This is a genomic window from Salinirubrum litoreum (genome assembly GCF_020567425.1).
Classification (GTDB): Archaea; Halobacteriota; Halobacteria; order Halobacteriales; family Haloferacaceae; genus Salinirubrum; species Salinirubrum litoreum.
Window position 1 is genome coordinate 1,622,019 of record NZ_JAJCVJ010000001.1, and the last position, 56,722, is coordinate 1,678,740.

Annotated in this window: 52 protein-coding genes (2 of these 52 only partly in view); 18 read left to right on the plus strand and 34 right to left on the minus strand. The window is 65.8% G+C overall.

Going from position 1 to position 56,722, the window contains the following annotated elements; translation table 11 throughout:
• From LI337_RS08215 to pyrE, 7 genes are all read left to right on the plus strand, one after another.
• Nucleotides 1-1,646, plus strand: partial view of a DNA polymerase II large subunit gene (locus tag LI337_RS08215; protein ID WP_227229323.1) — the 3' end only. The gene continues 1,972 nt to the left of window position 1, outside the view; 1,646 of the gene's 3,618 nt are visible here — the last part of the coding sequence; the start codon falls outside the window, past its left edge; its stop codon occupies nucleotides 1,644-1,646.
• Nucleotides 1,647-1,988: 342 nt separating this feature from the next.
• Nucleotides 1,989-2,699 carry an SDR family oxidoreductase gene (locus tag LI337_RS08220; protein ID WP_227229324.1) on the plus strand — a complete coding sequence of 237 codons (711 nt, stop codon included), beginning with the start codon at nucleotides 1,989-1,991 and terminating at the stop codon, nucleotides 2,697-2,699.
• Nucleotides 2,700-2,780: 81 nt separating this feature from the next.
• Entirely contained in the window at nucleotides 2,781-3,494 is a 714-nt protein-coding gene (locus LI337_RS08225) for an RNase P subunit p30 family protein (RefSeq protein WP_227229325.1), read from the plus strand.
• Nucleotides 3,478-4,137, plus strand: coding sequence for a class I SAM-dependent methyltransferase (locus LI337_RS08230; protein ID WP_227229326.1), 660 nt, complete (start codon nucleotides 3,478-3,480; stop codon nucleotides 4,135-4,137). The genes LI337_RS08225 and LI337_RS08230 overlap by 17 nt, the downstream gene beginning before the upstream one ends.
• Complete coding sequence (locus tag LI337_RS08235; protein WP_227229327.1) at nucleotides 4,137-4,616, plus strand: Rpp14/Pop5 family protein; 480 nt, start codon at nucleotides 4,137-4,139, stop codon at nucleotides 4,614-4,616. The genes LI337_RS08230 and LI337_RS08235 overlap by 1 nt, the downstream gene beginning before the upstream one ends.
• 4 nt (nucleotides 4,617-4,620) lie before the next feature.
• On the plus strand, nucleotides 4,621-5,382 hold the full coding sequence (gene psmA / locus LI337_RS08240) for an archaeal proteasome endopeptidase complex subunit alpha (RefSeq protein ID WP_227229328.1): 762 nt from the start codon (nucleotides 4,621-4,623) through the stop codon (nucleotides 5,380-5,382).
• 175 nt (nucleotides 5,383-5,557) lie between these two features.
• On the plus strand, nucleotides 5,558-6,082 hold the full coding sequence (gene pyrE / locus LI337_RS08245; RefSeq protein ID WP_227229329.1) for an orotate phosphoribosyltransferase: 525 nt from the start codon (nucleotides 5,558-5,560) through the stop codon (nucleotides 6,080-6,082).
• A 6-nt stretch (nucleotides 6,083-6,088) separates the two neighbouring features.
• Here pyrE and LI337_RS08250 read toward each other — a convergent pair whose 3' ends face one another.
• From LI337_RS08250 to LI337_RS08270, 5 genes are all read right to left on the minus strand, one after another.
• Complete coding sequence (locus tag LI337_RS08250; protein WP_227229330.1) at nucleotides 6,089-6,343, minus strand: glutaredoxin family protein; 255 nt, start codon at nucleotides 6,341-6,343, stop codon at nucleotides 6,089-6,091.
• Between the two features lie 869 nt (nucleotides 6,344-7,212).
• The gene (locus tag LI337_RS08255; protein WP_227229331.1) at nucleotides 7,213-8,289 is read right to left on the minus strand and encodes a sugar ABC transporter permease; all 1,077 of its coding nucleotides are present in this window, start codon (nucleotides 8,287-8,289) and stop codon (nucleotides 7,213-7,215) included.
• Nucleotides 8,286-9,224 (minus strand): carbohydrate ABC transporter permease, encoded by a 939-nt coding sequence (locus tag LI337_RS08260; RefSeq protein ID WP_227229332.1) that lies wholly within the window; start codon nucleotides 9,222-9,224, stop codon nucleotides 8,286-8,288. Before LI337_RS08260 ends, LI337_RS08255 begins: the two co-directional genes overlap by 4 nt.
• Nucleotides 9,221-10,510 carry an extracellular solute-binding protein gene (locus LI337_RS08265; RefSeq protein ID WP_303645208.1) on the minus strand — a complete coding sequence of 430 codons (1,290 nt, stop codon included), beginning with the start codon at nucleotides 10,508-10,510 and terminating at the stop codon, nucleotides 9,221-9,223. Before LI337_RS08265 ends, LI337_RS08260 begins: the two co-directional genes overlap by 4 nt.
• A 177-nt stretch (nucleotides 10,511-10,687) precedes the next feature.
• Nucleotides 10,688-13,564, minus strand: coding sequence for a glycoside hydrolase family 15 protein (locus LI337_RS08270; protein ID WP_227229334.1), 2,877 nt, complete (start codon nucleotides 13,562-13,564; stop codon nucleotides 10,688-10,690).
• Between the two features lie 104 nt (nucleotides 13,565-13,668).
• Here LI337_RS08270 and LI337_RS08275 point away from each other — a divergent pair, with 104 nt between their 5' ends.
• Nucleotides 13,669-14,796, plus strand: a complete 1,128-nt coding sequence (locus LI337_RS08275; protein ID WP_227229335.1) for an ABC transporter ATP-binding protein — start codon at nucleotides 13,669-13,671, stop codon at nucleotides 14,794-14,796.
• 99 nt (nucleotides 14,797-14,895) lie between these two features.
• A complete protein-coding gene (locus LI337_RS08280) occupies nucleotides 14,896-17,046 on the plus strand; it encodes a S9 family peptidase (protein WP_227229336.1) in 2,151 nt (716 codons plus the stop codon).
• 993 nt (nucleotides 17,047-18,039) lie between these two features.
• On the opposite strand, the gene LI337_RS20155 is transcribed toward LI337_RS08280, so the two are convergent.
• From LI337_RS20155 to LI337_RS08305, 5 genes are all read right to left on the minus strand, one after another.
• Entirely contained in the window at nucleotides 18,040-19,881 is a 1,842-nt protein-coding gene (locus LI337_RS20155; protein ID WP_227229337.1) for a stage II sporulation protein M, read from the minus strand.
• 70 nt (nucleotides 19,882-19,951) lie between these two features.
• On the minus strand, nucleotides 19,952-20,608 hold the full coding sequence (gene rnhB, locus LI337_RS08290) for a ribonuclease HII (protein ID WP_227229338.1): 657 nt from the start codon (nucleotides 20,606-20,608) through the stop codon (nucleotides 19,952-19,954).
• Between the two features lie 105 nt (nucleotides 20,609-20,713).
• Complete coding sequence (locus LI337_RS08295; RefSeq protein ID WP_227229339.1) at nucleotides 20,714-21,892, minus strand: DUF5305 family protein; 1,179 nt, start codon at nucleotides 21,890-21,892, stop codon at nucleotides 20,714-20,716.
• Nucleotides 21,893-22,076: 184 nt separating this feature from the next.
• A complete protein-coding gene (locus LI337_RS08300) occupies nucleotides 22,077-23,063 on the minus strand; it encodes a signal peptidase I (protein ID WP_227229340.1) in 987 nt (328 codons plus the stop codon).
• Between the two features lie 7 nt (nucleotides 23,064-23,070).
• Nucleotides 23,071-23,619, minus strand: coding sequence for a hypothetical protein (locus LI337_RS08305; protein ID WP_227229341.1), 549 nt, complete (start codon nucleotides 23,617-23,619; stop codon nucleotides 23,071-23,073).
• Between the two features lie 433 nt (nucleotides 23,620-24,052).
• On the opposite strand from LI337_RS08305, the gene LI337_RS08310 reads away from it, so the two are divergent.
• Complete coding sequence (locus LI337_RS08310) at nucleotides 24,053-24,805, plus strand: CPBP family intramembrane glutamic endopeptidase (RefSeq protein ID WP_227229342.1); 753 nt, start codon at nucleotides 24,053-24,055, stop codon at nucleotides 24,803-24,805.
• An 83-nt stretch (nucleotides 24,806-24,888) separates the two neighbouring features.
• Here the strand turns inward: LI337_RS08310 and LI337_RS08315 are convergent, their stop codons facing one another.
• The gene (locus tag LI337_RS08315; RefSeq protein ID WP_227229343.1) at nucleotides 24,889-25,347 is read right to left on the minus strand and encodes an NOB1 family endonuclease; all 459 of its coding nucleotides are present in this window, start codon (nucleotides 25,345-25,347) and stop codon (nucleotides 24,889-24,891) included.
• On the minus strand, nucleotides 25,348-25,593 hold the full coding sequence (locus tag LI337_RS08320) for a PRC-barrel domain-containing protein (protein WP_227229344.1): 246 nt from the start codon (nucleotides 25,591-25,593) through the stop codon (nucleotides 25,348-25,350).
• A 167-nt stretch (nucleotides 25,594-25,760) separates the two neighbouring features.
• Here LI337_RS08320 and infB point away from each other — a divergent pair, with 167 nt between their 5' ends.
• Nucleotides 25,761-27,563 (plus strand): translation initiation factor IF-2, encoded by a 1,803-nt coding sequence (infB, locus tag LI337_RS08325; protein ID WP_227229345.1) that lies wholly within the window; start codon nucleotides 25,761-25,763, stop codon nucleotides 27,561-27,563.
• A 91-nt stretch (nucleotides 27,564-27,654) separates the two neighbouring features.
• Here the strand turns inward: infB and LI337_RS08330 are convergent, their stop codons facing one another.
• Together LI337_RS08330 and LI337_RS08335 are read right to left on the minus strand one after the other, a co-directional pair.
• A complete protein-coding gene (locus tag LI337_RS08330; protein WP_227229346.1) occupies nucleotides 27,655-28,698 on the minus strand; it encodes a hypothetical protein in 1,044 nt (347 codons plus the stop codon).
• Nucleotides 28,699-28,700: 2 nt separating this feature from the next.
• A complete protein-coding gene (locus tag LI337_RS08335; protein WP_227229347.1) occupies nucleotides 28,701-29,387 on the minus strand; it encodes a hypothetical protein in 687 nt (228 codons plus the stop codon).
• A 646-nt stretch (nucleotides 29,388-30,033) separates the two neighbouring features.
• Between LI337_RS08335 and LI337_RS08340 the strand changes: the two genes are divergently transcribed.
• The gene (locus LI337_RS08340; RefSeq protein ID WP_227229348.1) at nucleotides 30,034-30,246 is read left to right on the plus strand and encodes a DUF8015 family protein; all 213 of its coding nucleotides are present in this window, start codon (nucleotides 30,034-30,036) and stop codon (nucleotides 30,244-30,246) included.
• 25 nt (nucleotides 30,247-30,271) lie between these two features.
• Here the strand turns inward: LI337_RS08340 and LI337_RS08345 are convergent, their stop codons facing one another.
• From LI337_RS08345 to pepF, 4 genes are all read right to left on the minus strand, one after another.
• Nucleotides 30,272-30,652, minus strand: a complete 381-nt coding sequence (locus LI337_RS08345) for a DUF5811 family protein (protein ID WP_227229349.1) — start codon at nucleotides 30,650-30,652, stop codon at nucleotides 30,272-30,274.
• 112 nt (nucleotides 30,653-30,764) lie between these two features.
• The gene (locus LI337_RS08350) at nucleotides 30,765-31,250 is read right to left on the minus strand and encodes a pyruvoyl-dependent arginine decarboxylase (protein ID WP_227229350.1); all 486 of its coding nucleotides are present in this window, start codon (nucleotides 31,248-31,250) and stop codon (nucleotides 30,765-30,767) included.
• Between the two features lie 106 nt (nucleotides 31,251-31,356).
• Nucleotides 31,357-32,574, minus strand: a complete 1,218-nt coding sequence (gene pan2, locus LI337_RS08355) for a proteasome-activating nucleotidase Pan2 (protein ID WP_227229351.1) — start codon at nucleotides 32,572-32,574, stop codon at nucleotides 31,357-31,359.
• A 128-nt stretch (nucleotides 32,575-32,702) separates the two neighbouring features.
• Complete coding sequence (gene pepF / locus LI337_RS08360) at nucleotides 32,703-34,508, minus strand: oligoendopeptidase F (protein ID WP_227229352.1); 1,806 nt, start codon at nucleotides 34,506-34,508, stop codon at nucleotides 32,703-32,705.
• Between the two features lie 148 nt (nucleotides 34,509-34,656).
• Here pepF and LI337_RS08365 point away from each other — a divergent pair, with 148 nt between their 5' ends.
• Nucleotides 34,657-36,003 carry a M28 family peptidase gene (locus LI337_RS08365; protein WP_227229353.1) on the plus strand — a complete coding sequence of 449 codons (1,347 nt, stop codon included), beginning with the start codon at nucleotides 34,657-34,659 and terminating at the stop codon, nucleotides 36,001-36,003.
• Nucleotides 36,004-36,233: 230 nt separating this feature from the next.
• On the opposite strand, the gene LI337_RS08370 is transcribed toward LI337_RS08365, so the two are convergent.
• The 6 genes from LI337_RS08370 to LI337_RS08395 all read right to left on the minus strand — a co-directional run bounded on the left by LI337_RS08370 (nucleotide 36,234) and on the right by LI337_RS08395 (nucleotide 41,081).
• Nucleotides 36,234-36,725: a metal-dependent hydrolase gene (locus LI337_RS08370; protein WP_227229354.1), complete on the minus strand. Its 492-nt coding sequence runs from the start codon at nucleotides 36,723-36,725 to the stop codon at nucleotides 36,234-36,236.
• 70 nt (nucleotides 36,726-36,795) lie between these two features.
• On the minus strand, nucleotides 36,796-37,317 hold the full coding sequence (locus LI337_RS08375; protein WP_227229355.1) for a CinA family protein: 522 nt from the start codon (nucleotides 37,315-37,317) through the stop codon (nucleotides 36,796-36,798).
• A 71-nt stretch (nucleotides 37,318-37,388) separates the two neighbouring features.
• Entirely contained in the window at nucleotides 37,389-37,796 is a 408-nt protein-coding gene (locus LI337_RS08380; RefSeq protein ID WP_227229356.1) for a DUF8059 family membrane protein, read from the minus strand.
• A gap of 302 nt (nucleotides 37,797-38,098) precedes the next feature.
• Nucleotides 38,099-38,572, minus strand: a complete 474-nt coding sequence (locus tag LI337_RS08385) for an ester cyclase (protein WP_227229357.1) — start codon at nucleotides 38,570-38,572, stop codon at nucleotides 38,099-38,101.
• Nucleotides 38,569-39,939, minus strand: coding sequence for an NAD(P)/FAD-dependent oxidoreductase (locus tag LI337_RS08390; protein WP_227229358.1), 1,371 nt, complete (start codon nucleotides 39,937-39,939; stop codon nucleotides 38,569-38,571). The genes LI337_RS08385 and LI337_RS08390 overlap by 4 nt, the downstream gene beginning before the upstream one ends.
• 158 nt (nucleotides 39,940-40,097) lie before the next feature.
• Entirely contained in the window at nucleotides 40,098-41,081 is a 984-nt protein-coding gene (locus LI337_RS08395) for a winged helix-turn-helix domain-containing protein (RefSeq protein ID WP_227229359.1), read from the minus strand.
• A 162-nt stretch (nucleotides 41,082-41,243) separates the two neighbouring features.
• Between LI337_RS08395 and LI337_RS08400 the strand changes: the two genes are divergently transcribed.
• Entirely contained in the window at nucleotides 41,244-42,344 is a 1,101-nt protein-coding gene (locus tag LI337_RS08400) for a pyridoxal phosphate-dependent aminotransferase (RefSeq protein WP_227229360.1), read from the plus strand.
• A gap of 75 nt (nucleotides 42,345-42,419) precedes the next feature.
• Nucleotides 42,420-43,610 carry an ArsA family ATPase gene (locus LI337_RS08405; RefSeq protein ID WP_227229361.1) on the plus strand — a complete coding sequence of 397 codons (1,191 nt, stop codon included), beginning with the start codon at nucleotides 42,420-42,422 and terminating at the stop codon, nucleotides 43,608-43,610.
• Between the two features lie 56 nt (nucleotides 43,611-43,666).
• Here the strand turns inward: LI337_RS08405 and LI337_RS08410 are convergent, their stop codons facing one another.
• Nucleotides 43,667-44,641, minus strand: coding sequence for a hypothetical protein (locus LI337_RS08410; RefSeq protein WP_227229362.1), 975 nt, complete (start codon nucleotides 44,639-44,641; stop codon nucleotides 43,667-43,669).
• A 693-nt stretch (nucleotides 44,642-45,334) separates the two neighbouring features.
• Between LI337_RS08410 and hemB the strand changes: the two genes are divergently transcribed.
• Nucleotides 45,335-46,315, plus strand: a complete 981-nt coding sequence (hemB, locus tag LI337_RS08415) for a porphobilinogen synthase (RefSeq protein ID WP_227229363.1) — start codon at nucleotides 45,335-45,337, stop codon at nucleotides 46,313-46,315.
• A gap of 902 nt (nucleotides 46,316-47,217) precedes the next feature.
• Here hemB and LI337_RS08420 read toward each other — a convergent pair.
• On the minus strand, nucleotides 47,218-47,631 hold the full coding sequence (locus LI337_RS08420) for a gamma-glutamylcyclotransferase family protein (protein ID WP_227229364.1): 414 nt from the start codon (nucleotides 47,629-47,631) through the stop codon (nucleotides 47,218-47,220).
• A 63-nt stretch (nucleotides 47,632-47,694) separates the two neighbouring features.
• Nucleotides 47,695-48,315: a GTP-binding protein EngB gene (gene engB / locus LI337_RS08425; RefSeq protein ID WP_227229365.1), complete on the minus strand. Its 621-nt coding sequence runs from the start codon at nucleotides 48,313-48,315 to the stop codon at nucleotides 47,695-47,697.
• Nucleotides 48,316-48,432: 117 nt separating this feature from the next.
• On the opposite strand from engB, the gene LI337_RS08430 reads away from it, so the two are divergent.
• Nucleotides 48,433-49,164, plus strand: a complete 732-nt coding sequence (locus LI337_RS08430; RefSeq protein WP_227229366.1) for a 5-formyltetrahydrofolate cyclo-ligase — start codon at nucleotides 48,433-48,435, stop codon at nucleotides 49,162-49,164.
• A 131-nt stretch (nucleotides 49,165-49,295) separates the two neighbouring features.
• Here LI337_RS08430 and LI337_RS08435 read toward each other — a convergent pair whose 3' ends face one another.
• Nucleotides 49,296-49,988 carry a V-type ATP synthase subunit D gene (locus LI337_RS08435; protein WP_227229367.1) on the minus strand — a complete coding sequence of 231 codons (693 nt, stop codon included), beginning with the start codon at nucleotides 49,986-49,988 and terminating at the stop codon, nucleotides 49,296-49,298.
• A 385-nt stretch (nucleotides 49,989-50,373) separates the two neighbouring features.
• Between LI337_RS08435 and LI337_RS08440 the strand changes: the two genes are divergently transcribed.
• Nucleotides 50,374-51,240, plus strand: a complete 867-nt coding sequence (locus LI337_RS08440; RefSeq protein WP_227229368.1) for a WD40 repeat domain-containing protein — start codon at nucleotides 50,374-50,376, stop codon at nucleotides 51,238-51,240.
• 81 nt (nucleotides 51,241-51,321) lie between these two features.
• Here LI337_RS08440 and LI337_RS08445 read toward each other — a convergent pair whose 3' ends face one another.
• The 6 genes from LI337_RS08445 to LI337_RS08470 form a co-directional block, all read right to left on the minus strand.
• A complete protein-coding gene (locus LI337_RS08445) occupies nucleotides 51,322-51,906 on the minus strand; it encodes an LURP-one-related/scramblase family protein (protein WP_227229369.1) in 585 nt (194 codons plus the stop codon).
• Nucleotides 51,907-52,015: 109 nt separating this feature from the next.
• A complete protein-coding gene (locus LI337_RS08450; protein WP_227229370.1) occupies nucleotides 52,016-53,434 on the minus strand; it encodes an ATP synthase subunit B in 1,419 nt (472 codons plus the stop codon).
• Nucleotides 53,434-55,194, minus strand: a complete 1,761-nt coding sequence (locus tag LI337_RS08455; protein WP_227229371.1) for an ATP synthase subunit A — start codon at nucleotides 55,192-55,194, stop codon at nucleotides 53,434-53,436. Before LI337_RS08455 ends, LI337_RS08450 begins: the two co-directional genes overlap by 1 nt.
• Nucleotides 55,195-55,196: 2 nt before the next feature.
• Nucleotides 55,197-55,523: a V-type ATP synthase subunit F gene (locus tag LI337_RS08460; protein WP_227229372.1), complete on the minus strand. Its 327-nt coding sequence runs from the start codon at nucleotides 55,521-55,523 to the stop codon at nucleotides 55,197-55,199.
• Nucleotides 55,520-56,569 (minus strand): V-type ATP synthase subunit C, encoded by a 1,050-nt coding sequence (locus LI337_RS08465; protein ID WP_227229373.1) that lies wholly within the window; start codon nucleotides 56,567-56,569, stop codon nucleotides 55,520-55,522. The genes LI337_RS08460 and LI337_RS08465 overlap by 4 nt, the downstream gene beginning before the upstream one ends.
• Nucleotides 56,566-56,722 carry the end of a V-type ATP synthase subunit E gene (locus LI337_RS08470; protein WP_227229374.1) on the minus strand. The gene runs 425 nt beyond the window's last position, so 157 of the gene's 582 nt are visible here — the last part of the coding sequence; its start codon lies off the right edge, out of view — the gene reads right to left on this strand; the stop codon is at nucleotides 56,566-56,568. The genes LI337_RS08465 and LI337_RS08470 overlap by 4 nt, the downstream gene beginning before the upstream one ends.

Here is a 56,722-nt window from a genome sequence, read left to right on the forward strand (position 1 = left end):
AGAGCCGCGACCTCTCGCCGGCGGTCCACACCCTCTTTCCCATCGGGGAGGCCGGCGGTACCCAGCGCAACGTCGCGGACGCGGCCCGCGCCCGCAACGAGGCCGGCCAGCGCGGCATCGTCGAGGTGCAGGTCGGCACCCGCCGGTGTCCCGACTGCGACGCGGAGACCTACCGGACGCTGTGTCCCGAGTGTGCGACCCACACCGAGGCGTACTACGAGTGCGAGGACTGTGAGATCGAAGCCGAACCGGACGAGTCCGGGCGCGTCGAGTGTCCGCGCTGTGACCGCGAGGTCTCCTCGGTCGACTGGCACGAGATCGACCTCGGGGCGGCCTTCCGCGATGCCCACGAGCGAGTCGGTGAACGCGAGGCCTCCTACGACATCCTCAAGGGCGTGAAGGGACTCACCTCGGCGGACAAGACGCCCGAACCCATCGAGAAGGGCATCCTCCGGGCGAAGCGCGGCGTCTCGTCGTTCAAGGACGGCACGGTCCGGTACGACATGACCGACCTGCCGGTGACGTCGGTGCGACCCTCGGAACTGGACGTGACCGCCGAACACTTCCGGGAACTCGGCTACGACACCGACATCGACGGCGAGCCACTGCGCTTCGACGACCAACTGGTCGAACTGAAGGTACAGGACATCGTTCTCTCGGACGGCGCGGCCGAGCACATGCTGAAGACGGCCGACTTCGTGGACGACCTGCTGACGCAGTTCTACGACCTGCCGGCGTTCTACGAGGTAGACGAGCGCGACGATCTGGTCGGTGAACTCGTCTTCGGAATGGCACCGCACACGTCGGCCGCCGTCGTCGGCCGAGTGGTCGGCTTTACGTCTGCTGCTGTCGGGTACGCGCATCCGTACTTCCACGCCGCGAAGCGACGCAACTGTGACGGCGACGAAGATTGCGTCATGCTCCTCATGGACGGCCTGCTGAACTTCTCGAAGCAGTACCTCCCGGACAAGCGTGGGGGTCGCATGGACGCGCCACTGGTGATGTCCTCGCGCATCGACCCCGCCGAGATCGACGACGAGGCGCACAACATGGACATCGTCAGGCAGTACCCCGAGGAGTTCTACGAGGCCACCTTAGAGATGGCCGACCCGAGCGACGTCGAGGAGTTGATCCAGATCGGCGAGGACACCCTCGGCACCGAGGACCAGTACCACGGCTTCGACCACACCCACGACACCTCGAACATCCACCTCGGGCCGTCGCTGTCGGCGTACAAGACCCTCGGGTCGATGATGGACAAGATGGACGCCCAACTCGCACTGTCCAGAAAGCTCCGCGCGGTCGACGAGACCGACGTGGCGGAGCGCGTCATCGAGTACCACTTCCTGCCGGACCTGATCGGGAACCTCCGGGCGTTCTCGCGGCAGGAGACGCGCTGTCTCGACTGCGGGGAGAAGTACCGCCGGATGCCACTGACCGGCGACTGCCGGGAGTGTGGCGGCCGGGTGAACCTCACGGTGCATCAGGGATCGGTGAACAAGTACATGGACACCGCCATCGAGGTGGCCGAGGAGTTCGGCTGTCGGGACTACACGAAACAGCGGTTAGAGGTGCTGGAGCGGTCGCTGGAGAGCGTCTTCGAGAACGACCACAACAAGCAGTCCGGTATCGCGGACTTCATGTGAACTCTAGAATTCAGACCCCTGAATTGCTGTTGGACAACCACTGAATCCTTCTTCGGTCAATTTGGGCAAAAGCGATATGTCAGTTAGTATGGTATGTGGGGATATGCGTCTAATGCCTCCTCTTAGTGCACTCAGTGATTTGGTCAATCTGTTCCCCGGCGACCCAGCCGTCATCTTTGTCGCCGGTGTCGCACTCGCTATTTTGATTCTACTCGCACGCCTCATGGGCTGAATTTTCAGACCCGTTGTGATAAGTGATAACTCTCGACTAGACGGGTCGCTCCGGCGTGAGACGACGCTCCCGTCCGCGCTTTTATTCTGTTTGCGGACCTTCACCACACCATGACGGTCAACTTCGACTTCGACGGGAAGGTAGCACTCGTCACCGGCGCGTCGGGCGCACTCGGCAGTGCCGTGGCCCACGCCTTCCGAGATGCAGGAGCGACGGTCGCCGCCGCCGACATCGTCGAACCGGACGACGAGGACGCCCTGCTCGACCCGGCGGGGGACGTCCACTTCTATCAGGGCGACTTCACCGACGAGGCCGACGTGGAGCGCGTGATCGACCAGATCGTCGCGGACCACGGTCGACTGGACTACGTGGCGAACATCGCCGGGACGTGGCGCGGGGGGACGCCAATCGACGAGACCGACGTGGACACCTTCGACTTCCTGTTCGACGTGAACCTGAAGACGATGTTCCTCACCTCGAAACACGCCGTCCCACACCTCCGGGAGACCGAAGGGGCCATCGTCTCTATCTCCGCGCGGTCCTCGCTGGAGGGCGGCGAGGGCGACGGCATCTACCGCGCCACGAAGGCGGGCGTCCGCCTCCTGACCGAGACCATCGCCGAGGAGAATCTCGGGACCGTCCGCGCGAACGCGGTCATGCCGAGCGTCATCGACACCCCGATGAACCGCGACATGATGTCCAGTTCCGACTTCTCGAATTGGGTGACACCAGAGCAGATCGCCTCCGTGATCATGTTCCTCTGCTCGGACGCCGCCGCGGTGACGAGCGGTGCGGCCGTCCCGGTGTACGGCGAAGCCTGAGCCACCGGTCGGACTGTTCTGCCGGCGACACTCCCCACACGAAGCGCAACACCGAAAGCCCCGCGCCGTCTCACCCCGACCGTGTACGAAGCCGTCGCGCCGTACCCGGAGGGCGAGTCCACCGCGAGTCGCTACGCGCTCACCGCGAGCGAGTACGGCTTCGACGGCGTCGTCTGCCGGCGGACGCGACCGACCGACGCCCCCGAGTCGGAACCGGCCACTGCCGACATCCGGAGCGAGTTCGGTGTCGACGTAGTCGACGCAGTGGAGATCGACGCCGACGACCCCCAATCCGCCAGCGGGAGCGTCGGCAACTACCGCCCGAAGACGACCCTGCTCTGTGTCCGTGGCGGCACCGACGCCGTGAACCGGTACGCCGTCGAGGCGGAGCGCGTCGACGTGTTGACTCGGCCGTTCGCCGACGGCGGCGACGTGAACCACGTGCTGGCGAAGGCTGCCGCGACCAACGGAGTCCGTATCGCGTTCGAGTTGGGCCCTGTGCTCCGTTCGGACGGCGGTCGGCGCGTCCAACACCTGAAGAAACTCCGGAAACTGCGCGAGTTGGTCCGGCAGTACGACACGCCGTTCGTCGTCACCGGATCGCCCCGGAGCCACCTCGAACTGCGCGCGCCGCGTGAACTCCGGGCAGTCGGCGAGACTATCGGGTTCGATCCCGAAGAGATCGAGTCGGGGCTCGCGGAGTGGGGACGACTCGCGGACCGCAATCGAGAGCGAGCGTCCGAGGAGTTCATTGCCCCCGGCGTGAAACGAGGCAAGCATGAAGAGGACACTTGAGGAACACGCCGACCGCTTCTCCGAGTGGGCCGACGACTACGACGAGAGTCAGGACAGTCCGGAGTACAAGGCCTGTGCGAACCTCGTCGTGGAGTACGCCGATCCCGCCTCGTCCGACACGGTTCTGGATCTCGGCACCGGCACGGGAGCCATCGCGCTGGCGCTCGCCGCCGACGCGAAGCGGGTGATCGGTCGGGACATCAGCGAGGGGATGCTGGCGAAGGCCCGCGAGAAGGCCGACGCCGGCGGCCACGACAACGTCGAGTTCGGCGAGGGGAGCTTCCGCGACCCGAACTACGACGGCCCGGTCGACGTCGTCGTCTCGAACTTCGCCATGCACCACCTCTCGGACGACGAGAAGCGGGAGGCGATCCAGGTGATCGCCGACCTCGGTCCCCGACGCTTCGTCCTCGGGGACGTGATGTTCTTCGGCACGCCCGATCCGGAGGAGCCGTTCTACAGCCCCGAAGTCGACGATCCCTCGACGGTCGGTCTGCTCGCCGACGCGCTGACCGACGCCGGGTTCGCCCTCACCGCGGTCGAGATGGTCCACGAACAGGTCGGCGTGCTGGTCGCCGAGAACACCGTCTCGGCCGAGTCGGTCGCCGAGAGGAGTGACGACGCGACAGAGACGACCGAGTGATGAAACACCTCCCGAAACACGTCCGGCCGCGCTGGCGCTACCTCGCGGTGGGCATCGAGACGTGGCCCGACGCCGACCTCTCGCGGGGCGCGTTCCAGCGGGCGCTGTGGTTCGCGGCCCAGAACCTCGTCGGCGACACGAAGAGCGCCGACGCCGACCTGACGGTCTTCGACTTCCACTTCGCAGGAGGTGCGGGCGAGACCATCGTCCGCGTCCGGCGCGGCGAGGTCGAGACGGCGCGGGCCGCACTCGCCTGTATCGGCACGGTCGCGGGCGCGCCGGTCGGCCTGCGCGTACGGGGTGTCTCGGGGACGGTACGTGCCTGTGAAGAAAGGTATTTAGGACGCCGGGCCGGAGTTTCTCGGGAGAGAACCGTCGTGTTCGACGCCCAGACCCGGACCGTCTCAGACAGAGGACGGGCCTCCGACGTTCACCTGCCGGGCGGGTTCGCGGGCGCGACGGACCTCGATTTCGAGTGATACTATGCAGGGACAAGCCCAACAGCAGGCCTACGACCGGGGAATCACCATCTTCTCGCCGGACGGCCGACTCTACCAGGTCGAGTACGCCCGCGAGGCGGTCAAGCGCGGGACGGCGAGCATCGGCATCCGGACGGCGGACGGCGTCGTCCTCGCGGCGGACAAGCGCTCCCGTTCGCCGCTCATGGAACCGACCAGCGTCGAGAAGATCCACAAGGCCGACGACCACATCGGCATCGCCAGCGCCGGCCACGTCGCCGACGCCCGGCAACTGATCGACTACGCCCGCCGGCAGACGCAGGTCAACCGCCTGCGCTACGGCGAGCAAATCGGCATCGAGACGCTGACGAAGGAGGTCACCGACTACATCCAGCAGTACACGCAGGTCGGCGGCGCGCGCCCGTTCGGTGTCGCGCTGTTGATCGGCGGGATGGAGAACGGCGAACCGCGCCTCTACGAGACGGACCCCTCGGGGACGCCCTACGAGTGGAAGGCCGTCGCCATCGGCGCAGAGCGGCGTGATCTGCAGGACTACCTCGAAGAGAACTACGTCGAGGGTGCAGACCTCGCGGGCGGCGTCAGTCTCGCACTGGAGACGCTCGCGTCGACCGACGACGAGGGCCTGGAACCGGACGGCGTCGGCGTCGGGACCGTGGACGCCGAGACCGGCGAGTTCCACCGCCTGTCGAACGAGGAGATCGAGAGCTACCTGACGGAACACGACCTGCTGGCGTCCGAGGAACCGACCGACGACTCCGAGGAGTGACACCCCACTCCCCGGTCGCCGTGTAGTATCGCGCGTCCCGACCCCGGTTTTCGGTTCTCAGTGTCCAGCGACAGCGATCCAGTGGTTCGGTGGCCACGGCGTCGCGACGCCACCGACGCGTCGGCCACGCCGGCGAACCGCCCGGTTTATGCCACCACGGCGACCGCACTCGGGTATGACCGACGAGCTACGGGCCGCACTGGAGGCGGCCGACGCAGTGCGGTTCGGCGAGTTCGAGTTGTCCCACGGCGGCACGAGCGACTACTACGTGGACAAGTACCTGTTCGAGACCGACCCCGAGTGTCTCCGCCTGATCGCCGAGGCGTTCGCCGAGCGTGTCGGCGACGCGAAACTCGCCGGCGTGGCACTCGGTGCGGTCCCGCTGGTGGCAGTCACGGCAGTCGAGACCGGGAGCCCCTACGTCATCGCCCGGAAGCAGGCGAAGGAGTACGGGACCGGCAACCGCATCGAGGGTCGGCTCACCGAGGGCGAGGAGGTCGTCGTCCTGGAGGACATCGCCACGACCGGCCAGAGCGCGCTGGACGCGGTGGAGGCCCTGCGCGAAGCCGGTGCGGTCGTGAACCGCGTGCTGGTGGTCGTGGATCGGGAGGAGGGTGCCTCGGAGTTACTGGCCGAGCACGGCGTCGAACTGGAGTCGCTACTGACGGCCTCGGAGCTGTTGGCCGAGAAAACGCGATAAACCGAGTTAGCTCGCGGAGCCGTAGGTCTCGTCGAGGTACTCGACGATGTCGTCGGACTCGGGCATCCCCTCGACGCCGTGCTCCTCGTCGATCAGCACCGGGACGCCGGTCTGGCCCGAGATCTCCTCGACCTCGGTGCGCTCGGAGTGAGAGCGCGGGACCGTCCGCGACTCGTACTCCAGTCCGAGGTCGGCCAGCTTGTTCTTCACCTTCGCACAGTAGGGACAGCCCTCTAACTCGTAGAGGATGAGGTTTGACATCGGACCTATGTACGTGATCCACGCTAAAGAACGCGGTGGGTTCGTGCGTTGAGTGGTCCGAACCGCGAGACTACGAGTCAGTTTTCGTGTGTCGTCGCGTGGACGTGTGGACCGCGAGAACGACTGCTGTCGATGGCGTCGGGGACTGCGACAGCAACCGCGACTGCGACAGCGACGACACCGCAGACCACAACAGCAACGCTACTCGTGCTAGCGCGAGGAACCGCCACAGCACCGCCACAACACCGCCACAACACCGCAATCGAACGAGCCACAGCCTCCCCAACCGACTGCGTGACTCACGGGAGCGCGCCCACGAGGGGCGCGCTCGGTTGCGTTACTCATCCCTCGCACGCGTCAAGTCGCGCGCGCCGACCGCACCGCGACAGCACTGCCGACCTTCCATCACAGCTCACGAAACACTTACCAGTCGCGTGGGCTGGCGCGACCTCGTGTCGCGCCGACGGTCGCAGGTAGGCCATCGCTGATCCGACTGGTCCACCGGGTGTTGCACGATGGGGCGCAAATTCCACCGGGTGGGACTGAAAGGGGCCGGCGTCTCGGTCCCGCCCCGACGACGTAAGCAGAGCGAGAGCGAAGCTCTCGCCAGCAGTCGGGCGACTCCCGTGTCGCCCGACAACACTGGACTGAATGAGCGCGCGGAGCGAAGCGACGCGCGCTCGTGAAGGAAGCGCGCAACGAGTCGCGGCGGGTCGAGACGCCGGGGGCTTTCACCAGTCGTTGTCGCCGACAGATTCCACTGAGTTTGCATCGCCAACCGACTTCACCGAGTGCTCACCGACTGATCCGACCGAGTTCTCACCAACCGACTCCACCCAACGATTCCAGCGAAAAACAGAGAGAACCGATTACCCTTCGACGCCGCCGAACGACAGCCCACCTTCGATGTACCGCTGTGCGAAGAGGTACACCACCATGATGGGCGAGGCGAACAGCAGCGCGAACGCCGAGAACCGCGCCCACGGCACCGAGTACTCCCCGACGAGCGAGAACAGCCCGACCGGCAGGGTGTAGTTCCCGCTGTTCAGCAGGGTCTGGGCGACGACGAACTCGGTCCACCCCGTCAGGAAGGTGAACACCGAGACCGTCGCCAGGCCGGCGGCCGACATCGGGAGGATCACCTCCACGACGACCCGCCACGGCGGCGCGCCGTCGACGACCGCGGCCTCCTCGTAGGAGACCGGGATGCCGTCCATGTAGGTCTTCAACAGCCACGTGTTGAACGGGACCGCGGTCGCGGCGTAGTAGGCCGAAAGCGCGAGGCGATTGTTGTTCAGGCCGACCTGCACGAACATGGCGTACAGCGCGATCAGCGCCGCGATGCCGAGGCCGCCGCCGATCTGCGTAAAGAGGACGTAGCCGAACAGCAACTTCCGGCGGGCGATGAACTCCCGCCGGGAGAAGGCGTACGCCCCCGGGACGATCAGACACATCGAGAGGATCCACGTCGGGATGGCGACGAACATCGAGTTGCCGAGGAACTTCTGGAAGTCCGAGTACGACTCGACGCCGTAGTCCGACACGTCCAGAATCTCGATCCGTGGCGTCTGCAGGAACAACTCCTGTGCGCCCATGTCGATGGTGACCGTGTACGACTGGACGATGAGGTCGCCGATGACCCACAGGAACGGCTGCAGCGAGAAGTCGTCCGGCCACAGGCGGATGCCCGACGAGGAGTAGATCGACCCGCCGCCGCCGGACAGCGCCGACATCAGGATCCAGTAGATCGGAAACAGCAGCGCCGCGACGAAGATCGTCGCGCCGACGGTCGCCAGAATCGTCCGGGCGACACGCTTCGGCGAGACGGTCCCCTCGCGGAGTCCCTCGACCGTGTACCTGATCTCGCGGGCGAGTTCGGCGGGCTTGCCGAGGATCGTGCGCGCGTCGTCCCCGATGGAGCGCGCGATGGAGGCGAGCAGACTCATTCGTCGCCCGCCACCCCCTCGGCGAGTCGGCCCTTCTTCACGTTGAGCCACATGAAGACGCCGATGAACACGACCGCGACCAGCATGATCGTCGCACCCAGTCCGTACTGGTTGAACTCGAACGCCTCACGGTAGCCGTAGACGATCACGAGTTCGTTCTTCCGGGCCGGGCCCCCGTCGTTGAAGACGTAGGGGATCAGGAACTGCTGGAACGACGCCGCCGCCGTCAGGATCGTCGCGAAGAGGACGGGGCGCTTGATCGACGGGAGCGTCACGTGCCGGAACCGCGCGAGGAAGCCCGCGCCGTCGACCTTCGCCGCGTCGTGGAGCGCCTCCGGGACGTCCTGGAGCGCCGAGACCGTGATGATGACGATGAACGGGTACGCCAGCCACATCTCGGTGATGTTGTACGAGACGAACGCGAGCCAGCGTTCCTGGAACCACGCGACAGACTCGACCCCGAAGGTACCGAGCAGTTGGTTCGCCAGGCCGAACTCCGCCGGCGAGAAGATGCCCCGCCAGACGGTGATCGTGAAGATGGCCGGCAGGCCCATCGGGACGATGATGAGCGAGCGCATGAACCGCTTGCCCCGCACCCAGTCGCTGGTGACGACCAGCGCGATGGTGATGCCGAGTGCGAGTTTCAACACGACGCTGGTGCCGACGAACAGCCACGTCGTCCAGATGGAGTTCCAGAACTGCGGATCGGACAGGACCTGCGTGTAGTTCGCGAGGCCGACCCACACCTCCTCTCCGGCGAACAGGTTCGACGGTCTGGCGTTGGTGAAAGAGAGGTACACCAGGTAGACCATCGGGTAGAACATGAACGCCGAGAAGAAGAACAGGCCGGGGAGGACCAACAGCAGCGACAGGTTCTCACTGTCGACTGGCGCGGCGTTTCGCAGGCGCTGTGCGACCGGGGTGGACGTGCTCATGACTGGTTCCACTTACTCCGGATCTCCTCCTCGGCGCTCGTCATCGCGGCTTCGAGCTCGGCGTCACCGTTGAGCGCGTTGGTGAAGGCGTTCTCCAGGGGCGTCCACACCTGGTTCATGCGCGGGTCGGCCGGGAGCATCCGGCCCTGCGAGACGGCCTGCGAGAAGCCCTGGACCTTCGACGGCAGGTCGCTGTCGTCGGCGATGGAGTCTAACACGGGGATGAACCCGTGTGTCTCCGCGAGGTCCAGGTGCAGGTCCTCGTTCGTGGTGTACCACTCCGCGAAGGAGCGGGCCGCCTCCGCGTTGGCCTCGTTCTCGTCCATCTGGCTGGTGAAGTACCACAGCGAGATGCCGGTGTACGGCTGGGGACTGCCGCCCTCGGGAGCCGGGAGAGCCGACACGCCGGCGTCGATGCCCTTGTCGGCGACCGTGCCGAGGTACCACGGGCCGTTGATCGCGAACGGGGCGTTCCCGTCCGCGAACGCCGCCGCCTGTGGCCCGTAAGCCGGGTCGTTCGGCGAGTACGGGAACAGGTCCTCGATGATCAGCCGGAAGCCGTCGAGCGTCTCGGACATCGAGAGGCCGAGCGGTTCCTCGGCGCTCGGATCGAAGTAGTAGCCGCCGAAGGCGTGTGCCCACGCGCTCATGAAGTAGGCGTCCAGCGGGTAGCCCAGCCCGTACATGTTGTTGTCCGGGTCGTGGTACTCGTCCATGATGGACTTCATCTCCGAGAGCGTCTCGGGCGGTTCGTCGACCATCTCCTTGTTGTACAGCAGGCCGACCGTCTCCGCCGAGAACGGGAGGCCGATGGTGTTGTCCTGGTACGTCGCGGCGGCCTGTGCCGTCTCGGTGAAGTTGTCGAGCGACACGTCGAGTTGGTCGCTCTGGTCCGAGAGGAAGCCGCGCTCGAAGTAGTCGCCCGCGAGGTCGTGTGCCCAGCCGAACGCCTGCGGTCCCTGTCCCGCCGGGACGGCCGACGTGAGCTTCTTCTGGAGGTCCGCGAGGTCCGACCCCTCCACGGCGTGGCGCGACTCCTCGTTGAACGCCGCGATGTTGTCCTTCAGGGTCTTCGCCTCCGCGTCGGAGCGCGCGTACCACAGCGTGGCCTCGCCTGCCGGTCCCGCAGGCGTGTCCGTCGCCGTCTCGTCGCCACCGGAGTCGGTGCTGTCCCCACCGTCACCGGATGTCTGCGTGCTGTCACTCTCCTGGACGCCGACACATCCCGCGAGTGCCGCGACCGTTGCCATTCCACCGAACTTCTTGAGTGCCGATCTGCGATCCATTGTCATGGATGAATATGTGGTGAATAATTAGTTCACAACTTAAATCTTCGGGTCTCCGCGAGCCGTGATCGGCCGAATCGCAAGACAGCGCCGACTTCGGTCTGTCACGGTCGTTCGTCGGCTCACGCGCCACGCGGGGCGTCCGGGTCGTCGGGTCGCTCGTCGGCACCCGCCGGCTCACTCGTCCGGCGAGTACACCACGTCCGATCGCGCCACGGCAGTCGGTGTCGTCGTCGCGCGCCTCAGCCAGTCGGGGGTCTCTCCCCCGCCGTCGCTCCCACCGCCGTCACCGTCCGCGCCGCTCTCGCCACCGTCGTCTGCCGCCGCGAGCGAGCCGGCCGCGACCGTCAGCGTCGTCCGCCCGCGCGACAGCGAGAGCCCGACGGAGAACGCTCCGTCCCGAATCGCCGGCTCCCACGTCTCGCCGCCGGCGCGGACGACGACGCGATCCGCGTCGGTCTCGCCCGCGACCTCGATCGCGTCCTCCCCGACGGTCGCGTCCGGGAACGACACCGACAGCGCGGGTCGAGACGGCGGCCCGCCCGCGTACCGGTCGGCGACGGCGCGGGGCGTCTCGACCGGGTCGCCGGCGTCGATCCCGTGTGCGAGTCTGACGAACTGCGCCATCGACCACGAGAGCGGCGTGGCCGAACCGGTTCCCTCCCCCCGTTCCCAGCCGTAGTCGGTCGGGTCGTCGCGGTCCCACACCTGCTCGGGGAGCATCCGGCCCGCGTTGCCGAAGTCCGCCAGCGACCGGAGGAGGCTCGCGGGTGCGAGGTCTCTCTCGCTCGTTTCTTCTTCGCTCGTCTCTTCTTCTCCCGTCTCTCCCTCCCTCGTCTCTTCTTCGCTCGTCTCTTCCTCCCTCGTCCCTTCTTCGCTCGTCTCGTCCTCGGATCCGCGTGCGAGTTCGTACTCGGCGCGCTCGCCGGAGAAGATCGGCCACAGTCGCCCGCGCGTCTCGGTGGCGACCGGGAAGGGTGCACCAGACTCGCCCTCGCCGTAACCGTCGCCGACGTACCGGTACCAGCCGGGCCCGTTCGGCGTCTCGACGCGGATGGTGTCGTCGACCACCTCGACCGAGGTTCGGATCAGGTCGTCGTCTGCGGGGTAGATACCGAGTCGGACGAGTTCGAGGAACCCCGCGTCGGCGATCTCCCGTTCGTCGAGCGTCGGGCCGCCGTTCGCCAGCGCGCGCGTCGAGTCGTCGTCCGGCACGCCGTCACCGACGATCCGGACGTAGTACGGCTCGTCGGCCAGCGAACCGGTCTCCGTGGCGGTCCACTCCGGAACCTGCTGTCGCCAGTGATCCGCCACACCGAGATACAGCAGGGCATCCGTCTCCGCGCCGACCGACAGTGCGAGTGCGCCGGCCGAGACGAGACCGGCGATCTCCGCGGCGATCGTCGACGGCGAGTAGCCGCCCTCCTCCTCCCAGCGTTCCTGCTCGGTCGAGGGGCCGTTTCTGACGAGGTAGTCGGCCGACTGCCGGACATGGGCGTAGTCGTAGGCGAGGTCGGCGAACGCGAGGTCGTGCCGGACCGCGAGTTGCCCGGCCATGACGAGGGGGAAGGCGACGTTGTCGAGTTGCTCGCCGCCCCAGCGCGTCCGACCGTCGAGGTAGGTGTTCTGCGGGAGGAAGCCGGTGTCGTCCTGCTGTGTGGTGAACAGGTACTCGGTCGCGTCGCGCGCCTCCTCGACGGTGCCCATCGCGTCCAGCGCGCTGAACGACTGGTAGAGGTCCCGCGACCAGACGAAGTTGTAGCCGTAGTCGCGCGGTTCGCGGGCGAGGACGCCGTCGCCCCACGGGACCGAGGGGCTGGCGATGCCCGCGCCGGTGAACGTCTTGTCCTCGACTGCCTTCAGCGTCGCCGCCGCGGTCCGGTAGGTGGCGAGCAGGTCGGCGGCCGACTCGCTGGTCCCGCCACCTGTCTCGCGCACCGAGTCGGGCACGGAGACGCGTTCCTGAAACGCGTCCCACGACGCGACGTACCCTTGCTCGGCAGACTCGTACCCACGGGAGAGTGCGCCCTCCGCGACCGACCGGGCCGCCTCCGGGTCGCCGTCCGCGAAGCCGAGCGCGAGGGTCGTCGACGCCTCGCTCACGGCGGCACCGAGTTGGCCCGCGAGGACGAGGTTACCGGACGCCTCCGTCGTCGCCTCGGGGCGGATGCCGCCGCGGACGAGTAGTTTCGCGGCGTCCGCGTCGGCCGACTCGCAGGTCGCCCAGTCGAAGCCGGGGTCGGCGGCGAGTGCGGTCGAGACGGGGTAGGGGTCGCCCGCGGGCGACAGCACCGCGCCCCCGTCGGGGTCGGCCGACGCGGTCAGTGCCGGGGTGGCCGTGTCCGAACCCAGTACCGCACCCGCGTCGCCGACCGCACCCGAGACGGCCGGTCGACCGAGGACGTACAGGTCGTACTCGTCGCTCGCCTCGAACGTCACGTCGACGAGGACCGCGTCCGACTCCGGGTCGGCGACGTACTCGGCGGTCAGTTCCCAGTCGTGCGTGTCGGTGTCGTCGGTGTCGTCGTCGTCGTCGCTGTCGCGCGGCGTGAACTCGTGGCAGAACGTGAGCGTGCCGGGGTCGCCGGTCGGGACGACCCGGCGCTCGACCGGGTCGCTCGCGCCACCCCGTCTGTTCGACTCACCGGGCAGGGGGTCGTCACGGCGCGACTCGTTTTTCGTCCGGGCGCTGTACCCCTCGCCGTCGGCGACGAGAAAGGAGAGCGACCGGTAGTTCAGCAGGTCGATTCGCGGGTAGCGGAGTTGCGTCAGCGCCCCCTCGGTCAGCGTGAACCACACGTCCGAGGCGTCGTCGGCGTGGTGGTCGGCGACCGTGCCGACGCCGTACTGCTCGCCGGTCGTCCAGAACGGAGCCAGTTCGACCGGGTCGAGGTCTTCGGGCGCGGGCGTGGCGTCGTCGGTCGCCGACGACCCGTCTGTCGAGGGGGTCGCCGAATCGCCTGTCGTCCCGTCGTCGGACTCGCCGCCACAGCCTGCCAGCCCCGCGCTCGCGGCCGTCGCCAGCGCCGCGAGCAGGTCGCGTCGTCCTGTCATGGCACCTCGTGGGAACGAGTGGCACAAAAGAACTACGAAATACTACCTCAGGAATTCTGCAAATAGGGCAAGAACTATAATGTGGGATACCCCACCACGGTTCAATGGCAACCGTAACGCTCGATACACTCCGGAAGGAGTTCGACAACGGTCGGGTCGTCGCCGTCGAGGGGTTAGACCTCGACATCGAGGACGGGGAGTTCGTGACGGTCGTCGGCCCCTCCGGCTGTGGGAAGACGACGACACTCCGGATGATCGCCGGACTCGAACGTCCTACCTCGGGGACCATCCGCATCGGCGGGGAGGACGTGACCGACATCGGCGCGCGCCAGCGCGACGTGGCGATGGTGTTCCAGAACTACGCGCTGTACCCACACAAGACCGTCTTCCAGAACATGGAGTTCGGCCTCCGGATGTCCACCGACCTCGGGAAGGGTGAACGCCGCGAGAAGGTCGAGTGGGCCGCCGAGATGATGGGCATCGAGAACCTGCTTGAGGACAAGCCCGACGAACTCTCCGGCGGGCAGAAACAGCGCGTCGCGCTCGGGCGCGCCATCGTCCGGGAACCGGAGGTGTTCCTGTTCGACGAACCCCTGTCGAATCTGGACGCGAAACTCCGAACGACGATGCGGACCGAGATCCAGCGCCTCCAGAACGAACTGGACATCACCGCCGTCTACGTCACCCACGACCAGGAGGAGGCGATGACGATGTGTGACCGCCTCGTCATCCTGAAGGACGGCGAACTCCAGCAGGTCGGCGCGCCGAAGGACACCTACGACCACCCCGAAAACGAGTTCGTCGGCGGCTTCATCGGCTCTCCCTCGATGAACTTCCTCGACGTCGCGGCGGAGGACGACGGCACCCGCATCACGCTCACGGACGGCGAGGGCGTCTCGTACCAGCTTTCGCCGGAGTACTCGGCGGCACTCCGAGAGGCATCGACCAGCGACCAGTTCCGCCTCGGCATCCGACCCGAGGACGTGTACACGACCGACACCGGCGGGACGCAGACGACCGTGGACGTGATCGAACCGGTCGGCTCGGACAACTATCTCTATCTCGACCTGCGGCCCGACTTCATCGCGCGGGTCGACGCCGACGTGGAACCGTCGCCGGGCGACACGGTTCGGATCACCTTCGACGAGTCGAAGATCCGGCTGTTCGAGCGCGAGACGGGCGACGCCGTGGACGTCGCCGAGAGCCGAACCGTCGAGCAACTCGCGGACTGACTCGACTCGCCCGCCGTCCGTCTCCCTCGCTGCGGTCTCCCACCCGCCACAACGACCGGTTCCCGAACTCCTTTCGACCCCCCGCCCGACCCACGTGCCATGCAGACGGTCAGTGCCACCGACTACCACGACATCGTGAAACCGACACACCCGCGCGTCTCGCCGGACGGCGAGCGCGTGGCGTTCGTCCGGAAGACACCCGACGACGAGGAGTCGTACGAGGCGACCGTCTACGTCGTCTCGCTGGGCGGCGGCGACGCCCAGCAGTTCACCGTCAGCGAGGGCGTCGACACCACCCCGCGCTGGAGTCCCTCCGGCGACCGCCTCGCGTTCGTCTCGACGCGCGGGGCGGACGACGACCGACCCCAACTGTGGGTCCTGCCGACGACCGGCGGCGAGGCACGGCAGGTGACGGACGTACCCGGGGGCGTCTCCGGTATCGCGTGGTCGCCCGACGGGAGCCGAATCGTCTTCACCCAGCAGACGCGCCCCGAGGAACGGGAGCAGGGCATCGACTGCTCGGTCGACGCCGCGGAGGCGGAGGCGTACGAACGCGAGGACCCGGACCCCCGCGTGATCGACCGGCTGATCTACCGCGCCGGCAAGCAGTACTTCGACGGCGGCCGGAGTCACGTCTACCTCGCGCACCTCGACGTCGACGCCGAGGGGAGCGGTGGCGACGGCGACGCGGACACCGGCGCAGTGACTCGCGTGACGGCCGGCGACTACGACTTCCTGAACCCGGTGTGGGGCGACAGCGAGACGCTGTACTACGCCGTGAAACGCACCGGCGACCCGGACGACAACCCGGTGTTCGACGTGTTCTGCAACGACCTCGGTGGGACGCCGGGCGACAGCGACGACGGAGACGGAACCGGGGACGCCCAACTGACAGCGACCGGCGTCGCCGAGACGCTGTTCCAGACGACCGGCTGGATTCCCGACCTGGCGGCGACCAGCGACGGCCGGGTGGCCTACCGCCGAACGCCCGAGGAGGGGCTGTCGATGCGCCAGACCGACATCGAGGTGTACGACCGCGAGACCGGCGAGACGACCGTCCTGACAGACGAGTTGGACCGCGACGTGGAGGGGCCCGGCGGCGTGAACGACGACCTCGGGATGGCGTGGGACCCCGCCGAGGAACGCGTCTACTTCGCCACGCCCGACGAGGGGCACGTCGTCCTCCGGCGGGTGGCGGGTGACGGGAGTTCGGCCCCCGAAGCTGTCGTCCGCTCGGGCCACCTGACGGGCTTCTCGGTCGGGCGGGACGCGGTGGCGTACAGCACCAGCGAGTGGGACCACCCCGGCGACGTGTTCGTCTCGACGCCCGGCGGTGCGGAGACGAACCGCCTGACGCGGGTGAACGCCGACTACCTCGACGGACGGGCCGTGCGCGAACCGGAGGACCTCTGGTTCGAGTCCGACGGCGAGCAGATCCAGGGGTGGCTGTTGACACCGCCGGACTTCGACCCCGACGAGCAGTACCCGCTGGCGGTCGAGATCCACGGCGGGCCACACGCGATGTGGTCGACTGCGGGGACGATGTGGCACGAGTTCCAGACGCTCGCGGCGCGCGGCTACGTCGTCTTCTGGTCGAACCCGCGCGGGTCGACGGGCTACGGCGAGGATCACGCGACCGCCATCGAGGCCAACTGGGGCGAGATCACGGCGCGTGACGTGCTGGCCGGCGCAGACACGGTCTGTGAGCGCGACTACGTGGACGAGTCCCAGCAGTTCGTCACCGGCGGCTCCTTCGGGGGCTACATGGCCGGCTGGCTGGTCGGGCAGACCGACCGCTTCGCGGGCGCGGTCGCCCAGCGCGGCGTCTACGATCTGGCGTCCTTCTACGGGTCGACGGACGCGTTCAAACTGATCGAGGGCGACTACGGGACGACCCCGTGGGAGTCGCCCGACGAACTGTGGGCCGACTCGCCGGTCGCGCACGCCGACGACGTGGAGACGCCGACGCTCGTGATCCACGCCGACCTCGACTTCCGCGTCCCGGTGAACAACGGCGAGATGTTCTACCTGTTCATGAAGAAGAACGGCGTCGAGACGCGACTGGTCCGGTACCCCCGCGAGGGCCACGAACTCTCCCGGAGCGGGGAACCGGGCCACGTCGTGGACCGGATCGAACGTCTCGCGCGCTGGTTCGACGGCTACTCCGAGTACCACGACGCGCCGCGCGCGCTGGACCGGGGCGACGACGGGTTGTCGGCCGGAACCGACGAGACCGACGCCGACGAGTAGTCGGCAGACGTCTCACCCGTCGAATCGGGATCGGGTGTCTCTGGATCGCTGCTAGGTGATATCGGAGACCGGGACCGCGTTCCGGACTGTGACAGCTACTGCAACCGCACCACAGACCGCGACTGCACCAGCACCGCTACTCGATCCGGTACACACGGACTATTCGACCGCGACAGCGACAGCACCGCGAACCGCAACCGCGACAGCACGGCACAGCACCGCACCTCGGTCCTCCCCAGCCTCGGGGCGCGCCTGAACGCGCGCCCCTCCCTCGCGCGTTTCTCGCGCGAGGGAGTTCGGGCCGAATCGCACGCAACTCGGAGTTTATAAGCAATCTCGGTCATTTTTATACCCCTCACAGACGGCAGGTTAGTCACCCGCTATCGTCGAATTTGGAACCCGCACAGGACGCGATCTGGTGGCGACCGGAACCGAGCAGTGTCCGAACACCGTGAGGACCTGCTCGCAGTTCGGTCGCCAGCAGTCGGGGAGGAGTGGGGAGTACTGCGACTGCCGGGTTCCAGACCGGCAGACGGCTCACCGGGTGACGACCAGTAGCGACACGATGGGACGCACATCTCGGGTGGGACTGAAAGGGGCCGACCGCTCGACCCGGCCCCGACGCCGGTAGCCGGGCGGGACCGGAGGTCCCGCTGGAAACCGGCGCGTCGCGCCGGTGGCAGAGCGAGACCAGAGGTCTCGCCAGCAGTCGGGCGACTCCCGTGTCGCCCGACGACACGGGACTGAACGAGAGCGCGGAGCGAAGCGACGCGCTCTCGTGAAGGAAGCGCGTGGTTCGAGAGACACCAAGGACGTCTCTCGTCATCACGAGAGAGCTTCGCTCTCTCGAACGACACCAAGTCGCGGCCGGTCGAGCGGTCGGGGGCTTTCACCACCTCGTTGTCCGCGACCGATTCAGCAACGTACTCCGCGACCGATTCGACTGAGTTCACGTCCGAATCCGCTCCACCCGAGTCTGCGAGAGGAACGGTCTCACCCGAGAATCCACGCCGCGAGCGCGGGCGTCAGGTACGCCTCGATGCCGGCGGCGACGACGAACACGACCGCCAGACCGACCAGTACGTCGAAGCCACGACGGAGTTCGTCGGCCACCGCGTCGACCGAGACGCGTCCGCGAAGCCCGCGGTAGCCGACGCGACCGAGGTGGAGTCCCAGGCCACCCGAGACGGCCAGCGCCGGAATCTCGATCACGCCGTGGGGCGCGACCAGCGCGAGGAACGTCAGGCGGTCGAAGACACCCCCGAGCGCACCGATCAGTACGCCGTTGAACAGCAGACTGACGGCCGTCGGTACGCCGAAGCCGAGGCCCCCGAAACTGGCGGTCGCGGCGACGAGCCAGTTGTTCGCGGCGATGTTGCCGAACACCGCCGTCGCTTCCAGTGGCGTCTCGCCGAACACCGTGGCCACGTTCGCCGGGCCGCCGAGTCGCGTCCCGACGCCGGCGGTCAACTGCCACCCCGCGCCGATGCCGAGCGCGAACAGCAGGACGCCCGCGAGGTTCGCCAGTGGGTGCTCGACGAGGAAGCGACCCAGTTCGGTAAGTCCACGGCGGAACCCGCCGACGAACCGCGAGCCGACACCGGGTCGGGAGTGGGTTCCGGGGTCTGCGAACGCCTCGGCGTCGGGCAGTGGCTCGTCGGTGCCGGCGGACTCGGCGGTCTGTGACGTCGTGTCGGCCTCGACCGACTCGGCGTCGTCGGTCGGTGGTTCTGCGTCGGTCGCGTGCTCACCATCGTCGGTCGACGGGTCGGCGTCGTCGGTCGTCGGGCCCCAGACGAACCCGTCGTCTGTCTCGGGTCGACTCGGTTCGTGCTCCTCGGTGGCCTCGACACGAGTCTCGTCCGCCTCGGAGTCGTCCGACTCGCGGCCGTCGTCGGCTCGAACACCGGTCGCGCCGAGCGAGCGACCACCGACCGGCGGGAGCGACCGACCCGCGTACAGCGCGGTCTTGAACCCGTCGACCACCGGCGGGACGGCGAGGAGCGCGATCAGTGCGGCCAGTCGCGGGACGCCGAGCGCGCTCGACAACAGCGAGAGGACGCCAGCGCCGCCGTAGGCGACGACCGCGAGGACGACGTAGACGACGAAGCCGAACGGTTCCCGGACCGGGAAGGCCACGCTTGCTTTCACCGCGCCGGCGACGCCGACCTCGTCGACCGCGAGTGCCTGCCCTGCGAACGCGAGCAGGGCGAGCACGAACAGGACCGCGAGGAGCCAGACGAACGCAGTGACCAGTCCGAGCAGTGCGCCGACAGGCCCGAGAGACGCGCCGACGCCGCCGACCACCAGCGCGATACCGGTGACGACCGCCAGGAGCGCGAAGCGGACGAACCAGACGCCGAGGTAGCTCGCGGTCCGCGAGAGTCCCGACAGACCCGCGGAGACCGGGTCCTCGTCGTCCAGCGCGCCCGCGATGCCACAGAGCGTGACCGCAGTGCCGACCGCCTGGGCGACGACCGCCGCAAGCAGTGTCAGCAGGACGCCGAGCAGGAACAGCACGGTCGTCGTCGGCGTGACGAGGCCGGCGATGGCCTGCTCTAACGCGGGTGGGAGTTCCGGCGTCGCGCCGGGGGTGGTCGGGTCGCCGGCGAGGCCACCCTCGCCCAGCTGTGAGTCGAGTTCGCCGAGCTGTTCGACCACGGGTTCGATACGCCCCTGCGAGGCGAGGACGGCGACGGCGACGCCGAGCGCGACCAGCAGGGGGACGCGCGCGGCGAGGACCGCTCCCGCAGCGAGGAGGTACAGTGTCAGCGTGTCGCGGGTCCGACCGCCCAGCAGGGCGAAACCGGACCGGAGGGCGTCGGTCGGTGTCACGCCGGCACCGACGGCCGGGTGGGACGTAGTTCTGTCTCTCCCGGAGCACGAGCGACCGGGGAGTCGCCGGTCAGAAGTCGTCGAGTGCGGACTGGTCGGCCGCCGTCAGTACGTCGGCACAGGTCTGCCACGACCGACGCGCACAGTCCGGCAGGTCGCCGGTGTCGGCGACGTACTGCCGCAGGAACTCGCGGGTCGTCGGGTCGCTCGGGTAGCCACTGCCGATCGCACCGTACGCGCCGTACGCCGCCGCGAGGTCGGCGACCGCCCGGTCGCGGTCGACCTTCGCCACGATGCTCGCCGCGCCGACGACCACGTCCGACTCGTCGGCCCCGTGGCGCGATTCGACATCGATCGCGATCCCCGCCTCACCGACTGCTTCTCGGACCCGTCGGCCGAACCGTGCCTCGTCGACGTCGCCGGCGTCGACGACAACCCGGTCGCCGTCCGCCGCGACCGCCGCGACCGCCTCGGCCTGCCCCGCGACCGTCAGTCGGTTCATGTCGGTCGCCGGGTCGTCGATCCGGTCGGTCCCGATCCGGACGACGCCGACCGAGACCGCCGACCGCTCGTGAATCTCGCTCGCCAGCGCCTCCCGGCGCGACGGCGAGAGTCGCTTCGAGTCGTCGATACCGTCCGGCAGGTCGGCGGGGTCGGCCCGCACCGCCGCCGTCACCATCGGTCCAAGCACCGGTCCCTTCCCGGCTTCGTCCGCCCCGACGTACATGGCCGTGGCTGTCGCTCGCGGGCGGCAAGTCGTTTCGGATTCGGGCGACTCGCGGGGAACGTTCGAGGGGAAGCGAGGAGAGACCGAGCGTCGAACTCCGGGAGACTACCGGTCGGCGTCGTCGTCTGCGGTACTCGACTCCGCCGCGTCGACACCGAAGTCGAACTGGGAGTCGTCGTCGCTCGGGTCGCCGTGAGCGTCTGCGGTCGGGTCGTCGTAGACGTCTGCGGTGCGGGTGACGGTGCCGTCGCTGCCACCGGTGTCGTCGTGGTAGACGTACAGCGTCGTCCCCGAGAGCACACCGTACAGACCCCGCGAGTCGTCGTGGACGACACGCTCGTTCGAGTCGATGGCGAGGTCGACCAGGTCGGCCAACGTCGCCAACTCGACGCGACGTTCGCCGGTAGACGGCGCGAGGCGTCCCGCCGAAATCCACTCGTCGTACCGGACGTGCCGCAGTTCCTCGCGGAGCGTCTCGGAGTCCCGGTCGGGACCGACCGCCGGGCCGATGTCCTCGCGCGTGGTGACGACGAGCAGTCCCGCGCCGATCAGCGAGCAGAGTCCGAGCAGACCGAAGCCGCCGTACACCAGCGGGTTGGGCGGCACCGTCTCCTCGTGCATCTCGGTCGTCGACCGGGAGTGACCGTCGGCCATCGACTCCGTCATCCCGTAGCCACGGTCGGTGAACTCGACCCGACTACTCGCGTTGAGGTCGCCGGTGTACGCCGTCGACTCGTAACTGGTCTCGACGCGCAGGTGGACCTGCACGTCCCCGGCCCGACCGAACTCCTGCTGGTAGTTCGAGGCGCGTTCCCGGACCCGATCCGTGTCGAGCGTCGTGGTCGTCAGGGCGGTGCCGTTCGTCACGGTCACCTCTCGGTCGGCCAGCGTGACGGTGCGCTCCCAGACCGTCTCGCCGTCCGCCGTCGCCCGGTAGCGCAGGCTGATCCGGGTCTCGACCGTCACCTGTTCGTCGGCGGGGACGGTCGTGTTCGCGTGCAGATCGAGAGTCGGTGTCGCCGCAGAGACGTACACCGGCTTGTCCCAGAGTCGGGTGCCGGCCGGCCACAGCGTCGTGTTGCCGGTGACGACCGCGCTGGTGTTCAGCGCCGTGGCGAACTGCTGTTCGTTCTCGTCGACCGGTGACGCGGTCGTCTCGGGGGTCGCCACGACGACGCCAGCGATCGCCAGCGAACAAACCCCGACGACTGCCAGCAGGACGGCGAGTTGCTGTCCGCGCTCCGTGAACAGGAGCGACAGCTTCAGTCGTGCCGTCTCCAGCATCAGACACTCCTCCCTGTCGGCCGCGGCTCGGTCGTCGCTCCGTCGGGTCGGGAGCCCGCCGCTCGAGTCTCTCGATCGTCCGACCTGTCGGTCTCCGTCGCATCCGTCGCCCGGACCGTCGCGGTCATCTCGTCGACCGGCCGGGCCGTCGTGCTCGCCTCGTTCGCCGCCCGGACGGACACGCTCATCTCGCCCACCGCCCGAACGTCGTCCCGAGTCGAAGCGGCGACCGGGCGTCGAACAACAGGAGGTACGCGGCCGCGAACGGCGTCGTCAGTGCGCCGACACTCGCCAGTCGCGCGACGAGTGGGTGGACCGCGTGGAGGTCGGCGAGCACTCCCGCCGGGAGCGTCGTCGGGTACACCGAAGTCGTGAGCGTCACCCGGCGCGGCCCGGTCGTCTCGTGGCCTGGCAGCGACAGCGTCAGATCGAGTCCGGCGTCGGTCGCCGACTGCGCGACGATCTGTGCGCCGGTACTCTCGGCCAGTACCGTGGTGAAGGGGAGTTGGGTCGCGCTCGCCGTCACCTCGCGTGTGACCGTCTCGCCGACCGGGATCGTCCGGCCGCCCGGCGTGGCAGTCTCCGTGGCGACGTAGACGAGTTCGTTCGGACTCGCCGCGATCGTCAACGCGAGGACGCCCGCGAGGGTGAAGCCGACGAGCAGTGGCGGCACCACGTCGCCGACCGTCGTCACCGGTCGAGTCGGGTCGCGAGCGGTCTCCTCGCGGACGAGCAAGTCGAGACTCAGAAGCGCGATGATGCCGCCCAGCAGTTCGAGTCGGAAGCGGTCGACGAACTCGAACAGCGGGCCGACCCCGGGGACGGTGACGGGACTCCCGCCGAGGGTCACGACCCGACCGACGATCCGGTCGTCGGTGACCGGCGGCGCGCCGGCCGTCTGATCCGTCGAGGGGTTCGCGTCGCCCTGCGTCAGGTAGCCCGCGTCCGTCTCGCCGACGACGCGGTGGGTGACGTACGCGCCGTCCGTCGCGCGGTAGGTGACGACGTCGCCGGTCTCCACCGCCGCGTCGAGAAGGAGGTAGCCGTCGCCAGCGTGGATCGTCGGCTCCATGCTGTCAGAGGTGACGTAAGAGACGTTGAGAGGCGTCGGCGGCGGTGCTACCACGACCGCGATCGTGAGTACCGCCAACAGTGCGACGACCCGCTTCATGTGGTGATTACGAACTGGTGATCGTCAGCGTCCCGCTGAGGTCGTCGCCGGTCGCCGACCCCGTGGTGTCGACGACGAGGACGACTTCGAACGTGTCACCGCTCGGCATCGTGAACGTCCCGTCGCTGTTCTCGCTGATCGACGCCTCGCGGTCGCCGGTCTCGTCGAAGACGGCGAACTCGACGTTCGGCGCGGTGTCACTGTCGCTGTTGAGACTCCCGTAGCTGAGTGTGAACGAGTGGGACGACTCATCGTTGTTGGTGATCGTGAACGCGTTCGTCGTGGGTGAGGTCGCGTTCTCACCGATCTCCAGCGTCGAGTTGACGTTCGTCCCGCTCGCCCCGCCGTTCGTCACGTCGATGGCGAGCTGGCCGTTGTCGAGCGTCACGAAGTCCGAACTGCCGGCCGACAACTGGACGATACCGGTGTCGTCGGCCACCACGTCGATGTTCGCGTTCCGCTGGAGCGTGATACTCGTGAACGCAGTCGCACTGACCGCCGAAGTAGCCAACAGCAGACAGACTGCCAGCGCCGCGATCTTCGTTGTTCGTGTCATGGATTGTGTATGTGACTCCTATCAACACAGTTACCTCCCATTCATATAACCACCGGTGCCCAGTTTCTGTCTCTGATAATACCGTTTTTACGTTGCAGAGCCGCCTGTACGAAGTAGTACGACCGAGTTGTCGTCGGAGACAGCGTTACTGTCTTTCGATTATGTGAATGAGTGTGAGAGTCTATTGTTGTCCACTCGCCGTTGTTTCTACTGTCTAATTTCCGATACAATCGGAGAAATAAACGCATCGAGTCGAGTTCGAATCGGAGAGGCGTACGGCGAACTCTCTGTGAGATGAGAGGATCGAGAGCGTGGCGGGTGGGTTGCGTCTCTCGCGTCGTTCCCCGGCCGCTCCGGCGGCGAGCAGTCGACTCCCGCGCTCGTTCCCCGGATCGGTGCATCTATCGGTCGCCACGCCCTACCGAGGGTACAGATGTCACTCGAATCGTCGCGGTTCCCGCCGCTCGCAGACCAGGCCGAGAGTCTCGGTCGAGCGGTCCTCGTGGTCTTTCTCGCGTTCGCGGGTGCGCTGGTCGTCACCGGTCTCGTCGGGCAGGCGTTGATCGAGACCGGCCTCCTCGTCCGGGAGGAACTCTCCGGACGTGTCGGTCTCAGCGTCCTCCAGTTCGTCGGCTTCGGCATCGGCGTCGCCGCCTACCTCGGCTTCGCCGACGACTGGCGACTGATCCGTGCCCACCTGCCGGGGCTCCGTGACCTCGGCGCGATCGGGGCCGGTATCTTCGTCATCCTGCTGTCTGCGGCCGGTGTCGGCCAACTGCTGGCCGCCCTCGGCGTCGACGTCGCGCAGAATCAGGTCATCGCGGTGGGGCAGTCGAACCCGGAGTACTTTCTCTACATGATCCCGGTCTCGCTGCTGTTCGTCGGTCCCTTCGAGGAACTCGTCTTCCGGGGCGGTGTGCAGGGTCTGCTCCGGCGGACCTACGGGCCTTGGATCGCGGTCGCACTGGCGACGACGCTGTTCGGCGCGATGCACACGGTCGCGCTGATCGGCGGCAGTGGGAGCGTCCTGGCGTACGTCGCGGTCGCGGCGGTGCTGGGACTCGTGTTGGGCGTCGCCTACGAACTGACGGAGAATCTGGTCGTACCGGCCGTGATCCACGGGGCCTACAACTCGGTACTGTTCGCGGTGCAGTACGCCGTGGCGACCGGCGCGGTGCCGGCCTGATCGGCGCGGTTCCGACCCGACCGGCGGCGTGACTCTCGGAGCGCGGCGTCGGCGAAGACGGCGAGTCCGACCGAGTCGTCGACTCAGGCCGGGTTCTTCCGGCTCAGGTCGCTCCCGCAGATCGGACAGCGGTCGCGGTTCTCGTCGAACTCCCGGCCACACCCGGCACACTGGAAGGTCCAGTTGCGCTGTTCGGTGATCCCCTCCTGTGCGATCACGTCGACCGTGACGCCGAGTTTGTCGGCGACGTTCTGCATCGCGTAGTCGTCTGTGACGAGGACACCGTCGAGTTCGAAGGCGGCCGCGAGCAGGCGGATGTCGGTGTCGGACAGTTCCGCGCGGTCGCCGGTCTCGCCGGCCGCACGGCGGACCTTCTCCACGGTCCCCTCGGCGGGGATGTGGATGTGCATCCCCGACCCCTCCATCGCGTCGAAGCGGAAGGCACTCTCGTCTTCGAGTTCCTCGCGGACGAGCGGGATCGAAGCCGTGTCTCTGTCGGTGTGATACTCGTTGATGAACGCGGACGAATCGAGAACGTGCATCTACCGCTGGACGACGATGTAGTCTTTCACTGCCTGCACCCGGGAGACGGGGACACGGAGTCGACCGGCCGAATCTTGCTCGAAGGAGAGGTCACGGGTCGAGATCTCCTCGTGTGGATCGACGAGGAGGTCCGAGAGCGACCCCGACTTCAGGTCCATCGTGATGTTGTACAACATTCCCAGTTCGGCGCCGTCGGTACCCATGACGGCCTTCCCCGAGAGGTTCTCGGCGAGTACGTCTGCCATAACGGCTTCTATCGGACGCGATACCATAAAAACCACGGGCCGCGTCCGACGCTCGGCGGACGACTCGCGGCGGCCGAGTCCGCGTCACGCTGTCGGCCCCGAGTTGAAACACTTAACTTGAGCGCCGCACTTCCGTCGAACAAGAGACCTTCTCCGGGGTGATCTCCATGTCTGATTCCGACACACAGAACGCGACCGACGCGCTCCGAACCCCCATCGTCGCCGTGTTAGGCCACGTCGACCACGGGAAGACGAGCCTACTCGACAAGATTCGTGGGTCCGCCGTCTCCGAGGGGGAGGCCGGCGCGATCACACAGCACATCGGGGCGACCGCCGTCCCGTTAGAGACCGTCTCCACGATGGCCGGGAGCCTCGTCGATCCCGACGACTTCGACCTGCCGGGCCTGCTCTTCATCGACACGCCTGGTCACCACTCCTTCACGACGCTCCGCTCGCGTGGCGGGGCCTTGGCGGACATCGCCATCCTCGTCGTGGACGTGAACGACGGCTTCCAGCCACAGACCGAGGAGGCCATCGACATCCTCAAGCGGACCGGGACGCCGTTCGTCGTCGCCGCGAACAAGATCGACACGACGCCCGGGTGGAACCCGCAGGACGGCGCGCCGATCCAGCAGACCTACGAGGCACAGAGCCAGCGCGCCCGGTCGATGTTAGACGAGCGCCTCTACGAGATCATCGGCCAACTGTCCGACTCGGGCTTCTCTGCGGACCTCTACTGGCGCGTCCAGAACTTCCAGAAGAACGTCGGCGTCGTCCCCCTCTCGGCGCTGACGAGCGAGGGCATCCCGGACCTGCTGGCCGTGCTGATGGGCCTGTCCCAGCGGTACATGAAAGACGAGATGGCCATCGACGTGTCGGGGCCGGGCGCGGGGACGGTCCTCGAAGTCAAAGACGAGAAGGGGTTCGGCGCGACACTGGACGTGGTGCTGTACGACGGCGTCATCCGCGCGGGCGATCAGATCGTCGTCGGCGGGACGAACGAACCGATCGTCACCGAGGTCCGGGCGCTGCTCCAGCCGCGACCGAACGCCGAGATCCGAACCGAAAAACGGTTCGACAAGGTGGAGCAGGTCGGCGCGGCCGCCGGGGTGAAGATCGCCGCCCCCGACCTGGACGACGCGATGGCCGGCGCGCCGGTGCGCGTGGTCCGGGACCGCCCCCTCGACGACGTGGTCGAGGAGGTCCGGAAGGAACTCGCGCAGATCTCCGTGGAGACCGAGGAAGACGGCGTCGTCGTCAAGGCCGACACCCTCGGGAGTCTGGAGGCGATGGCGAACGCCCTGAAAGAGGCGGAGATCCCGATCCTGCGGGCGGAGGTCGGCGACATCGCGCCGCGAGACGTGGCGGTCGCCAGTACGGCCGGCGAGGACGTCCACCAGGTGATCCTCGGCTTCAACGTCGAGGTCCTGCCGGACGCCCGCCGGGAACTGGAGGAGTCGGACGTGAAACTGTTCTCGAACGACGTGATCTACCAACTCGTCCAGGACTACGACGAGTACGTCGAGGAGATCCAGCGCGCCCAGCAGGAGACGGTGCTGGACAAGATCGTCCGACCCGCCCGCTTCCAGATTCTGGCGGACCACACCTTCCGGCAGTCGAACCCGGCGGTCGTCGGCGTCGAGATCATGTCCGGGACGGTGAAGAACAACCAGCGCGTGGTCAAGTGGGAGGGCGACTCCCCGACGCGGGTCGGCGAACTCTCCGGCATCCAAGAGCAGGGCGAGGACGTCTCGGAGGCCCGCGCCGGCAAGCGCGTCTCTATCGCTATCGACGGGCCCACGGTGGGCCGACAGATCGAGGAGGGCGACGAACTGTGGATCGAACTCCCCGAGAAGCACGCGAAGATTCTGGAACAGGAGTTGTCGACGGAGATTCCGGCCGACGAGTTGGAGGCGTTGCAGGCGTATCTGGACAAACACCGGCGGCGTGACCCCTTCTGGGGGAAGTAGAAGCTCAATTATACCAGATTTCTATAAACGCATTTTGAGTGGCTACTGGTGTTCCACGATCCCAGATCAACATCAAGGTCGACTCAGAAACCTAACTGGTTAATTTGGAGTCGTCGTTTTCTTCTCGTGGGTCAGAGTGACGGATTGCTGACTCATCGTCCTCGAATACTTTGAGGCCGTGTCCGCTCGGTGTGAAGAATTTGACTGGGATTGTGTCTACTACTTCAGCACCGTCCAGACGAGTCAGTAACATCTCGATGGTGACTGTATATCCTCGGACTGTGTCGATGGCGATTGGACTGTGTTTGTAGTCGTGCCGTACATCGTGGATGTTGAATTGTTTCTTGTCCGCTTCTTCATCGTATGAAACGAGTTCCACAGAGACAGCTGTATTAGGTGAATTGTTGAGTACGAGGAGATAGTGAGTTCCCTTCCTGAACTTCTCTAGGCGGTCTTTCGAGAGTTTGCTCTGCAGTTGTTTGTGTATCTCGTATGGGAGCGGTTTCGAGCGGAGATTGTAGAGTGTACGTCGTACTCGTTCGATGGTGTCTTTTATTCTCGTCGCGCTCGTGTTGAGAAGTCGCTGTGGAAGCGATTGACGCTCTATCTCTAGTAGTTCTTTCAGTCGGTCAGCTTCTTCTTCGATATACAACGCACGCATCGTGTAGTAGTTAGAGAACGGTGCTGAAGCGATGAAGTCTTGACAGTCTCGCCAATCAGAGATGATCTCACTCATAGCGTCTTCCATCTCTTCCGTGGCGTACTGGTGGTTTCTGTACCTCTCTAACTCTTCAACACGTTCTTCCATCTTCTCAACGGTCCTCTTTCGGTCATCAGAATCAGGGTGATTACCTGTGTACTCCCAAGCGTTCTGAACGCCGTTTGCAGTCCACCCCACTTTGTTCAGCCAATCTTTCTTATCCTGTGAGGGAAACAACTCTTCTTGTAGTGCAACTCTCGACACGAGGAATATGAAAACAACGATGCCTACGATTCGCATCAGACCGAGTACTGAGTTGTCGAAGATCTGTTCAGCAAATCCTGCTAAGAGTGGTGGGTAAAACTCGGCGGCAGTTGGGATACCGATGAGAAGAACCGTTGCGAGGGCAGAGAGCTTTGTCCACTTGTCCGCCATCGTTAGTGGAAGCAGTTTGTACTGACTTGTTCGTCGTCTACAACCTCAGCGTACTCTTCCCAAATTCGGCGTGGCGTTACATCTTCATCTTCACCGATTCGGTTGAGAAGAGTTTGGAGCGAGTACTCCTTTTCGTTACTCTCGACTATCCGCCCGATATGGCGTTCAAACAAATTCTCCGCTTCATCGTGTTGTCCTGAGTTACGAGTTGCTACATGTCCACATCCGCTACTGGGACACTTCCAAATATACCGAGTTGTGTTTGAACTACCATATCTCGGATTCCCTTGCTGCCTCCCTCTGGACGGTGTATATTTCTCGTCTTTCATGGGAGTCTGGCAATTTGGACAAATTTGCTTATATTCTACATCGGTATCTACGAGATCTCCACGAGAGAGTTTAGCTTTCGCTTTCCAAGCGATATCGTCTTTCTCGATACATCCTTCGATGACATCCACTCGTTCAGCGTCTGTGGTTTCAAATTCTCCTCGGAGATACCAGCCGATGAGAAAACCGAATAAAAGAATTCCGAATTGAGGCATCCAGGTGAATATGAAGTCAAGCGGTAGCCATCCTAATACACTCTCGAAGAATGACGGATAGAGTGTAGTCGCCGCAGTCGGAATTCCGATAAGGAATACAGTCACAAGAAGAGATAGTAGAGAGATTGCTGTGCTTCGGTTCATCATCTGATAGATATCCACCGAGTATTATGTAACTACTGGACGCACTGACCGCCACGCCTCTAACCCTACCGTGCGTACATCCTATTGATCAGTCTCCAATATTATATTAAGAAGTCAGAATTCATGTTCAAACAGCCACGCAACAACGGACCCGATGAGTTCGCTGATGTAATCGTAGAAGTCGGAATGTAGGACGACCAGACCGACTACGACTTTGTGGATGTGAAACAAAAAACGGCGGAGATAGTTACGGCAATGTTCAGAACAAAAAACCAACTGGAGTAAGAGAAGCCCGTAGTTGTTGACTAATCGCAGGCTCATCTCAATCGTCTACCCCGGAAAGAGTAGAGTGGAGATTTCGCTTTTCGAGTTGTTGGTACTAGCCGACAAGTGCGCCTCGGCGAATTTGCTCGTGTTCGTCGGAAGCAAACTCGGCGACTTCCTCGAAGGAAGCGTCGTGGCTTTCGACTTCTACGACGAGAGTCGGAAAAGTGTGATTTCAATATTATTTGCAGATGCTACGAGATGCCGGCAACGAACCAACCATCACATTCTATAAACCAACAAAGTGGTTCCTCGTCACACACTTCGACTCCGGAGTAACGTTTTAGTTCGATGCATCCGTACAAACGAATGAGGTGTTACGAGGATGAGTGTCAAAACCACCCCGAGCGACAGCGTTCTCGAACTGCCGGACGTATCGCGGTACGATCTGTTCCTCTGTCTCCTGCCCCTGCCACTGCTCTCGGGAGCGACCGCCAGCCTTCTCGCCGCGATTCCCTCGACAGTCGGCATCGCACTCGGGTCGCTCCCCTCGTTGCTCCTGCTACTGTACGGCCTGTTCGTCGATGCACCTGCCTGACGAGACGAGAAGGAGAACCGACCGCCTATCGACCGGTCGGCGTGATCTTGCCATCCATCGCGGTCATGACCTGCAGTGCCGCACTCGCGGCGAGACCGCGAGCGACCTCGTCGCGGTCGGACTGGTCGAGACCGGTCTCCAGGTCGTCGGCGTCCGGCGTGAAGCCGGCACTGACCGGGTTGCCGACCGGTGGCTGGACGGCGACGGTGGCCTGCGGGCCGTTGACGCCGGTCGAGAGTTCCGACCCGACGGTGTAGCCTTCCGGGAGATACGTGCGCGTCTGTGAGACGATTCCCGCGACGGCGGTGCGGAGCGACTCCTTCTGTGCAGCGGAGAGTTCGGCCGCCTCGGGCCGGCCCGCGTCCACGACGCCGGGGGCACCCGCGTAGGGGTTGTTTCCGTTCATGACGGGAGTTCGAGTGTGATAGGGTGTCCCGTACTAAAAAGCCGTCGGCACGGGCAACCGTCCACGCCGGGACACTGTCGCGGCGAGGGCGTCCCACCGCCGGCGCGAGGGCTCAGATCGGGGCGCTCTCGCCGTATATCGCCAGTGCGACGACCGTGGTCCACTCGTCGGCACCGGGCCCGAGTTCACCCGGTGCGACCGACGCGACCGCCATCGACTGATCGGTGAACTCCCAGTCCCGCAGGTCCTTCCCCGCCGACAACCCGCGTTCGACCTCGGCGCGGAGCGTCTCGGGCGCGTCGGGGCCACCGGCCTCGTAGAACAGCCCCGGTCCCGGGCCGGTCGCCCACCCGAGGACCGCGCTGGCCGGGTCGCCGGTGGGCACCGTCGCCCGTGCTTCGACGACCGTCAGTCGGTTCCCCGCCGGGCCGAGGTCCGGCGCGGTCCCGACCCGTTCGACGGTCGCGTCGGCGGGGACCACCGACGAGACGGTCACGAGGTTGTAGTTGTGGACGTTCGCCTCGGCGAGGGCGGCGTCGTACGAAGCGATCTCGGTCGGTCCGGTCCCGACACCCGTCACGACCCGGATTCTGCTCATCGTCGGAGGGTGGCGGGGGAGACCGTAGTGGGTTTCGGTCCGGCGGCGACGAGTCTGAGACGTCGCCGGCGACTGAGAGTGAAGAAAGTCGGAGTCCGGGCGCGTCTCAGTAGTGGTAGACGGTCTGCGGGTCGGCGTCGGTCTGTTCGATCTTCGCCATCGCGTCGGTGAAGTCGGTCATCGCCACCTCGTCGCGCCCGTCGCGGATGGCGAACATCCCCGCCTCGGTCGTGAGGCTGGCGAGGTCCGCGCCGCTCATCCCCTCGGTCTCCTCGGCGAGGTCTGCGAAGTCGAGCGTCTCCGCGAGGTTCATCTCGCTGGTGTGGATCCGGAGGATGCGCTCGCGGCCCTCGGCGTTCGGCTTCGGCACCTCGATGAGGCGGTCGAAGCGACCGGGGCGGAGGATGGCCCCGTCGAGCATGTCGAAGCGGTTCGTCGCGGCCATGATGCGGATGTCGCCGCGGTCGTCGAAGCCGTCCATCTCCGAGAGCAGTTGCATCATCGTCCGCTGGACCTCGGCGTCGCCGGAGGTCTTCGAGTCGGTCCGCTTCGCGGCCACGGCGTCGATCTCGTCGATGAAGATGACGGCCGGTTCGCGCTCTGCGGCGAGGTCGAACAGGTCACGGACGAGTCGAGAGCCCTCGCCGATGAACTTGCGCACGAGTTCGGAGCCGGCCATCTTGATGAAGGTCGCGTCGGTCTGGTTGGCGACGGCCTTCGCCAGCATCGTCTTCCCGGTGCCCGGCGGCCCGTGGAGCAGGACGCCGGACGGCGGTTCGACGCCCACGGTGTCGAACTTCTCGGGGTTGAGCAGTGGGTCCTCGACTGCCTCGCGGACCTCGCGGATCTGCTCGTCGATGCCGCCGATGTCGTCGTAGGTGACTTCGGGCGACTCGTCGACCTCCATCGCCTGTGCGCGGGCGTCGGTCTCGTCGTCCAGCAACTGCTGGACCGCGAAGGAGTCGTTGACCGCGACGCGGTCGCCCGCGTCGAGTTCGTTCTCCAGTCGCGGGTTGACCTCGGTGAGCACCTCCTGGTTGTTGCCGTGCTGTTTGATGACGACGCCGTCTTCGGTGAGTTCCTCGACGGTGGCGATGTACAGCGAGGACGTCTTGAGCATCTCGTTGCGCCGCTGGAGTTGGTCGACCTCCTCGCGGAGTTCCTGGCGGCGCTCGTTCGCGTCGTCGAGTCGGTCGTCCAACTCGTCGTGTACCTGTACGATGCGTTCGTAGTGCTGTTTGATCGCTGCCAACCGCTCTGCGTCGGACATCTCCGGGTCGAGATCCAAGCGAGGACGGTCCGGAAGCGACGGACTCCGTGACATCAGATGTCCCTCGGTAAGTGGTGGGCGTAAATGTGCCTTTGGGTCGCGGGGACCCACAGGGACACCGCCCGGAGAAGTGACGTCGTTCCGTCGAGCCGAACCCCGAGTCGTCGGGGCGGACCCGGCGCTCAGTTCGGGTCGAGGTCCATCAGGTCGGCCATCTCGTCGAGGTAGTCGCCGTAGGTCGCCAGCGCGTCCTCGATCGGTTCGGGCGAAGTCATGTCCACGCCGGCCGTCTCTAACGTCTCCAGCGGGTACTTCCCGCCGCCGGTCTGGAGTGCCTCGCGGTAGTCGGCGGCCGCCGGTTCACCCTCGTCGAGGATACGCTGGACGATGGACACCGCCGCGCTGATGCCCGTGCTGTACTGGTAGACGTAGTAGTTGTAGTAGAAGTGCGGGATGCGCATCCACTCCTTGGCGATCAGGTCGTCGGTCTCGGCGGGTTCGTAGTAGTCGGCCTTCAGGCCGCCGTAGATCTCGTCGAACGTCGCGGGCGTGAGTGGCTCGCCGTCCTCGGCGCGCTGGTGGATCTGGAGTTCGAAGTCCGCGAACATCGTCTGGCGGTACAGCGTCGACCGGACGCGTTCGAGGTACTCGTCCAGCACGTGCGCGCGGAACTCGGGGTCCTCGACCGTCTCCAGCAGGTGGTGGGTCAGCAGGGTCTCGTTGACCGTGCTGGCGACCTCCGCGACGAAGATGTCGTACTGGTAGTCGATCCACGGCTGTTCCTCGCTGGCCAGCAGCGAGTGCATCGAGTGGCCGAGTTCGTGTGCCAGCGTGAACATCGAGGCGATGTCGTCCTGGTAGTTCATCATGATGAACGGCTGGGTGTCGTAGGTGCCGCCGGAGTACGCCCCGGCGCGCTTGCCGCGATTCTCGTAGACGTCCACCCAGCGGTCCTCCAGGCCCTCGGCGAGTCGCGACTGGTACTCCTCGCCAAGCGGTGCGACCGCCTCGACGATGTGGTCCTTCGCCTCCTCGTAGGACACCTCTGGCCCCTCGTCGCCCGTCAACGACATGTAGAGGTCCCACATCCGGAGTTCGTCGACGTCGAGGGCCTCCCGTTTCAGTTCGGCGTGGCGGTGGAGGCGGTCGAGGTTGTCACGGACCGTCTCCAGCAGGGTGTCGTACACCTCGACCGGGACGTTGGGGCCGTCGAGTGCCGACTCGCGGGCGGTGTCGTAGTTCCGGGCGCGAGCGAGTTTCACGTCGGACTTGATGCTGTTCTTCAGCGTCGTCCCGACCGTGTTGTGGACCGCGTCCCACTCGCCGTGGAACTGCTCGTACACCTCCTTCCGGAACTCGCGGTTCGGGTGCTTCTGGAGTTTCGTGAAGTTGCCCTGGCTGATCTCGACCGCCTCGCCGTCGGGCTTCTCGACGGTCGGGAACGTCAGGTCGGCGTTCGACAGCATGTTGTAGATGTCGCCGGGCGACCCCGTGACCTCGCTCAGGTCGGCGAGCAGTTCCTCGACCTCCGCAGAGCGGGTGTGCGGCTTCATCCGGAGCGTGTCGTCGAAGAAGTGCTCGTACTCCGCGAGCGCCGGTTCCGCCTCGACGAACGCTTCCACGTCGGACTCGTCGAGTTCCTGCAGTTCCGGTTCGACGAAGCTCCCGGCGCTGGACAGTTCCGAGGAGAGCGTCTGTGCGCGACCCGACATCGCCTGGTACTCCTGGTCGCGGGTGTCCTCGTGGCTCCGCATCCGGGCGTACGAGACCACCTGCGATGCTTCACGCGAGACCTCCTCGTAGAGTTCGAGCAGTTCGAGCAGTGTCTCCGCGCTCTCCGTCGTGCGTCCCTCGTAGGCCGCCAGTTCTTCGACGCGTTCGCTGACGCGCTCGAAGGCCGCCTCCCAGTCTTCGTCTGTCGCGTAGATAGAGTCGAGACTCCACTTGTACTGCTGGTCGATCTCTCCGCGTTCGGGAACCGTACTCATGCTAAGAGGGTAGTGTGTCGGCGTGGTAAGAGTTACTTCTTCGGCGGGGGCGTCCGGGTCCGAGACAGCGTCGCTGTCCCTGACATCCGGTGAGTTCGGCCGGGACCGTCGGCGACGCATCTTTGCCGGGTGCCCGCGAAGCCGGTGCATGGACGAGGACACGGATCACGGAGGAGCAACGACAGACGCCCTCGCGGGGGCACTCGGCCGCACGTGGACGGAGGACCGGCCGTGGTCCTTTCTGACGCGACTGACCGCGATCGGCGACCGGATGGGCGGCGGTCCGGGCGAACGCGAGGCGGCCGACCTGGTCGAGACGACGCTCGCCGAGGCGGGCGTCCGCAACCTGACCCAGCAGTCGTTCCCGATGGAACGCTGGGAGCGCGGCGAGGCGAGTCTGGCTCTGCTGGAGCCACACGCCCGGACGTTCGAGACGATCGCGCTTCCGTACTCTCCGGCCGGCGAGGTCGAGGGTGAACTGGTCGACGTGGGCTACGGGATGCCCGAGGAGGTCGACGAGGCGGACGTCGACGGGAAGATCGCGGTCGCGTCGACCAGCACCCCGCCGGGGACGCGGTTCGTCCACCGGATGGAGAAGTTCGGCCACGCGGTCGAGGCGGGCGCGTCGGCGTTCGTCTTCGTCAACCACGTCGAGGGGCAACTCCCGCCGACCGGCGCGCTGAAGTTCGGGTCGGAGGCCTCGGCCCCGGCGGTCGGCGTCAGCAAGGAGACGGGGGCGTGGCTCACCGAGTACGCCGAGCAGGGCGGCACAGTTCGACTGTCGGTCGACGCGAGCACGACGCCCGGCGAGAGTCAGAACGTCCTCGGCGACCTCGGCCCGGACACCGACGAGCACCTGCTCCTCTTGGCCCACTACGACGCCCACGACATCGCGGAGGGCGCACTCGACAACGGCTGTGGTATCGCGGTCGTGACGGCGGCGGCGCGCGTCCTCGCCGAAGCCGACCTGCCGATCCGGGTGCGGGTCGGCGCGGTCGGCTGTGAGGAGATCGGGTTGCTCGGCTCTGAGCATCTGGCGAGTGTGACCGACCTCGACTCCGTACGGGGCGTCGTGAACGTCGACGGCGCGGGCCGGTTCCGCGATCTGGTTGCGATGACGCACCACTCCGAGGCCACGCGTGCGGCCGTCGAGTCGGTCGCGAGCGAGACCCGCCAGCCGATCCACGTCGAACACGAGCCACACCCCTTCAGCGACCAGTGGCCCTTCGTCCGCGCGGGCGTGCCGGCGGTGCAACTCCACAGCGACAGCGGCGAACGCGGCCGTGGCTGGGGCCACACCCACGCCGACACGCGGGACAAGGTGGACGACCGTGACGTCCGGGAACACGCGATGCTGACCGCGCTGGTGGTCCGTGAGGTCGCCGGGCGGGACCTCGGTCGGCTGGATCGGGAGTCGCTCGCCGAGGCCTTTCGTGACGCCGAGTTCGAGCGCGGGATGCAGGCGGCCGATCTGTGGCCCGATAGCTGGGACTGAACTGGGAGCAGTAGGTGAACGACTGGGGTTGTCGCCGAGACAGGCTCGTTGGTCGTGGTTGTGACTGTGATCGTGACCCGCAACCCGCGACAGCACCGCTACTCGATCCGGTGCAACCGGAATATTCGACCGCGACCGCCACAGCACAGTAACTGCGACCGCACCGCAGACAGCACTGCACCGCACCTCGGCCTCCCCAGCCTCGCACAATGTATCCAACCGAGTCCACGTCACACACCGAGCGAGGCACGAATCCCGGCCCCGAGTCCGGAGTCCAGCGAGAGGACGAAGTAGTGGACCGCGGCGAACGCCGCCAGTTCCACCAGCGTCACCACCACCGTCACCGCGTCGGCCCACTTGCTCGACGTGGCGACGCCGATGGGGAGGCCGAACTCCTTCGGCCACGGGTAGAACAGCGCGATGCCGCGCTTCGACCCCATCACGTCCAGCAGGTAGTGCGTGACGACGCCGACCCAGACGAACTCCAGGTTCCCGAAGAAGTACGGGTACGCGAGAAAGACCGCCAGCACCGGGAGGTTGTGGAGGGTCTTCCGGTGTTTCCCGAAGGCGGTGTCCACGTCCGGGAACAGCGCCCCGAGTGTCACCGGAACGATCATCTCGGCGATCTGGACGAACGTCTCCACGTCGCCGCTCGGCTGGAGGATGTACCCCAACCCGATACTCAACAGAATCGCGTTCAGCACGTGCCCTTTCTTGTTCATCGACTGGACACACCTGCACAGCGAGTACGTAAACCGGTTTCTGCCGACGACGCGACACGACAGGTACGTGTCACTCCAGGCGGGACTCGACGGCCGCCAGCAGATCACGCAGTCCCTGCCGGGCGATCTGTTCTTTCACCGCCAGGCGGTCGCCGTCGAACTCGTAGCGGGACACCTCGGCGAACGACTCCCCGGTGCCCCACGCACCGGCGTAGGCGACCCCGACGAAGACGGTGCCGACCGGCTTCTCCGCGCTCCCGCCCGAGGGCCCGGCGATGCCGGTCGTGGAGAGGCCCCACGTCGTCCCCGCGCGGTCCCGGACCCCGCGTGCCATCGCGCGGGCCACCGGTTCCGAGACGGCCCCGTGTTCGTCCAGCGTCTCGCGGGCGACGCCCAGTTGTTCCAGTTTCGCGTCGTAGGAGTAGGTGACGAGCGCCCGGTCGAAGTAGTCCGACGACCCCGGCACGTCGGTCAGGAGGGAGCCGAGCAGTCCGCCGGTACAGGACTCGGCGGTCGCCACGGTCGCGTCTGCGTCCCGGAGTGGCTCGGCGATGCGTTCCTCGACCGGCGGGTCGTCCGCGTAGTCGCGCATGGTTCGTGACTGGTGGGCCGGCGACGTAAATCTCAGTGGGAACGTGCGTGGTGTGAGAGCGAACGTGTGTATCAGTCGGCCGGTGTCGCAGTCGGAGTCCGACCCACCTCGTCGCTCGCGGTGATCGTCCCCCACGCCACGATGGCCATCGAGAGTGTGAGCGACGCCCCCCACAGGGAGGCCGTGAGGAGGAGCGGCGGCGCGACCAGTTCCATGAGAATCGTCGCGGGCAACAGCCACTGGCCGGCGACGAAGCCCCAGACTGCGACCGACCGGAGCGTCCCGGTGAGTGCCGTCCGCTCGATCGCGAACCCGGTCACGACGGCCAGTATCGAGAGCATCCCGAAGTGTGCGTGCGCGCCGACCGACACCGGCGGCAGTCCCGGACCGGCCGGCGAGATGGCGAACACCTGCACCAGCCCCCAGAGCATCTGAATCGTCAGTGCGACGTACCCCGACGCGCGAAGTGTTCGAGACATCTCAGCAGCCGTCACCTCCTGTACGCCCACCGGAGACCTGCGTCCTGCCACCAGCAGCACACGCGACGGTCTCGTCGTGGGTCCGGGTCGTTCGTCCCGCTGTACGATCTCTCTGGACTGTCCGGGTTATGGTAGGAGACTGGCCGTTCCGAGTCGACGTCGTTCGACGCCGTTGCACAGCCAGTACCGGAGACGTTGCGCAGAGACGCCGATAAGTGTTAGCTATACGAAATTATAGTGGCCGGCGTGAGACGATCACCGACGGGGGGCGGCCGCGAGCGACTCTGCTCGGGACCGCGATCTCAGCCGATGGTCTCGAGTTTCCGCCACACGAGTTTCGGGAGGTGGCCGAGTATCTCCGGGAACGTCACGCCGAGTTGGGTCGCCATCTCCCGTGAGTCGTAGTACAGATAACAGGCGTCGACCGTCCCGTCGTCGACCACGAACTTGCCCATCCCTCGGATGTCTACGGACCGGCCGGTCGGCGGGAGACCGTCGAGTGGCCCCTCGTGGGTGCCCGTTATCCGGACTTCTGCCATCGCAATCTCCCCGGCGGTGACGATCTCTTCGACCGTGATCTCCATGTCCGGAAAGGCCGACCGACCCGCTTCGAGATACGCGGCGTAGCTCTCGCGGTCGTGGACTGCTCCACCGTCTACCCCTGGGTTGTGTGCGTCGAGCGACTCCGAGACGACGTCTCGCTTCGAGGCGTCCCCGTTCTCCCAGGCGACGAACTCACGGACGATTCGTTCGGTTCGGGTGTCAGTATCGGTCATGCGTTCGTGTGGTGCGGAGACGGCAGCGAGGGTTTGAACACTCGTCCGATCACACCGGGGTGCAGGAGCGAGGTCGGTGGTCGCTCCATCAGGATGACGCGCAAGAGGCGCTCGGCCAACACCCTGTCGGAGTGAGCTTTTCTCGTCAGTCGAGACAGGTACCAGCCCATGAGGCCGGCGCCTCGTGGCTTGGGACCAGTCGTCTGGGGGAACTGAAAGTCGGCACCGACGGCCATCAGCCACGCGGTGTCGATAACGTGTTCGGCGTCGTCGAAGAACCGGAGGGCGAGGTTGCCGAGACCGTCGTCCGCGAGCGTGTGATGGAGCACGAGGGCGTGGAGCGCGGCGACCGACATCCCCTGCCCGTAGACCGGATTGTAGCTCGCAATCGCGTCGCCGACGACGAGCAACCCGTCGGGGAATCGGTCGAGTCGTTCGTAGTACCGCCGCAGATTCGACGGGAACGGGTAGTACGCGATCTCGTCGGAGAGTATCTCGTGGCGCTCCAGGATCTCCACCAACTCGGTGATCTGGAGTGTCGACGCGAACGCACGGAACTCGTCGGCGTCTCTCGGTGGCTCGTCGCCGTGGACACCGGTGAGGACCATCTGGCGTCGGCCGCCTTCGACCGGCACCGTCCCGCCGCCACGAGTGTACGGCGGGGACGCCGGTGCCCAGAAGGCCCGCCTGTCGTCGCTGTCGCGGTCGACGGTGACGGTGCTGTACGCGAGATCGACGGTGACCTCGGCGACCTCGGGCGGTGTGTAGCCCTGTCGTTCGAGCCATCTCGGTGTCCGACTCGCGCGTCCGGTCGCATCGACGGTCAGATCGGCCGACAGCGTCGTCTCACGCTCCCCCCTGATCTGCACGCCGGTCACCGTCCGTCCGCTGTCGTCGACCCGGTAGTCCGTGACGTGGCAGCCGTCGAGTATCCGCACCCCGTCGAGAGCCGAGACGCGCCGTCGAACGACGTACTCCAGCAAGGGTCGACTGCCGGCGTACAGCGGGATCCGGGTCGGCGGGTGCGCCACGTAGCCGTCCTCGTCGTAAAAGTTGAAATCCGACGCCGCATCGATCACCAACCCACCCGTGGCGACGAACTCGTCACCGAACTCCGGGAACAGGTCGTCGAGTATCGCCCGCCCGCTCCCCTGGAGGAGGTGCGGGTGCTGCGACTGCGGTGCCCCGTCACGAACCACCGGTCCGTCGGGGAGTTCGTTGCGTTCGACGACGGTCACCCGGTCGAACGCGTCGGCGAGGATCCGCGCCGTCAGGAGGCCCGAGACGCTCGCCCCGACGACGACCGCACACTCCCCGACCCGCTCGACGGCCTCGGCACGGTACGCGGGGACACTCTCTAAGCTCATTGTTCACCCAGTACCGAGAACACGTGTGGAGACGGCGATAAGTGTTAGCTATACGAGATTATAGTGGTCGAACTGAGAGACCGGGCGACTGCGGTGTGAGAGTGACCCCACGGCTTCGACACGAACCAGCCCCGAACGGGGCACGAGGCCCCCGTCTCTCAGTCTTCGACCGCGACGATCCGCATCGACTCGTCGACGATCACGCGCAGTCGGTCGCCCGCGTACCGGATCGTGACACCAACCCGGATCGGATCGGTCGAGACGACCTCCTGCTCGTGGTTCGACATCGCCGTGAGCATCTGCACGACCGACTCGAAGTCGTTCGTGACGTAGCCGACGTCGAGTCCCCGCTCCGCGTAGAACGCCACCACTCGGGGGTGCAACACGAGGTTCGGTCCCGGCGGTCCGTGTCCGGTGTTCTTACACGTCGTACAGACCCAGCGTGCCTGGATCTCGTCCCGGCGACCACAGTTCCGACAGATACCGTCCGGGGCGTGCGCCTCACAGACGTGGATCGAGGCCTCGACCGGTCCGGAACAGTCCGGACAGAGCCCACCCATCTGCATCGTGAACTTCCCCACCGCACGCAGGACCGAGGCCGCGAAGATGTCCTCGGGAGACGAGCGCGACAGCCCGGCCGGATCGAACGCGAACTGCATGATCGCGCCGGGCGGCGTCTCGCCGTCCGACGTGAACCGTCCCTCGCACTCGGTACAGACCGTGTACAGCTGCTCGTTCTCGTAGGTGACCGCCAGCGGTCCACCGCAGAGTTGGCAGTCCAGGTCGATCTCGGTCGGTGCGAGCCTGTCGTCGGTGAGACCCCGCCCGGCGATAACCGCGCGGACGAGCCTGTGGCCCGCCTGTTTCAGCCGGTATCCGTCGGCGGTCGATTCCACGAAGTGGCCCTCCAGCTTCTGGAGGTGGTAGCTGAAGTTCCCGGACGTCTCGTACCCGACCTGATCGAGCAACGCCGAAAAGGACAGCACGTTCTCGTCGGCGAACGGTTCGTAGGCTTCCCACAGCGCCAGCAGGATGGCGAGGCGCGTCTCGTCGCCGACTCGCTCGAAGGCGTCGACCGCACCGGGACCGGCCGCACCGACGGCCGATTCGAGCGGTGAGTCGGTCGTGTTCCGGTCGTTCATGGTAGACGGTACCACGCGTCGACGCAAAAGCGGTAGGGCGAGCGCCGGACACACGCCCCGCACGCGGCACGGTTCTCGACACCCGCCACCGACTACACTCTCGACAGCAGGGGACCGCCCGCGTGACACAAGACACAACTCCCACCACACCGAGCGACGGGTATGGACTACGACAGACCCCTGTTCTACCGGGTCATGCGGTACGCGGCGGAGGCGGAGCGTGACACCATCGACATGGTGTCCGGGAGTCCCGACTGGGAGGCCCCCGAGTCGCTCCGGCGCGGCCTCCGGGAGTACGCCGACGGCGACGCCGACTCCTTCCAGTACCCGCCGAGCGCCGGCCTGCGCGAACTCCGGACCGAGATCGCCGAGCGCCGGAACGTCGACCGCCGGCAGGTGATCGTCACCAACGGGACCGGCGAGGCGAACTACCTCGGGATGGCCGCCGCGCTCGACCGCGACCGTGGCGAGGAAGTGATCCTGACCGATCCGGTCTACCCCTACTACCCCGGCAAGACCGACCTGCTCGGCGGGACTGCCTCGTTCGTCCCGACCGAACGCGACGGCCAACTGGACCCGGAGAAGGTCCGCGAGGCCGCGAGCGAGGACACGGGACTCATCGTCGTCAACACACCGAACAACCCGACCGGCGCGGTGTACCCCCGCGAGACGATGGAAGCGCTGGTCGAGGTCGCCGAGGCGAACGACGCGGTCCTGCTGGCCGACGAGGTGTACGACCACTTCGACTTCTCCGGCCGGTTCGAGAGCGCGCTGACCATCGACTCCGACCACCGGATCGTCACCTCCGGCTTCTCGAAGTCGCTGGCGATCACGGGGTTCCGGGTCGGCTACGTCATCCTGCCCGAGGAACTGGTCGACCCCGCCCGGACCCGGCACATGCTCGTCAACGTCGCCACCTCCCGGCCCGCGCAGGCGGCCGTCCTCACCGCCCTACGGGAGACCTCCCCGGAGTACTACGCCGAGGTGCGCGACCTGCTCCGGGATCGGATCGAGACGTTCACCGACGCGCTGGACGCGGCGGGTGCGGAGTACACGACCCCCGAGGGAGCCTTCTACGTCCTCGCGCGCTTCGAGGACTTCCCCGGCACGCTGTCGAACGTCGAGCGCCTGATCGACGAGGCCGGCGTCGCGGGGATGCCCGGCGAGGCGTTCGGTAGCGCCCGCGAGGACTGGTTCCGGTTCGCGCTGGTGACGCCCCGCGCCGAGGAGGCGGCCGACCGACTCGCGGCCTTCTTCGACTGACGCCGCCGCCCGCGTTGCTGCCGTGCTGTTCGACGCGACCGACGAGTACACAAGTCAGCGCGCGGAACGCCCGGTATGGCCGAACTCGACGTAGAGCCGGTGGACGACGCGGACGCCGAGAGCGACGCGGGCGACGGCGCGCCGGCGGAGCACGGACACGGCACAGCGGCAGCGGACGACACGACGGTCGAGGTCGAGGCGACGAGCACCGACGCGACACTCCCGGAGGGCGTGGACGCCCCGGAGTACGTCCTCTACGGCGGGAAAGGCGGCGTCGGCAAGACGACGATGGCCGCCAGCACCGCGCTGGCGAGCGCGGCTGGCGGCGTGCCCACGCTGGTCGTCTCGACCGATCCGGCACACTCGCTGTCGGACACGCTGGCGACCGAGATTCCCGCTCATCCCTCGCGCATCCGTGAGGATATTCCCCTCTTCGCGGCCGAGATCGATCCCGAGGAGGCGATGGAGGAGGGCGTCTTCGGTGCCGACGGCGACCCACTCGGCGGGATGGGTGGCATGGGTGCCGGCGGTGACACGGACGCCAGCGGCGCGGGCGCGGGACCGATGGGCGCGATGGCCGGCGCACTCGGCGACGAGGGGTTCGACCCGACGATGGCCGGGTCGATGCCCGGCGCGGACGAGGCCGCGGCGATGCGCCAACTGCTCGAATATCTCGACGACCCGCGCTTCGACCGCGTGGTCGTCGACACCGCCCCGACCGGCCACACCCTGCGACTGCTCGAACTGCCGGAGATGCTCGACTCGATGATGGGCCGGATGATGAAGCTCCGCCAGCAGTTCTCGGGGATGATGGAGGGCGTGAAGGGGATGTTCGGCGGGGGCGAGAACGCCGACCCCTCGGCCGACCTGGACGAACTCCAGGATCGGATCGAGCGCCTGCGGGCGGTCCTGCGCGACCCGGCACGCACCGACTTCCGGGTCGTGATGGTGCCCGAGGAGATGAGCGTCGTCGAGTCACAGCGACTCATCAAGCGACTGGACGGCTTCGGCATCCCGGTCCAGACGCTGGTCGTCAATCGCGTGATGGAACCCCTGTCGGACGTGGCCGACGTGGACCCCGACTGGCTCGTCTCGGCGAACGTCGAGGAGTGTGAGTTCTGTAGTCGTCGGTGGGACGTCCAGCAGACAGCGCTCCAGCGGGCGATGGACCTGTTCCGGGGTCGGGACGTGAAGCGCGTGCCGCTGCTGGCCGACGAGGTGCGCGGCGAGGAGGCGCTTCGGATCGTGGCGGCTTGTTTACACTAGAATATAAGAGTTTTAATCTGAATCGAAGGACTGGCGTGATAATTTATAGACTTACTTTATACCCGATTTTGGCGACGCTTGGCTCTCTTCTTTTCGAGTTCGTCTAGCGTCTCGGCGTGGAGGGTGTCAGTCGATGTTTCGACGCGCGCTTCAACCGGTGCGAGAACCACGTCTTCATCGGGCCCAATGTCGCTCGGGTCCTCAATCCCAACCTTCGACGCCTCCCGCTGTGTCTTGATATCACTACCTGAGAGGGTTTTGATACCCCTCGACTGCCGTTCTGACGTACTCATCGAGAGTACTTCTTCAGGAGAACTGGATGGCGCGAGGAACGTTGCGTCGAATGTGTTGTACACTTGGAAGAAGTTACCGTCGAACCCTGTTGCACTGTCTTCCTGAATAACGTCGACCTCATCACTAGGGTCGGCTTGTGCGACGAATCGATTAAATGTCGCCCCTTGTTTCACGTCTCTGTCTGAGACCAGTCCATAATCTGAGCCCCAGTTGAAGTAGTGAGTGTAGACATCATCTGCTGAGTCGTCAAAGATTGCTAATAGGTTACCCAGAATCTCGACTGCTGTCATAAATGTTCCATAGTACGGTAGGAGGCCCAATACCTCGTTGGCTATCGCTTCTGCGTGCGTGAAGTCTTCTCCGTCTGTTTTTGGTGTCCCTCCTCCGACGAAGAATTTATTATCTCCGACTGACCAGTATGGAAAGTTTGACCTTGCAGTTGATTGGTTTCCTTGTAGACCTGCATAGGTCTGACTACCATCGTGTGTATAACTGTTAGAGAATACTTCAAAATCAATTTCCCAGTATGGACTATAATTACCTTCGGCAGACGCCGCGTACTGGGTCAGTGCTGTTGCGAGTTCGACATTGCCTCCGCTCGCTCCGCTTGCGGACCCTGTCGTACTGAAATTATTTTCGGGTCCAGCAGTGTATATAACATCTCCACCATAATCACCACTCGTTCCGACCTCAGGGTCAGCTCGAGTAATTACGGGGAGGGTAGTTAGCCCAGCCATCGTTGCACCTGATTTTGATATGAACTTTCTACGGTCCGTATCCAAATATTATATTAGAGGGTAATAAATGCTTTGTTGTAACAAACGTTCCAAATTTCCAAATTTGCTACTCAACACACCCTCCAACAAATCGATCAGAGTTGGAACAGTCACCTTTGACCGTAAGTACAAGCGGATCATCCTCATCGATCCACGACCGACTACCATACTCAATGTCAGCAGCAATACATTCTAGCGACCCGGTATCTTTATTTGCAAGATTCCAAGTATTCCATTGGTGGTCATCAACGCGCGCCGAGATAGCATAAGTTGCCTTCGTATAGTCCCACGTGCATTCGATTATCGTCGATGGAATAAATCGATCTGTCGCTCGGTCCAGTTCGTGTTTTGACCTATGAACTTCATTTTTGTTTTTATCTACGACAATTTCAAATGTGTGCTTATTTTCTTGATCGTAGCTTCGTATTCCAAGCCGTCCTAACTTCGATTTCTGTGAAATCGGTAAAGAAACGCTACATCCAGCCAACGGAATTGTTGCAGATGCTCCAAGTTTTTGGAGTATTGATCGGCGTCTCATACGATGAATCTCTCCCTTGTAGGTATGAATTTTTTGGAGGAGTTCTGTTTCCGTTCATAGTACACTATCTGTCCCCGACCGATTCCGTTTTGCCCCCGAGAGCCGAACCGCCGGGCATGAACCCCACCGACCGCCCGCGCAGGCTCCGCGCAGACGGTGTCCGGTCGCTCGTCAGCGAGACCAGCCTCTCGGCGTCGGACCTGATCGCTCCGGTGTTCGTGGACGCGACGACCGACGAGCGCGTGCCCATCCCCTCGATGCCGGGCCACGAGCGCGTCCCAGTGTCGGAGGCGGTCGCCCGCGTCGAGGAGATTCTCGACACCGGCGTCGAGTCGGTCGTCGTCTTCGGCATCCCCGAGTCGAAAGACAGCGACGGCTCGCGGGCCTACGCCGAGGACGGTGTCGTCCAGCGTGCGATCCGCGACATCTCGGCCGAGACCGACGCCTACGTCATCGCGGACACCTGCTTCTGTGAGTACACCGACCACGGCCACTGCGGGGTCCTCGCGCCGGACGCCCGCGCCGGCGAGGGGCTGACCGTGGACAACGACCCGACGCTCGACCTGCTGGCGAAGACCGCAATCTCGCAGGCCGACGCGGGCGCGGACATGATCGCGCCGAGTAGCATGACCGACGGGATGGTCGGCGCGATCCGGGAGGGGCTGGATTCGGCGGGCCACGAAGATATCCCCATCATGAGCTACGCGGTGAAGTACGAGTCGGCCTTCTACGGCCCGTTCCGCGACGCGGCCGACGGCGCGCCCTCCTTCGGCGACCGGCGACACTACCAGATGGACCCCGCGAACCGCCGGGAAGCGCTCCGGGAGGCCCGACTGGACGTGGAACAGGGTGCGGACGCACTGATGGTCAAGCCGGCCCTGCCCTATCTCGACATCGTGCGCGAGGTGCGCGACAGTTTCGAACACCCGGTGGCGGCGTACAACGTCTCCGGCGAGTACGCGATGCTCCACGCCGCCAGCGAGAAGGGCTGGCTCGATCTGGAGGCGACCGCACTGGAGTCGCTGGTGTCGATCAAGCGCGCCGGAGCCGATCTGATCCTGACGTACTTCGCCGAAAGCGTGGCCGAGCGGTTGTAGAATTTCGGAGCGAGTGCTGTGAGACCGCTCCGGGGGAACGAGAGGCGAGTGCTCGCGTCTGGAGTGAATTCTGTCGAGTGAGTCGTGGATGACGAGGGGTGAAACTCCCACCCGACTCTGTGACCCATCACGCAGTTACTGCCCGTCACCCATCCTGTCGTCGTAGAATCGGAGCCCGGCAGTCGCGGTATTCTCCCCTCGCGGCCCCGACTGCTGTCGATCGAACGACGAGGAGGGCACTCGCTGTCGCTCGGACACTGCTCTGTCGGGTCGCCAGCAGATCGCGTCCAGCGCGGGTTCCGAGCCTGTCGTCGTGTGAGTGAGGAGTGGTGCCTGCGCGTTCACCTCTGAACGTAGCGCGCGCGACTGACGCGCGCGAGGTCTTCCCGAGGGAACCGAACAGGGCGAGACCGAGGGTCTCGCTGGCAGTCGGCGCGGCGCGCCGACGACAGAGCGAGAGCGAAGCTCTCGTCAGCAACCGGCGCGGAGCGCCGGTGACGAAGGCTCCTCAGAGCGTGCCGCTGACGGTGGAGAATCGCGGGCGGTGCCGAGAGCGATTCGAGGCTGGGGAGGGTGAGGTGCGGTCGCGGTGCTGTCTGCGGTGCGGTTTCTCGCGCTACGATAGTCGCGGTCGCGGTGGCGGTCGCAGTCGCGGTTGCGGTGGCTGTGCAGTCACGGTCGCAGTCTGCGGTAGTGTCGCAGTCGCGGGTCACCGCACTCTCACTGTCGCACAGCAGTCGCTCACGAATGTAGTTCGGGGGAAAGGGGGAATGCGGGCGCGTGTGACGCCCACCAGGTGGTCCATCTGCTAGGTACATAAACGTCCGGAAGGCGGAGTGAAAGTGAAAGTGCACGACTGCACCGGGATGAACCGCCTGTCAGACGGTTGTCGGTCGGTCGTCTCACGAGTCGGGGATCGGCCGAATCGACACCTCGTGCTCGGCCAGGTAGCGAGTCACCCGCTCCCGCAGTGGCCCCTCACCGGGCCACGTGACCGACTCCGCCACGTCGAGTCGTGCCGGGTCACCGACGTACACCTCGACCGACTCGGGCGCGGCCGGCACGTCCCCGCCGGTCACCGGCACCGACACCCGAACGTACAACCCCGAGTCGACCCCCTCGTAGGCGTCCATCGCCGCGACAGCGTCGGTCCGGAGGAGTCGCCCGGCGACCTGCCCGCCCGGTGCGAGCGTCGGATACCGCCCCTCGACCGCGTGGAGGCCCTCCAGTACCGCCGGGCCGACGAAGACGTAGGCGTCCACCACCGCCGCGACCTGCGCCGGGTTCGTCAGCGTCCCGTAGACGAACACGTCCATGCTCCGTGGTGGCGTGTCGCGTACTTCCGTGTTGTGGCGTGGTCGCCCGGAGCGCCCGTCCGGTCAGGAGACGAACTTCAGCAGGTCGTCCCGCTTCGCGTCGTGGAAGTGGGTCCGGAGCGCCTCCTTCAGCGGGCCGATGGACCCACGCTTCGCGGAGATGGGCGCGATCGTCTCCTGCCACTGTTGCCACGGGGGGTAGAGGCCGAGTCGGTCACAGAGGTCGTCTAATCGCTCGTCGCGGTCGTCGACCTTGTCCATCTTGTTGACGGCGACGATAGCCGGGACGTCGATGTCGTCGAGGAAGTAGAACATCTCCACGTCGTGTGGCACCTCGTCGGGGCCGGAGTGCCGGTCGATGATGTCGATGACGCTCTTGCCGTCCACGACCAGCACACCCGCGAGGATGTCGTCGGCGTTCGACTCGACGTATCTGACGACGTCCGTCTTGATTTGCTCGCGCTGACTCTCGGGGACGCCCTTCATGAACCCGAAGCCCGGCAGGTCGGTGAACATGAAACTCTCGGGTGCCCAGTCGAAGTGGTTCGGCGACCGGGTGACGCCGGGCTTCCGGCCGGTGGTGAAGTCGTGGCCGGTCAACTCCCGCATCAGTGTGGACTTGCCGACGTTCGAGCGACCGAGGAAGACGACCTCCGCGTCCCTGTCCGGGCGTCCTTCGAACATACCGGCCGTAGACGGCCGGCGTGGATAAACGGCGCGGGACGTGGGTAGCGAAGGAATCACGACAGCCGACTTCCGGCGACCCGCGGGATTCACGACGACTCGGGCCGAGTCGCGAGTATGGACAAGCAGTCGCTCCGCGACCGCATCTGGGACAGCCTCGAAGAGACCGGCGAGGCCAGATTCCCGTTCCCGCCGCACGGGCGCATCCCGAACTTCGCCGACGCGTCGGACGCCGCCGATCGCCTCGCCGCGACCGAGGCGTGGCAGTCGGCCGACGCGATCAAGGCGAATCCCGACGCGCCACAACTCCCCGTGCGCCGGGCCGCGATGCGTGCCGGAAAGACGGTCTACATGGCGGTCCCGCGCCTGCGCGAGGCGGACTGTTTCCTCGAACTCGATCCGGCCGAAGTGGCCGACATCGACCACGCGACCACGGTCGGCGGGTCCAGCGAGGCCGGCGTCCCGGTCGGTCCCGAGGAGATGCCGGAGATCGACCTGATCGTCTCCGGCTCTGTCGCGGTGACCGAGCAGGGTGACCGCATCGGGAAAGGCGAAGGCTACAGCGATCTGGAGTTCGCGGTCCTCCGGGAGTTCGGACTGGTCGGCGACGACACGCCGGTCGCCACGACGGTCCACGAGTTGCAGGTCGTCGACGACGAGTGGGAGTCGAGCGACTACGACGTGCCACTCGATCTGGTCGTGACACCGGAGCGTGTCGTGGAGACCGGTGCTGGTGCTGCTGCCGATGAGTCCGGGTCGGGACGGCAGAAACCGACAGGGATCGACTGGTCGGTGCTGTCGGAGGAGCGACTCGCGGAGATTCCGATCCTAGAGCGACTGCGGGAGTGAGGCTGTCGGAACTCCGAGTGTGAAGCTGTCGAGAGTCGGGAAGTGACGGTCGAGACCCGGAGAGTGGCGGCGTCGGGGCTGGGCAGGGTCGGTCGACGAGAGAGAACGGCAGAAGGACGCGGGCGTGTCGCTCAGTCGTCGGCCGTGACGGGTTCGGCTTCGGCGGCTTCCTTCTCAGCTTCCGCCTCGGCCTTCTCCTCGGCTTCCTTCTTGTTCTTGATCTTCTTCAGGCGGAAGATCTCCTCACGCTCCTGCTCTTCGAGTTTCTGCTCGATGTACTCCTGGTTCTCGTAGAGGTCGGGCAGGAGTTTGAACTCCAGTGCGTTCACGCGGCGCTTCGTGGTCTCGATCTCTTCGAGCATCTTCTTCATCGCCGTCTCGACCTCGGCGGCGAGGATGATCGTCTCCAGCAGTTCCTCGTAGGCGTCTGCGGCCTCGTCGATACGCGCCGAGGAGCCGAGCAGACCGTAGCCGCGCTGGTCGAGACTCTTCTTCACGCGCGAAGACTCGATCTGGGGGACGACGACACCCATGATGTTCTTCGACTGCGTGGTGATCTCGGGGTGTTCCTTCAGGGCGGCGGCCGCACCGCGGACCGCCACGTCGCCCTCCATGGCACGGGCCATGTTGATCTTGCGCTGAGCGCGCTGGTAGTCGTCCGACAGGTCGGAGCGCACGTCCTGTGCCTGGTCGAGGATGTCCATGAACTCCATGATCAGCCCGTCACGCTTCTGTTCGAGCGTGTCGTGGCCCCGCTCGGAGAGTTCGATCCGGTCCTCGATGGCCATGAGGTTCTTTCGGGTGGGTTTGACGTCTTCGGCCATTCGTTGCCGCCACCTTGACGGCGGAGGCTGTTAACCTTTTTCAGTCGATGCGCGCTCGGTTCGGCCGACTGGTCGACGGACACCGTGAACGGACCAGTGTGAGTCTTTCCGTGTGTAGACGGTACTCGAACCGCCGCGCAAGTCGCTGACGGAGGCGGAGCGACACACTGGCGCGGTGGGGTGCAGGGGGCCGCCTCGCGCCACGCATTCAGCACGGCTGCTGGAACTCCTCGCTGTGTGAGGAACTCGACACAACCGTCCGGGGCGAACGGTGGTGCTCGGTCGGTACGAGGACCGTAGTTTCGCGTCGACGGTCGGTCTGTGCGTGGTAAAATCGCCACTCGAATTGAACTGCGCTGGACGTCTCGGGACCGTCGAGGGTACCATGTCCGACGCGACCGCGACCGTCCACGCTCACGAGAGATACGCGCTGCCACTCGCATTCGCCGCCGACGGCGAGCGACTCTACACTGGCGGATTCGACGGAACCGTCTCAGTCTGGGACACTGACGACTGGACGGAGGCTGTGACCGTTCAGGCACACGAACAGAATGTCAACTGTGGGGCCATCACCACCGACGACCGCCTGGTGACTGGGTCGACGGACACGTCACTCCGGGTGTGGTCGTCTGACCTCGCCGACCGCGTGACGTCGCTCGACGGGCACGCGAAGACCGTCGCCGGGGTGGCCAGTCGTCCGTCGACCCCGCTCGTCGCCTCGGCGTCCTACGACACGACCGTTCGTGTGTGGAACCTCGCGAACGACGTGTCGCCACTCGTCTTGGAGGGCCACTCCGGTAACGTGACCGAGGTCGCGTTCGTCGACGAGTCGACGCTCGTCTCCGGTGGCGTCGGCGACGAGTTCGTGGTCTGGTCGCTCGACTCGGGAGCGGAAGTGGCGCGAGTCGACGGCCACGGGCAGGCGGTCTCCGGTCTCGCCGCCCGGGGAGAGACGGAGGTGTGGTCGGTCGGATACAACGGGCGTGTCCGTCGCTGGTCCACCGACGATTGGACCGCGAGTACGACGGTCGAGTTAGCGGGAGCCCAGAAGCCGTCTGGCATCGCCGTCAATCAGCAGACGGGCGACGTTGCAGTAACTCGTGACGGTGGTGTCGTCGTCCTCGACTCGGCCGGCGACTCGCGACAGGTGCACTCCGCGCCCATCAAGGGTATCACCGACCCCCTCTGGTCGAACGACGGGGAGACACTGTACGTCGGCGGCGCAGACGGGAAGATTCGGACGTATCACTGAGAGCGAGAAGGTCTCTCCCGTATCGGTCGCTCGGGGTCTCGCCAGTGGTCCAGACCCGATTCGGGCAGCGTGACGGCCCGGTCAGTTCCCCTGGATCGCGTCGATGACCATCGCGGCGGCGATGACGGGTTCCTTCGGCACGTCGCTCGCGTCGTCGATGGTGATCTCGTAGCGATCCCGCAGCGAGAACTGGCCGTCGATGTTGCCGACGTGGTCGCCGCTGGCGTCGGTGATCTCGTACTTGTGCGGGATCAACTGGCCGAACGGGAGGACGTTCCGGGCGATGGTCGTCGCGGCACCACGGGAGTCGATCTGGGCGATCTTCGCTTCGGTCTCGGCGTCGCGGATCGTCCAGGTGTCCTGCAGGATGGAGTAGTCGTTGTCGAGGATGACGAGGTCCTCGCCGGTCTGGCTGTCGGTCAACACGTAGTTGCCGGCCACGTCGACGATGCCGCCGGCGTTCACCTCGAAGACCTCGGTCCCGTCGGCGTCGACGAAGGGGAACTGCTCTTTCAGCTTGAACATCTTCTGTTTCCCCCGCAGGACGACGTTGCCCGCCTCGTCCATCGCCTTGTACTTGTTCCGGATGAAGCTCTGCTCGACGGTGTAGGCGTCGTCTGTCAGTTCGATGCCCGCGATGTCGTACTTGCTACTCGTATCGCTCATACCACGGCAGTCAGAACGCGGACATTTCAAATTGCCGGAGCGTGACCCGGAGAGAAGTCGTGACTGGACGGGACTGTGGCGCAGAAAAGGGTCGTCGCGAGTGTGCCGATCAGTCGGCGGCGACTTCTTCGACTTCCTCGTCGCGGTAGTGCTCCTCGATGAGCTCCTCGTCGATCCGGTTGAGCTCGGCCTTCGGGAGCATCGACAGCAGGTCCCAGCCGATCTCGATGGTGTCGTCGATCGAGCGGTTCGTGTCGAAGCCCTGGTCGACGAACTCCGCCTCGAACCGGTCGGCGAAGTCGAGGTACTTGTTGTCACGCTCCGAGAGCGCCTCGCGGCCGACGATGTTCACGAGGTCGCGCAGGTCCTCACCCTCCGCGTACGCCGCGTACATCTGGTCGGACACGTCGGCGTGGTCGGCGCGGGTCAGGCCCTCGCCGATGCCGTCGTCCATCAGCCGTGACAGACTCGGGAGCACCTGGATCGGCGGCTGGACGCCCTGACTGTTGAGCGGGCGATCCACGTAGATCTGCCCCTCGGTGATGTAGCCGGTCAGGTCCGGGATCGGGTGGGTGTCGTCGTCACCCGGCATCGTCAGGATCGGGATCTGCGTCACCGACCCCTCACGACCCTTGATCCGGCCGGCACGCTCGTACAGCGTCGCCAGGTCGGTGTACATGTAGCCGGGGTAGCCACGGCGACCCGGCACCTCCTCGCGGGCGGCACCGATCTCACGCAGGGCCTCACAGTAGTTGGTCATGTCCGTCAGGATGACCAGCACGTGGTAGCCCTTGTCGAAGGCGAGGTACTCGGCCGTCGTGAGCGCGAGTCGCGGCGTGACCGTCCGCTCGACGGCGGGGTCGTCCGCGAGGTTCATGAAGACGACAGAGCGTTCGAGTGCGCCCGTGCGCTCGAAGTCTTCCATGAACTCGTTGGCCTCTTCCTGGGTGATCCCCATCGCGCCGAAGATCACGGCGAACTCGGAGCCGTCCTCGTCGTCGCCCTCGCCCTCGCTCTCCTCCGGCACGGTCGCCTGCCGGGCGACCTGCAGTGCCAGGTCGTTGTGCGGCAGGCCGGACCCGGAGAAGATCGGGAGCTTCTGGCCCCGGACGAGCGTGTTCATCCCGTCGATGGCGGAGACGCCCGTCTGGATGAACTCCTCGGGGTACTCACGCGAGTAGGGGTTGATCGCCTCGCCGACGATGTCGCGTTTCTCCTCGGGGACGATCTCCGGGCCGCCGTCGATCGGCTGGCCGGAGCCGTCGAGGACGCGCCCGAGCAGATCCTCGGTGAGGTCCATCTTCAGCGTCTCGCCGAGGAAGCGGACGGACGCGTTGCGGTCGATGCCGGTGGTACCCTCGAACACCTGGATGGCGACGAGGCCGTCCTCGCTCTCGAGGACCTGGCCGCGCTTGGTCTCGCCGTCCGGCGTCTCGATCTCGACCATCTCGTCGTAGCCGATCGGTTGGTCGACCTCGGCGAACACCAGTGGGCCGCTGATCTCTGTGATCGTCTTGTACTCTTTCATCAGTAGAGCTCCCGGAGTTCTTCCGCGATGTCGTCTTTCAGTTCGTCGATGAACTCCTCGTAGTCTTCCTGCACGCCGATCCGGTTGATCTGGGGAGCCGACTCGATGTCGGTGATCTCCTCGACCGGGACACCCGCGTCGAGTGCGTCGAACGCCTCGTCGTTGAGTTTCTTGATCGCCGTCAGCGTCAGGTAGGTCTTCTCCGGCGGACAGAAGGTGTCGACCGGGTGGAAGGCGTTCTGCTGGAGGTACGCCTCACGCAGGTAGCGGGCGATCTCCAGGGTCAGCTGCTGGTCTTCGGGCAGGGCGTCCTTCCCGACGAGCTGGACGATCTCGCGGAGTTCGTCCTCCTCGTCTAAGGTGTCGACGGCCCACTGCCGGATCTCCGGCCAGTCCTCGGAGACGTTCTCCTGGAACCACGGATCGAGCTGTTCCCGGTACAGCGAGTACGACTCGTTCCAGTTGATCGCCGGGAAGTGCCGACGCTCGGCGAGGTCGGCGTCCAGCGCCCAGAACGTCTTCACGATACGCAGGGTGTTCTGCGTGACCGGCTCCGAGAAGTCACCGCCCGGCGGGGAGACCGCCCCGATGACGGAGACGGACCCCTCCGAGCCGTTGATGTTCTCGAAGTAGCCGGCCCGCTCGTAGAACTGCGAGAGCCGGGCGGCGAGGTACGCGGGGTACCCCTCCTCGCCGGGCATCTCCTCCAGCCGGGAGGAGATCTCGCGCATGGCCTCGGCCCACCGCGAGGTGGAGTCGGCCATCAGCGCCACGTCGTAGCCCATGTCGCGGTAGAACTCGGCGATGGTGATGCCGGTGTACACACACGACTCGCGGGCGGCGACGGGCATGTTCGAGGTGTTGGCGATGAGCGAGGTGCGGGCCATCAGCGGGTTGCCCGTCGACGGGTCTTCCAGTTCCGGGAAGTCGTCGATCACCTCGGTCATCTCGTTGCCGCGCTCCCCACAGCCGACGTAGACGATGATGTCCGCGTCGGCGTACTTGGCGAGCTGGTGCTGGGTGACGGTCTTGCCGGAGCCGAACGGTCCCGGAATCGCCGCCGTCCCACCCTTCGCGATGGGGAACAGCCCGTCGAGGATGCGCTGACCGGACACCAGCGGCGTCCGGGGCGTCTTCTTGTTGTTCGCGGGCCGCGCGTCACGGACCGGCCACTCCTGGTGCATCGAGATCTCCTCGCCGGTGTCGAGTTCGACGACCGTCTCCTCGACGGTGAACTCGCCCGACTCGACGGCGACGACCTCGCCACCCTCGAAGTCCGGCGGGACCATCACCTTGTGCGTGATCGTCACCGTCTCCTCGACGGTGCCGACCACGTCACCCGGTGCGACCTCGTCGCCTTCCTCGACCTGCGGGGTGAACTCCCACTCCTTCTCGAGGTCGATGCCCGGTGCGTCGACACCTCGGTCGAGGAACGCGCTGCCCATCTTCGATTCCAGTACGTCGAGCGGGCGCTGGACACCGTCGTAGATACTGTCCAGCATACCGGGACCGAGGTCGACCGACAGCGGCTCGCCCGTGTTCTCGACGGGTTCACCGGGGCCGACCCCCGACGTCTCCTCGTACACCTGAATGGTCGTGATGTCACCCTCGATCTCGATGACCTCACCCATCAGCCCTTCGTCGCCGACGTAGACGACGTCGTTCATCCGGGCGTCGAGGTCTCGGGCTGTCACGACCGGCCCACTCACGCTTGCGATCACGCCGTCCTCGCGGACGGTCTGTTGTGTTGCCTGACTCATTGTTAGTCCTCGTCCATCAGGTCGATCCCGATGGCTCGTTTGATCTGGTCGCGGAGTCCGCCGCCGCCCGCACCGCTCTCGCCGAGGGTCACGAGCGTCGGCTCGATACTCCCCTCGACCGACTCCCGGACCGACCGGGAGAGGTACTCGAGGTCCTCGTCGTACATCACGATGATGCCGACCTCCTCGTCCGAAAGCGTTCGGGTGACGGCGTCGTCCAGCTGTGCGTCTTTCTCCGCTTCGGGGACGTTCTCGAACTTCCGAACGCCCGCGAGCCGGAATCCGGTGGTGAAGTCCGGACTGCCGATGACGGCGATCTCCTGGCTCATATGATCACCAGCTCCTGTTCGATCTCCTCCGGGGACAGCCCGGCCTCCTTGGCGCGGGCGATGGCCCGGATGTTGTCGACCTCACGCTCCTTGGCGAGGATGAACGAGATCACCGGCGTCACCGACAGCGGGAAGACGCCCCCGAGGCTGTCGGCGTACTCGAGCAGTGCGCCGTCGAGCGCGTGCTCGAACGCGATGAGACTCTCGGCCTCCTCCAGTTCGCGGAGCGCGTCCGAGAGGTCGTCGCCGTAGGTACTCTCCCGGATCGCGTTGACCAGTTCGTCCTGGTTGTTCGCCAGCGCCGCCAGTTCCGTCGCGGAGAAGAGTCGACCGCCCTCGATGTAGTACTCCGAGGGGTCGATGTCGGCACCACTGCGCGCGAGGCGGAGCGCGTTCCGGGCGTTCCGGAAGTCGATCTCCGCCTCCAGGAACTCGACGTACAGCGACAGCGCCTCGCTGTTCGCGCGGATGTCGCCGAGCAGGTTCTCGTAGAACGTCCGGTCGACCGCGTTCTCGAGCGGGACGAGGACGCCGGTCTCCTCGTAGTCCTCGAACGCGTCTTCGAGGGCGGGACCGAACATCGTCCGGTCGAGCGCCTCGATCACGGCCTCGATGTCGCCGGCGTCGAGCAGTCGCGTCAACAACTGCTCGTCGAACTCGCCGGCCCGGATCAGGTCGGTCTCGATGTCGTCACGACTCGCGCCCGAGTAGACGCCCCGGATCACCGTCTTCACGTTCCAGGCGTCGAACTTCCGGAGGTAGCGGGCGATCAGGTCGTACAGCCGGCCGTCGGCCCAGTCCAGGATGTCCTCGAACTGCGCGGCGAGGTTCCGGTTCAGGGCGTACTCGATGAGGTCGACGCCCGAGTGGCGACTCCCGAGTGCGTTGATCTCGCGTTCGTACTCCGACTCCTCCATGAACCGGGCGATCTCCGCCGGGCCCATCCGAACGAGCTTCCGGTAGTCGTCGTCGGAGAACAGCGACGCTCGGCGCGACCGGACGCGAGCGTTGACGTACTCCGGATTTGAACTCCCGGTCGTGCTCATTGGTCGAAGAGTCTGCTGCTGATCGCCTTCAGTTCGTCCTCCCAGACGCCTTCCAGGATGGAGTCGAAGGTGTTGTTCACGCGAACCCGGGACGTCTCACTCTCCACGACGACACCGCCGAGACAGTCGCGCTCGCCGTCGAGCGTGAAGCCG

Bases quoted from the DNA above. Each gene is read 5' to 3' on its own strand.
- LI337_RS08315 (WP_227229343.1), bottom strand. From the start codon at position 25,347: ATGCACGTTCTCGATTCGTCCGCGTTCATCAACGAGTATCACACCGAC.
- LI337_RS08295 (WP_227229339.1), bottom strand. From the start codon at position 21,892: ATGCTGGAGACGGCACGACTGAAGCTGTCGCTCCTGTTCACGGAGCGC.
- LI337_RS08430 (WP_227229366.1), top strand. From the start codon at position 48,433: ATGGACAAGCAGTCGCTCCGCGACCGCATCTGGGACAGCCTCGAAGAG.
- pepF (WP_227229352.1), bottom strand. From the start codon at position 34,508: ATGAGTACGGTTCCCGAACGCGGAGAGATCGACCAGCAGTACAAGTGG.
- LI337_RS08320 (WP_227229344.1), bottom strand. From the start codon at position 25,593: ATGGCAGACGTACTCGCCGAGAACCTCTCGGGGAAGGCCGTCATGGGT.
- LI337_RS08400 (WP_227229360.1), top strand. From the start codon at position 41,244: ATGGACTACGACAGACCCCTGTTCTACCGGGTCATGCGGTACGCGGCG.
- LI337_RS08405 (WP_227229361.1), top strand. From the start codon at position 42,420: ATGGCCGAACTCGACGTAGAGCCGGTGGACGACGCGGACGCCGAGAGC.
- LI337_RS08265 (WP_303645208.1), bottom strand. From the start codon at position 10,510: ATGGATCGCAGATCGGCACTCAAGAAGTTCGGTGGAATGGCAACGGTC.
- LI337_RS08460 (WP_227229372.1), bottom strand. From the start codon at position 55,523: ATGAGCCAGGAGATCGCCGTCATCGGCAGTCCGGACTTCACCACCGGA.
- LI337_RS08420 (WP_227229364.1), bottom strand. From the start codon at position 47,631: ATGGACGTGTTCGTCTACGGGACGCTGACGAACCCGGCGCAGGTCGCG.
- LI337_RS08335 (WP_227229347.1), bottom strand. From the start codon at position 29,387: ATGATGAACCGAAGCACAGCAATCTCTCTACTATCTCTTCTTGTGACT.
- LI337_RS08435 (WP_227229367.1), bottom strand. From the start codon at position 49,988: ATGGCCGAAGACGTCAAACCCACCCGAAAGAACCTCATGGCCATCGAG.
- LI337_RS08380 (WP_227229356.1), bottom strand. From the start codon at position 37,796: ATGTCTCGAACACTTCGCGCGTCGGGGTACGTCGCACTGACGATTCAG.
- LI337_RS08370 (WP_227229354.1), bottom strand. From the start codon at position 36,725: ATGAACAAGAAAGGGCACGTGCTGAACGCGATTCTGTTGAGTATCGGG.
- LI337_RS08220 (WP_227229324.1), top strand. From the start codon at position 1,989: ATGACGGTCAACTTCGACTTCGACGGGAAGGTAGCACTCGTCACCGGC.
- LI337_RS08255 (WP_227229331.1), bottom strand. From the start codon at position 8,289: ATGAGTCTGCTCGCCTCCATCGCGCGCTCCATCGGGGACGACGCGCGC.
- LI337_RS08465 (WP_227229373.1), bottom strand. From the start codon at position 56,569: ATGAGCACGACCGGGAGTTCAAATCCGGAGTACGTCAACGCTCGCGTC.
- LI337_RS08235 (WP_227229327.1), top strand. From the start codon at position 4,137: ATGAAACACCTCCCGAAACACGTCCGGCCGCGCTGGCGCTACCTCGCG.
- LI337_RS08300 (WP_227229340.1), bottom strand. From the start codon at position 23,063: ATGAAGCGGGTCGTCGCACTGTTGGCGGTACTCACGATCGCGGTCGTG.
- LI337_RS08270 (WP_227229334.1), bottom strand. From the start codon at position 13,564: ATGACAGGACGACGCGACCTGCTCGCGGCGCTGGCGACGGCCGCGAGC.
- psmA (WP_227229328.1), top strand. From the start codon at position 4,621: ATGCAGGGACAAGCCCAACAGCAGGCCTACGACCGGGGAATCACCATC.
- LI337_RS08410 (WP_227229362.1), bottom strand. From the start codon at position 44,641: ATGGCTGGGCTAACTACCCTCCCCGTAATTACTCGAGCTGACCCTGAG.
- LI337_RS08440 (WP_227229368.1), top strand. From the start codon at position 50,374: ATGTCCGACGCGACCGCGACCGTCCACGCTCACGAGAGATACGCGCTG.
- LI337_RS08450 (WP_227229370.1), bottom strand. From the start codon at position 53,434: ATGAAAGAGTACAAGACGATCACAGAGATCAGCGGCCCACTGGTGTTC.
- pan2 (WP_227229351.1), bottom strand. From the start codon at position 32,574: ATGTCACGGAGTCCGTCGCTTCCGGACCGTCCTCGCTTGGATCTCGAC.
- rnhB (WP_227229338.1), bottom strand. From the start codon at position 20,608: ATGTACGTCGGGGCGGACGAAGCCGGGAAGGGACCGGTGCTTGGACCG.
- LI337_RS08305 (WP_227229341.1), bottom strand. From the start codon at position 23,619: ATGACACGAACAACGAAGATCGCGGCGCTGGCAGTCTGTCTGCTGTTG.
- LI337_RS08445 (WP_227229369.1), bottom strand. From the start codon at position 51,906: ATGAGCGATACGAGTAGCAAGTACGACATCGCGGGCATCGAACTGACA.
- LI337_RS08230 (WP_227229326.1), top strand. From the start codon at position 3,478: ATGAAGAGGACACTTGAGGAACACGCCGACCGCTTCTCCGAGTGGGCC.
- LI337_RS08395 (WP_227229359.1), bottom strand. From the start codon at position 41,081: ATGAACGACCGGAACACGACCGACTCACCGCTCGAATCGGCCGTCGGT.
- LI337_RS08310 (WP_227229342.1), top strand. From the start codon at position 24,053: ATGTCACTCGAATCGTCGCGGTTCCCGCCGCTCGCAGACCAGGCCGAG.
- LI337_RS08375 (WP_227229355.1), bottom strand. From the start codon at position 37,317: ATGCGCGACTACGCGGACGACCCGCCGGTCGAGGAACGCATCGCCGAG.
- hemB (WP_227229363.1), top strand. From the start codon at position 45,335: ATGAACCCCACCGACCGCCCGCGCAGGCTCCGCGCAGACGGTGTCCGG.
- LI337_RS08275 (WP_227229335.1), top strand. From the start codon at position 13,669: ATGGCAACCGTAACGCTCGATACACTCCGGAAGGAGTTCGACAACGGT.
- infB (WP_227229345.1), top strand. From the start codon at position 25,761: ATGTCTGATTCCGACACACAGAACGCGACCGACGCGCTCCGAACCCCC.
- LI337_RS08385 (WP_227229357.1), bottom strand. From the start codon at position 38,572: ATGACCGATACTGACACCCGAACCGAACGAATCGTCCGTGAGTTCGTC.
- LI337_RS08350 (WP_227229350.1), bottom strand. From the start codon at position 31,250: ATGAGCAGAATCCGGGTCGTGACGGGTGTCGGGACCGGACCGACCGAG.
- LI337_RS08330 (WP_227229346.1), bottom strand. From the start codon at position 28,698: ATGGCGGACAAGTGGACAAAGCTCTCTGCCCTCGCAACGGTTCTTCTC.
- LI337_RS08280 (WP_227229336.1), top strand. From the start codon at position 14,896: ATGCAGACGGTCAGTGCCACCGACTACCACGACATCGTGAAACCGACA.
- LI337_RS08340 (WP_227229348.1), top strand. From the start codon at position 30,034: ATGAGTGTCAAAACCACCCCGAGCGACAGCGTTCTCGAACTGCCGGAC.
- pyrE (WP_227229329.1), top strand. From the start codon at position 5,558: ATGACCGACGAGCTACGGGCCGCACTGGAGGCGGCCGACGCAGTGCGG.
- LI337_RS08250 (WP_227229330.1), bottom strand. From the start codon at position 6,343: ATGTCAAACCTCATCCTCTACGAGTTAGAGGGCTGTCCCTACTGTGCG.
- LI337_RS08390 (WP_227229358.1), bottom strand. From the start codon at position 39,939: ATGAGCTTAGAGAGTGTCCCCGCGTACCGTGCCGAGGCCGTCGAGCGG.
- LI337_RS08455 (WP_227229371.1), bottom strand. From the start codon at position 55,194: ATGAGTCAGGCAACACAACAGACCGTCCGCGAGGACGGCGTGATCGCA.
- engB (WP_227229365.1), bottom strand. From the start codon at position 48,315: ATGTTCGAAGGACGCCCGGACAGGGACGCGGAGGTCGTCTTCCTCGGT.
- LI337_RS08345 (WP_227229349.1), bottom strand. From the start codon at position 30,652: ATGAACGGAAACAACCCCTACGCGGGTGCCCCCGGCGTCGTGGACGCG.
- LI337_RS08260 (WP_227229332.1), bottom strand. From the start codon at position 9,224: ATGAGCACGTCCACCCCGGTCGCACAGCGCCTGCGAAACGCCGCGCCA.
- LI337_RS08365 (WP_227229353.1), top strand. From the start codon at position 34,657: ATGGACGAGGACACGGATCACGGAGGAGCAACGACAGACGCCCTCGCG.